Source organism: Mycobacterium sp. NGS27 (assembly GCF_059813005.1).
The window spans coordinates 57,672-114,184 of record NZ_JCALDT010000010.1; the positions used below are offsets into that span (position 1 = coordinate 57,672).

At 63.9% G+C, this 56,513-nt stretch carries 59 protein-coding genes, 1 tRNA gene, 3 rRNA genes and 1 pseudogene (2 of these 64 cut by a window edge); 53 read left to right on the forward strand and 11 right to left on the reverse strand.

The window, feature by feature from the left end; translation table 11 throughout:
* The 17 genes from AC5Y30_RS22815 to AC5Y30_RS22895 form a co-directional block, all read left to right on the forward strand.
* On the forward strand, positions 1-364 hold the 3' portion of the coding sequence (locus AC5Y30_RS22815) for a nitroreductase family deazaflavin-dependent oxidoreductase (protein WP_499921211.1). The gene continues 137 nt to the left of window position 1, outside the view; only the last 364 of its 501 coding nucleotides appear in the window; the start codon falls outside the window, past its left edge; it ends in the stop codon at positions 362-364.
* 123 nt (positions 365-487) lie between these two features.
* Positions 488-727: a hypothetical protein gene (locus AC5Y30_RS22820; protein ID WP_499921213.1), complete on the forward strand. Its 240-nt coding sequence runs from the start codon at positions 488-490 to the stop codon at positions 725-727.
* The gene (locus AC5Y30_RS22825) at positions 724-1,053 is read left to right on the forward strand and encodes a hypothetical protein (RefSeq protein ID WP_499921215.1); all 330 of its coding nucleotides are present in this window, start codon (positions 724-726) and stop codon (positions 1,051-1,053) included. The genes AC5Y30_RS22820 and AC5Y30_RS22825 overlap by 4 nt, the downstream gene beginning before the upstream one ends.
* A 344-nt stretch (positions 1,054-1,397) precedes the next feature.
* A complete protein-coding gene (locus AC5Y30_RS22830) occupies positions 1,398-2,531 on the forward strand; it encodes a tyrosine-type recombinase/integrase (RefSeq protein WP_499921217.1) in 1,134 nt (377 codons plus the stop codon).
* A 172-nt stretch (positions 2,532-2,703) separates the two neighbouring features.
* The gene (locus AC5Y30_RS22835) at positions 2,704-2,958 is read left to right on the forward strand and encodes an excisionase family DNA-binding protein (protein ID WP_499921219.1); all 255 of its coding nucleotides are present in this window, start codon (positions 2,704-2,706) and stop codon (positions 2,956-2,958) included.
* Positions 2,959-3,440: 482 nt separating this feature from the next.
* A complete protein-coding gene (locus AC5Y30_RS22840; RefSeq protein ID WP_499921221.1) occupies positions 3,441-5,678 on the forward strand; it encodes an AAA family ATPase in 2,238 nt (745 codons plus the stop codon).
* 146 nt (positions 5,679-5,824) lie between these two features.
* Positions 5,825-6,061 (forward strand): hypothetical protein, encoded by a 237-nt coding sequence (locus tag AC5Y30_RS22845; RefSeq protein WP_499921223.1) that lies wholly within the window; start codon positions 5,825-5,827, stop codon positions 6,059-6,061.
* Positions 6,058-6,411, forward strand: coding sequence for a hypothetical protein (locus AC5Y30_RS22850; RefSeq protein ID WP_499921225.1), 354 nt, complete (start codon positions 6,058-6,060; stop codon positions 6,409-6,411). Before AC5Y30_RS22845 ends, AC5Y30_RS22850 begins: the two co-directional genes overlap by 4 nt.
* 528 nt (positions 6,412-6,939) lie before the next feature.
* Complete coding sequence (locus AC5Y30_RS22855) at positions 6,940-7,371, forward strand: hypothetical protein (RefSeq protein WP_499921227.1); 432 nt, start codon at positions 6,940-6,942, stop codon at positions 7,369-7,371.
* On the forward strand, positions 7,371-7,760 hold the full coding sequence (locus AC5Y30_RS22860; RefSeq protein ID WP_499921229.1) for a helix-turn-helix domain-containing protein: 390 nt from the start codon (positions 7,371-7,373) through the stop codon (positions 7,758-7,760). The genes AC5Y30_RS22855 and AC5Y30_RS22860 overlap by 1 nt, the downstream gene beginning before the upstream one ends.
* Before the next feature lie 90 nt (positions 7,761-7,850).
* Positions 7,851-10,673: a C40 family peptidase gene (locus AC5Y30_RS22865; protein ID WP_499921231.1), complete on the forward strand. Its 2,823-nt coding sequence runs from the start codon at positions 7,851-7,853 to the stop codon at positions 10,671-10,673.
* Positions 10,674-10,812: 139 nt separating this feature from the next.
* Positions 10,813-11,256: a helix-turn-helix domain-containing protein gene (locus AC5Y30_RS22870; RefSeq protein WP_499921233.1), complete on the forward strand. Its 444-nt coding sequence runs from the start codon at positions 10,813-10,815 to the stop codon at positions 11,254-11,256.
* A 17-nt stretch (positions 11,257-11,273) separates the two neighbouring features.
* Entirely contained in the window at positions 11,274-11,858 is a 585-nt protein-coding gene (locus tag AC5Y30_RS22875; protein ID WP_499921235.1) for a hypothetical protein, read from the forward strand.
* Positions 11,855-12,025 (forward strand): hypothetical protein, encoded by a 171-nt coding sequence (locus AC5Y30_RS22880; RefSeq protein ID WP_499921237.1) that lies wholly within the window; start codon positions 11,855-11,857, stop codon positions 12,023-12,025. The genes AC5Y30_RS22875 and AC5Y30_RS22880 overlap by 4 nt, the downstream gene beginning before the upstream one ends.
* A 336-nt stretch (positions 12,026-12,361) precedes the next feature.
* Positions 12,362-12,715, forward strand: a complete 354-nt coding sequence (locus tag AC5Y30_RS22885) for an HNH endonuclease (RefSeq protein WP_499921238.1) — start codon at positions 12,362-12,364, stop codon at positions 12,713-12,715.
* A gap of 319 nt (positions 12,716-13,034) precedes the next feature.
* The gene (locus tag AC5Y30_RS22890; RefSeq protein ID WP_499921240.1) at positions 13,035-13,406 is read left to right on the forward strand and encodes a hypothetical protein; all 372 of its coding nucleotides are present in this window, start codon (positions 13,035-13,037) and stop codon (positions 13,404-13,406) included.
* Positions 13,406-13,735 (forward strand): hypothetical protein, encoded by a 330-nt coding sequence (locus tag AC5Y30_RS22895; RefSeq protein WP_499921242.1) that lies wholly within the window; start codon positions 13,406-13,408, stop codon positions 13,733-13,735. The genes AC5Y30_RS22890 and AC5Y30_RS22895 overlap by 1 nt, the downstream gene beginning before the upstream one ends.
* Before the next feature lie 124 nt (positions 13,736-13,859).
* Here AC5Y30_RS22895 and AC5Y30_RS22900 read toward each other — a convergent pair whose 3' ends face one another.
* The 6 genes from AC5Y30_RS22900 to AC5Y30_RS22925 all read right to left on the reverse strand — a co-directional run bounded on the left by AC5Y30_RS22900 (position 13,860) and on the right by AC5Y30_RS22925 (position 16,688).
* The gene (locus tag AC5Y30_RS22900; RefSeq protein WP_499921394.1) at positions 13,860-14,051 is read right to left on the reverse strand and encodes a hypothetical protein; all 192 of its coding nucleotides are present in this window, start codon (positions 14,049-14,051) and stop codon (positions 13,860-13,862) included.
* A gap of 68 nt (positions 14,052-14,119) precedes the next feature.
* Complete coding sequence (locus tag AC5Y30_RS22905) at positions 14,120-15,181, reverse strand: hypothetical protein (RefSeq protein WP_499921243.1); 1,062 nt, start codon at positions 15,179-15,181, stop codon at positions 14,120-14,122.
* Positions 15,182-15,475 carry a hypothetical protein gene (locus AC5Y30_RS22910; RefSeq protein WP_499921245.1) on the reverse strand — a complete coding sequence of 98 codons (294 nt, stop codon included), beginning with the start codon at positions 15,473-15,475 and terminating at the stop codon, positions 15,182-15,184. It lies immediately after the preceding gene.
* 65 nt (positions 15,476-15,540) lie between these two features.
* Positions 15,541-16,059 carry a hypothetical protein gene (locus AC5Y30_RS22915; RefSeq protein ID WP_499921247.1) on the reverse strand — a complete coding sequence of 173 codons (519 nt, stop codon included), beginning with the start codon at positions 16,057-16,059 and terminating at the stop codon, positions 15,541-15,543.
* Positions 16,060-16,266: 207 nt separating this feature from the next.
* Positions 16,267-16,416 carry a hypothetical protein gene (locus tag AC5Y30_RS22920; RefSeq protein WP_499921249.1) on the reverse strand — a complete coding sequence of 50 codons (150 nt, stop codon included), beginning with the start codon at positions 16,414-16,416 and terminating at the stop codon, positions 16,267-16,269.
* Positions 16,413-16,688: a hypothetical protein gene (locus AC5Y30_RS22925; RefSeq protein WP_499921251.1), complete on the reverse strand. Its 276-nt coding sequence runs from the start codon at positions 16,686-16,688 to the stop codon at positions 16,413-16,415. The genes AC5Y30_RS22920 and AC5Y30_RS22925 overlap by 4 nt, the downstream gene beginning before the upstream one ends.
* Positions 16,689-16,989: 301 nt before the next feature.
* Between AC5Y30_RS22925 and AC5Y30_RS22930 the strand changes: the two genes are divergently transcribed.
* From AC5Y30_RS22930 to AC5Y30_RS22980, 11 genes are all read left to right on the forward strand, one after another.
* Positions 16,990-18,093: a tyrosine-type recombinase/integrase gene (locus AC5Y30_RS22930; protein ID WP_499921253.1), complete on the forward strand. Its 1,104-nt coding sequence runs from the start codon at positions 16,990-16,992 to the stop codon at positions 18,091-18,093.
* Entirely contained in the window at positions 18,090-18,575 is a 486-nt protein-coding gene (locus tag AC5Y30_RS22935) for a hypothetical protein (protein WP_499921255.1), read from the forward strand. The genes AC5Y30_RS22930 and AC5Y30_RS22935 overlap by 4 nt, the downstream gene beginning before the upstream one ends.
* Before the next feature lie 97 nt (positions 18,576-18,672).
* Positions 18,673-18,861 (forward strand): helix-turn-helix domain-containing protein, encoded by a 189-nt coding sequence (locus AC5Y30_RS22940; protein WP_499921256.1) that lies wholly within the window; start codon positions 18,673-18,675, stop codon positions 18,859-18,861.
* A 354-nt stretch (positions 18,862-19,215) separates the two neighbouring features.
* A complete protein-coding gene (locus AC5Y30_RS22945) occupies positions 19,216-20,130 on the forward strand; it encodes an AAA family ATPase (protein WP_499921395.1) in 915 nt (304 codons plus the stop codon).
* Between the two features lie 189 nt (positions 20,131-20,319).
* Positions 20,320-20,475, forward strand: coding sequence for a hypothetical protein (locus AC5Y30_RS22950; RefSeq protein ID WP_499921257.1), 156 nt, complete (start codon positions 20,320-20,322; stop codon positions 20,473-20,475).
* On the forward strand, positions 20,472-20,735 hold the full coding sequence (locus AC5Y30_RS22955; protein ID WP_499921259.1) for an NUMOD4 domain-containing protein: 264 nt from the start codon (positions 20,472-20,474) through the stop codon (positions 20,733-20,735). The genes AC5Y30_RS22950 and AC5Y30_RS22955 overlap by 4 nt, the downstream gene beginning before the upstream one ends.
* Positions 20,736-20,740: 5 nt before the next feature.
* Positions 20,741-21,058 carry a hypothetical protein gene (locus tag AC5Y30_RS22960; RefSeq protein ID WP_499921261.1) on the forward strand — a complete coding sequence of 106 codons (318 nt, stop codon included), beginning with the start codon at positions 20,741-20,743 and terminating at the stop codon, positions 21,056-21,058.
* A 4-nt stretch (positions 21,059-21,062) separates the two neighbouring features.
* Positions 21,063-21,374, forward strand: coding sequence for a hypothetical protein (locus AC5Y30_RS22965; RefSeq protein WP_499921263.1), 312 nt, complete (start codon positions 21,063-21,065; stop codon positions 21,372-21,374).
* Positions 21,375-22,691, forward strand: a complete 1,317-nt coding sequence (locus tag AC5Y30_RS22970) for a phage major capsid protein (RefSeq protein WP_499921265.1) — start codon at positions 21,375-21,377, stop codon at positions 22,689-22,691.
* Positions 22,692-22,700: 9 nt separating this feature from the next.
* Positions 22,701-23,018, forward strand: a complete 318-nt coding sequence (locus AC5Y30_RS22975) for a hypothetical protein (RefSeq protein ID WP_499921266.1) — start codon at positions 22,701-22,703, stop codon at positions 23,016-23,018.
* Positions 23,019-24,066: 1,048 nt separating this feature from the next.
* Complete coding sequence (locus AC5Y30_RS22980; RefSeq protein WP_499921268.1) at positions 24,067-26,187, forward strand: hypothetical protein; 2,121 nt, start codon at positions 24,067-24,069, stop codon at positions 26,185-26,187.
* 58 nt (positions 26,188-26,245) lie between these two features.
* Here AC5Y30_RS22980 and AC5Y30_RS22985 read toward each other — a convergent pair whose 3' ends face one another.
* The 3 genes from AC5Y30_RS22985 to AC5Y30_RS22995 form a co-directional block, all read right to left on the reverse strand.
* Positions 26,246-26,410: a hypothetical protein gene (locus AC5Y30_RS22985; protein ID WP_499921270.1), complete on the reverse strand. Its 165-nt coding sequence runs from the start codon at positions 26,408-26,410 to the stop codon at positions 26,246-26,248.
* Positions 26,407-26,703 carry a hypothetical protein gene (locus AC5Y30_RS22990; protein WP_499921271.1) on the reverse strand — a complete coding sequence of 99 codons (297 nt, stop codon included), beginning with the start codon at positions 26,701-26,703 and terminating at the stop codon, positions 26,407-26,409. Before AC5Y30_RS22990 ends, AC5Y30_RS22985 begins: the two co-directional genes overlap by 4 nt.
* Before the next feature lie 80 nt (positions 26,704-26,783).
* A tRNA-Arg gene (locus AC5Y30_RS22995) sits at positions 26,784-26,859 on the reverse strand.
* Between the two features lie 127 nt (positions 26,860-26,986).
* On the opposite strand from AC5Y30_RS22995, the gene argS reads away from it, so the two are divergent.
* The 21 genes and pseudogenes from argS to AC5Y30_RS23100 all read left to right on the forward strand — a co-directional run bounded on the left by argS (position 26,987) and on the right by AC5Y30_RS23100 (position 48,575).
* On the forward strand, positions 26,987-28,639 hold the full coding sequence (argS, locus tag AC5Y30_RS23000) for an arginine--tRNA ligase (RefSeq protein WP_499921273.1): 1,653 nt from the start codon (positions 26,987-26,989) through the stop codon (positions 28,637-28,639).
* Between the two features lie 56 nt (positions 28,640-28,695).
* Positions 28,696-30,054 (forward strand): diaminopimelate decarboxylase, encoded by a 1,359-nt coding sequence (gene lysA / locus AC5Y30_RS23005; RefSeq protein WP_499921397.1) that lies wholly within the window; start codon positions 28,696-28,698, stop codon positions 30,052-30,054.
* A 3-nt stretch (positions 30,055-30,057) separates the two neighbouring features.
* Positions 30,058-31,383, forward strand: coding sequence for a homoserine dehydrogenase (locus AC5Y30_RS23010; protein ID WP_499921275.1), 1,326 nt, complete (start codon positions 30,058-30,060; stop codon positions 31,381-31,383).
* The gene (thrC, locus tag AC5Y30_RS23015) at positions 31,380-32,462 is read left to right on the forward strand and encodes a threonine synthase (RefSeq protein ID WP_499921277.1); all 1,083 of its coding nucleotides are present in this window, start codon (positions 31,380-31,382) and stop codon (positions 32,460-32,462) included. Before AC5Y30_RS23010 ends, thrC begins: the two co-directional genes overlap by 4 nt.
* A gap of 5 nt (positions 32,463-32,467) precedes the next feature.
* The gene (gene thrB, locus AC5Y30_RS23020) at positions 32,468-33,415 is read left to right on the forward strand and encodes a homoserine kinase (protein WP_499921398.1); all 948 of its coding nucleotides are present in this window, start codon (positions 32,468-32,470) and stop codon (positions 33,413-33,415) included.
* A gap of 261 nt (positions 33,416-33,676) precedes the next feature.
* Positions 33,677-35,533: a transcription termination factor Rho gene (gene rho / locus AC5Y30_RS23025; RefSeq protein WP_499921279.1), complete on the forward strand. Its 1,857-nt coding sequence runs from the start codon at positions 33,677-33,679 to the stop codon at positions 35,531-35,533.
* Between the two features lie 181 nt (positions 35,534-35,714).
* On the forward strand, positions 35,715-35,945 hold the full coding sequence (gene rpmE, locus AC5Y30_RS23030; protein WP_066873624.1) for a 50S ribosomal protein L31: 231 nt from the start codon (positions 35,715-35,717) through the stop codon (positions 35,943-35,945).
* A gap of 99 nt (positions 35,946-36,044) precedes the next feature.
* Positions 36,045-37,118 carry a peptide chain release factor 1 gene (prfA, locus tag AC5Y30_RS23035; protein ID WP_499921281.1) on the forward strand — a complete coding sequence of 358 codons (1,074 nt, stop codon included), beginning with the start codon at positions 36,045-36,047 and terminating at the stop codon, positions 37,116-37,118.
* A complete protein-coding gene (gene prmC / locus AC5Y30_RS23040; RefSeq protein WP_499921283.1) occupies positions 37,115-37,981 on the forward strand; it encodes a peptide chain release factor N(5)-glutamine methyltransferase in 867 nt (288 codons plus the stop codon). Before prfA ends, prmC begins: the two co-directional genes overlap by 4 nt.
* Positions 37,974-38,633 carry an L-threonylcarbamoyladenylate synthase gene (locus AC5Y30_RS23045; protein WP_499921285.1) on the forward strand — a complete coding sequence of 220 codons (660 nt, stop codon included), beginning with the start codon at positions 37,974-37,976 and terminating at the stop codon, positions 38,631-38,633. The genes prmC and AC5Y30_RS23045 overlap by 8 nt, the downstream gene beginning before the upstream one ends.
* A gap of 28 nt (positions 38,634-38,661) precedes the next feature.
* A pseudogene (locus AC5Y30_RS23050) lies at positions 38,662-39,871 on the forward strand (glycosyltransferase family 4 protein); the annotation flags it as partial.
* Between the two features lie 217 nt (positions 39,872-40,088).
* A complete protein-coding gene (locus AC5Y30_RS23055) occupies positions 40,089-40,580 on the forward strand; it encodes an ATP synthase subunit I (RefSeq protein WP_499921286.1) in 492 nt (163 codons plus the stop codon).
* Positions 40,577-41,335, forward strand: a complete 759-nt coding sequence (gene atpB / locus AC5Y30_RS23060) for a F0F1 ATP synthase subunit A (RefSeq protein WP_067137958.1) — start codon at positions 40,577-40,579, stop codon at positions 41,333-41,335. Before AC5Y30_RS23055 ends, atpB begins: the two co-directional genes overlap by 4 nt.
* Positions 41,336-41,422: 87 nt before the next feature.
* On the forward strand, positions 41,423-41,668 hold the full coding sequence (locus AC5Y30_RS23065) for a F0F1 ATP synthase subunit C (RefSeq protein WP_065052998.1): 246 nt from the start codon (positions 41,423-41,425) through the stop codon (positions 41,666-41,668).
* A 9-nt stretch (positions 41,669-41,677) separates the two neighbouring features.
* Positions 41,678-42,208 carry a F0F1 ATP synthase subunit B gene (locus tag AC5Y30_RS23070; protein WP_499921288.1) on the forward strand — a complete coding sequence of 177 codons (531 nt, stop codon included), beginning with the start codon at positions 41,678-41,680 and terminating at the stop codon, positions 42,206-42,208.
* A gap of 6 nt (positions 42,209-42,214) precedes the next feature.
* Positions 42,215-43,555 carry a F0F1 ATP synthase subunit B/delta gene (locus tag AC5Y30_RS23075; protein ID WP_499921290.1) on the forward strand — a complete coding sequence of 447 codons (1,341 nt, stop codon included), beginning with the start codon at positions 42,215-42,217 and terminating at the stop codon, positions 43,553-43,555.
* 59 nt (positions 43,556-43,614) lie between these two features.
* Positions 43,615-45,318, forward strand: coding sequence for a F0F1 ATP synthase subunit alpha (gene atpA, locus AC5Y30_RS23080; protein WP_499921291.1), 1,704 nt, complete (start codon positions 43,615-43,617; stop codon positions 45,316-45,318).
* Between the two features lie 6 nt (positions 45,319-45,324).
* Positions 45,325-46,233: a F0F1 ATP synthase subunit gamma gene (locus AC5Y30_RS23085; protein WP_499921293.1), complete on the forward strand. Its 909-nt coding sequence runs from the start codon at positions 45,325-45,327 to the stop codon at positions 46,231-46,233.
* Between the two features lie 21 nt (positions 46,234-46,254).
* Positions 46,255-47,724, forward strand: a complete 1,470-nt coding sequence (gene atpD, locus AC5Y30_RS23090) for a F0F1 ATP synthase subunit beta (RefSeq protein WP_499921295.1) — start codon at positions 46,255-46,257, stop codon at positions 47,722-47,724.
* A 35-nt stretch (positions 47,725-47,759) separates the two neighbouring features.
* Positions 47,760-48,125 carry a F0F1 ATP synthase subunit epsilon gene (locus AC5Y30_RS23095; protein ID WP_499921296.1) on the forward strand — a complete coding sequence of 122 codons (366 nt, stop codon included), beginning with the start codon at positions 47,760-47,762 and terminating at the stop codon, positions 48,123-48,125.
* Positions 48,126-48,131: 6 nt separating this feature from the next.
* A complete protein-coding gene (locus tag AC5Y30_RS23100; protein WP_499921298.1) occupies positions 48,132-48,575 on the forward strand; it encodes a DUF2550 domain-containing protein in 444 nt (147 codons plus the stop codon).
* Positions 48,576-48,607: 32 nt separating this feature from the next.
* Here AC5Y30_RS23100 and AC5Y30_RS23105 read toward each other — a convergent pair whose 3' ends face one another.
* Positions 48,608-49,192 carry a cob(I)yrinic acid a,c-diamide adenosyltransferase gene (locus tag AC5Y30_RS23105; protein ID WP_499921300.1) on the reverse strand — a complete coding sequence of 195 codons (585 nt, stop codon included), beginning with the start codon at positions 49,190-49,192 and terminating at the stop codon, positions 48,608-48,610.
* Positions 49,193-49,260: 68 nt separating this feature from the next.
* On the opposite strand from AC5Y30_RS23105, the gene murA reads away from it, so the two are divergent.
* The 4 genes from murA (at position 49,261) to rrf (ending at position 56,005) form a co-directional block, all read left to right on the forward strand.
* The gene (gene murA, locus AC5Y30_RS23110) at positions 49,261-50,514 is read left to right on the forward strand and encodes a UDP-N-acetylglucosamine 1-carboxyvinyltransferase (protein WP_007773898.1); all 1,254 of its coding nucleotides are present in this window, start codon (positions 49,261-49,263) and stop codon (positions 50,512-50,514) included.
* Between the two features lie 373 nt (positions 50,515-50,887).
* Positions 50,888-52,418, forward strand: a 16S ribosomal RNA gene (locus tag AC5Y30_RS23115).
* 284 nt (positions 52,419-52,702) lie between these two features.
* Positions 52,703-55,811, forward strand: a 23S ribosomal RNA gene (locus AC5Y30_RS23120).
* An 81-nt stretch (positions 55,812-55,892) separates the two neighbouring features.
* Positions 55,893-56,005: ribosomal RNA gene (gene rrf / locus AC5Y30_RS23125) — 5S ribosomal RNA — on the forward strand.
* Together the 16S, 23S and 5S rRNA genes form the textbook arrangement of a ribosomal RNA operon.
* A 46-nt stretch (positions 56,006-56,051) precedes the next feature.
* Here rrf and AC5Y30_RS23130 read toward each other — a convergent pair.
* Positions 56,052-56,513 carry the 3' portion of a methylated-DNA--[protein]-cysteine S-methyltransferase gene (locus tag AC5Y30_RS23130; RefSeq protein WP_499921301.1) on the reverse strand. It continues 30 nt past the right edge of the window, so only the last 462 of its 492 coding nucleotides appear in the window; its start codon lies off the right edge, out of view — the gene reads right to left on this strand; its stop codon occupies positions 56,052-56,054.

Below are 56,513 nucleotides of genomic sequence, written 5' to 3' on the forward strand. Positions count from 1 at the left end.
TAGGCGCAGCTTCGCAGAGGTCGCGACCGGGGTCCCCGTCGTCATGCTCACCACCACGGGCGCCAAAACCGGGGAACCACGCACCGTCGCCGTCTACGGCATCCCGCATCCGGACGGCGTGGGCCTCATCGCCTCCAACTTCGGTGGCAGCAGGCATCCGGCCTGGTACCACAATCTGAAAGCCCATCCGCAAGCGACCGTCACCATCGGCCGCGATACCTGGCCTGCCACCGCACGGCTCGCGACGCCACGCGAGCGCGACGAGATCTGGGCCAAAGGGGTCGAGATGTATCCGGGCTGGCGGAAGTACGAAGCGCGGGCCAAAGATCGACGCATCGAGGCGTTCGTGCTGGCACGAAGCTGAAGTGACGGGCGGCAAACCCGGTTTTTGCACAGCCGCTATACGTGTGTCTAAGAAGCATTCCGAATAAGTCACGAAAAAAACACGGCCAGCGAGTCTGGCGATATATGTCCTTACAGTTAGCGAATGAACGTTACGAAAATGGCGATGACGGGCGCTCTAGGGTTCGCGACCGTGATTTCAGCGGCGTCCATAGCATCCGGTTATCCCCACCAGGAGATGCCCACTTTGCTTATGCTGGGTTTCTTCGGCATCCCGACAACTTCGACATGCTACGACAAAGCATGCCAATCACCTTTAGACAGCAATCCGGACGAATCGGCGAGCCTGCGCGCTGAGTCGGTGGCGATCGGCCCAACGCCATGACGGTGTTGTTCGCGACGGAGTGGCCCACGGAGGTATGGGCCGTCGAGCACACCAATATCCGCAACGAGCGGGTGGTAGAGGTCATGGAGGATTTGCATGCCGCCCAACGGTTCATCGACAAGGTGGACAGGAACTATTGGGCGGAGCCAGTACTTCTGCACAGCAGGGTGAACTTCTTCCCCTGCACGCCCGATCGCAACGGTTCAGACCATATCGACGAAGAACCCAAACCTGCCAAGCGGCAATGGTCGCTTTTCAAATCGGCGGTTAGCATTAAGCGCAGATATTCACGCCATACCGGGGACTACGCGAATATCCCCAAATGACGTGAGGAATGTGCCAACGGCCGCATCCGGATTTCGCTTATGAAATCCGGATCGCGCATGTGTCGTCGAATTAGCTCGGCGAAAACGGCCGAGCAGGACCGGTGATCACAATCTGGGACTAACGGCACCGCGTTGCGCGGACTTGTGGCCGTACTGGTCAGGTGGTGCCCCCGGCAGGATTCGAAAATGCCGCTCCGTCCGGTGCTGTCACCGGCAGTTAGCTGCAGAAATCTGCGTCTACCTGCCGATATGCCAATAGTAGGTTACGCACACAATTACGCAAGGGTTAGCATGAATCCGCATGCCTGGTGCACGTGTGGGGCACGGCGGGAAGGTAACCTGAAATGGCGCGGCGATCATGGGGGAAGCTCCGCAAGCTGCCGTCAGGCAAATGGCAGGCGTCATACGTCGGCCCCGACCTGCTGCGGCACACCGCAAAAGCAACCTACACCGCGAAGATCGACGCCGAAGGCTGGCTATCCGACGAGCGCCGCCTCGTCGAGCACGGCGCATGGACCCCGCCGGCCCAACGTGAAGCCGAACGCCTCGCGGGTGGTGTCACCGTCTCCGAATTCACGAAACAGTGGATCCAACAGCGGCCGCTGAAAGCTCGCACACGGGTCGGATATGAGTCCACCTTGGCACGATTCATCACCGACACCAGCCTGGGCCGGCTACCGCTGCGCAACGTCACTCCCGCCGCGGTTCGCGCGTGGTTCGCCAACCTCAGCGGCTCTAAGCCGACCGCCCGCGCCCACGCCTACCAACTGCTGCACAGCGTGTTGGCGACGGCCGTCGTTGACGAGCTACTGCCGTCGAACCCGGCCCACATACCCAAGGCCATGCACACGCCGACGAAACGTCAGCCCGTCATCTTGTCAGCCGCCGAGGTCGCCGCACTGGCCGACGCCATCCGGCCCGAACGCTTCCGAGCGCTGATCCTCGTCGCCGCCTGGTGCGGCCCACGATGGGGCGAACTGGCCGAGCTGCGACGCAAAGACGTTGCCCCGGACTGCATGACAATCACGATCGCACGCGGCACCACCCGCCGCGAAGGTGTATGCCACATCGACACCCCGAAATCAGGCCGAGGGCGCACCGTCGTCGTGCCGCCACACATTCGGGCCGACCTGATCGACCACATGGCGAAGTTTGTTGGGCAATCGTCGGAGGCGCTGTTGTGGCCGCCGGCGCGCGGGGGATGCCATCTCGACGGCAAGGTGTTCCGCGACTCCTATCTCGTGCCCGCCCTGGACGACATCGGCCGGGATGGCGAGAAGCTGCCCCGGCCGACCCAGCACGACCTGCGACACTTCGCTGGCACGTCCGCGGCCCGCGTCGGCAACCTCCGCGAGACGATGGACCGCCTCGGTCACAGCACCGCAAAAGCCAGCCTGCGGTACCAGTCGATCGCAGCCGGGCGGGACGCTGAGGTGGCCGATGCGCTGTCGAAACTCGCTGAACCGCCAGCAAATTAGCCCAGGCGACACACGAAGTTTGTCATTTGCCGACTACGCGTGACTATGCGTGACAGGGGCGACCGTCCCAGGCGACACTTTTTCCGTGTGGTTACGCAAACTAGTGCGGTGATGGGCAAATAACGTCTAGCGCAAAACGCATACAGCGCGAAATTGTGCTTACGTTGCATACGTGAGCAAGGAAACAGGCAGCGCCTCAAGCGCTTTCGTCAGCATCACCGAGGCGGCCGCAACAGCCTACGTCTCGAAGGACACCATTAGGCGCCGAGTCGCAGATGGGACACTACCCGCGCGCCGCGTCGGGCCCCGGCTCATCCGCATACGCCGCGCCGACCTCAACGCTTGGCTCGGCCTAGACGACGCGGTGGTAGGCGCTGTACCGGGAACCCACACTGAGCCTCCACGTAGGAGCCGCCTAACGCAATAGCCCACAACACAATTCACCCAAACAAGCTCCGCGGGGCCACTGGGCCAATTTGACGGGCCGCGAGCACGAACCCGAAGGAGCTGCGCCATGGAGGCGCCCACAAAAGAAGAAGGCCCCGGCCGAGACCGGGGCACCTCAACATCCCTTAGTGAAATCATTGTAGCACAACGCGATTCCGCCGCGATTGATAAGTGGGGCAGAGATTGGCGGCGCAGAGTGCAACGCGCAGTCGTTGACGAGAGGTACTTCGATATGTGCCCTCGAGGCATCCAGGAAGCTGCGCTGCAATACCTAGGGCGTGAGGACGACGAAGGCTGCGTCCAGCACCAGGCCGACGAGTATTACGACGGCGGTGACGCCGCATGAGCGCTCAGACATCCGCTGAAACGATGGCGTGGTATCACAACCTAGGGCTGGCCCCCGAACAAACGGCCGATACCGCAGAAGGTGAAAGGTGCTCAGCAGCAGTCAGCTACGCGGGCATGACCGACATCGAGGCATACATCCACGTCTTGAACTACCAGCGGGGAGAGCGGGTCTCGTTCAACCGCCAGCTACGCCCGGGCGGAAAATTCGAATCCCGCATCATCGATGCCGGCGACCTCGCTGCCTACGTCAACAACGCGACCGCCGCAGCATGCTACTGGATCGGGTTCAACCCCACCACAGCCACGACAGGGCGCGGCACCCTCTCCGACGTGTCTCGCCTCGCGGCCATGCATACCGAACTCGACGACAAGAACACCAGCTTGGCGCAACGGGAATCCATCATCGACACACTCACGGCCCTGTTCGGCGCGCCGTCGATGATCGTCGGCTCAGGGCACGGCGTCCATTTGTACTGGCCGATCGCAGAGGGCGACGTCACCGATGGCTTCACTACCGCCGCGGCCGCGGAATTACTCGCACGGTTCGGCCGGATCGTCACTGCGGTCGCGGCCGAAAAAGGCGCGGGCAAGCCAGATGCGGTGTGGGACATCACCAGAGTGCTACGGGCGCCGGGCACCACGAACTATAAGGACATCAACAATCCGGTGCCCGTGACCCTCACCGTCAACGCCACAGCGCAGCCGCTGACCGTCGCTGAAGCCGAATCACGTGTCGGCGCCGCTGAGGCGCTATACCCTCCGCAAGCACCAGGTACCCCCGCCTCGGCGCCGATCACCCGCCTACCAAGCGCCTACGCCGGCGAATCCGTGGCCGATCGATACAACGCCGAGCACGGTTGGACGGACGTGCTTGCGCCGCACGGCTGGACGTGCATCAGCGCCGATCCAGACGCCGACGGAGCGGTCTGGCTGCACCCGACCCACACGTCGGACTGCAGCGCCACCGTGCGGCACGGCTGCCTGTTCGTGCATTCGACTAGCACAGAATTCGAGACCACATACCCCGGAGACCCACATGGCTACACGAAGTTCCGTGCGTACGCCCTCCTCAACCACGACGGTGATATGAGCGCCGCGGCCAAAGCACTCCTCGGCGGCGCTGAATCGTTCCGCAACACCGACTTCGGATACAAACCGGTCAGCGCGGCCGCTGAGGCGGACGGGCAGCCGACGCCGGACGCGCAAGACGCGCTGGATAACGCTATCCGTAACCGCGCGTTGCAGATCCGAATCGACCGGGCGGCGAAGGAACTCGTCGACGCCGAGCAACGGCCGAAGATCGAATACCCGCCTGTCAAATCGTTAACCGCGCTGCTAGCACAGCCGTGCCCGCCAACGCGGTGGCGGATCGACGGGGTGCTACCGATCGAAGCCCGCATCATCGTCGAGGCCCAATACAAAGCGGGCAAAACAACACTCAGCGGCAACTTTGCCCGCTCACTAGTCGACGGTGAACCGTTCCTCGGCCGGTTCGCCATCCATCAGCCAGCTGGCGCGCTCGCGATGATCGACGACGAGCTATCCGAGCACACCGTGCAGGACTGGCTTGGCCGCCAAGGCATTCGCAACACCGACGCGGTCGCCGACGTTGTTACGTTGCGCGGGAAGCTCGCGACATTCAACCTGTTTGATGACAAATGCCGCGGGGCGTGGGCGAAACGGTTCCGCGACCTCGGGTGCGACTACCTGATCTTGGACTGCCTGCGCCCCATCCTCGATGCTTTCGGTCTCGATGAGAATCGCGACGCCGGGCTGTTCCTCGTCCAATTCGACGCGATGCTCGAGGAGGCCGGCATCAATGATGCGATGCTGATCCACCACATGGGGCACCAAGGGGAACGCTCCCGCGGCGACTCGCGGCTGCTGGACTGGCCAGACGCGACTTGGAAACTCGTCAGGGAAGATGAATCCCCCGCGTCGGCGCGCTACTTCTCTGCGTATGGCCGCGATGTCTCAGTCCCCGAGGGCCGGCTGACCTTCAACGAGACCACCAGGCACCTTACGTACGCTGCCGGGTCGCGGGGCGATGCTGAGGCCGAGGCGGCACTCAACGCCGTGATTGATCTGCTATCTGATGCCGCACGGAATTCTGAAGGTGGGCTCAGCGGCCGATCGATCGAACTGGCCGTCACTGGCGAACACACACGGACGGCCGTACGCGCCGCGATCAAGTGCGGCGTGGGACGCGGACTGATCCGTGTCGACGATGGGCCGCGGCGCTCAACGCTGCATTCGATAGCGCAGCCGTGCGGGGACTGCGGGAAGCCGCTTGCGGCCGGGCAAGCCGGACTCCACGAATCATGCCGCGACGTTATCGAGGGGGCAGCGTGAACCCCAAGTGCGCCAGTGCGCCGCAGTGCGCCGCCAGTGCGCCGGCGCACACAGAAAAGTCAGTGCGCCAGTGCGCCAGTGCGTATATAGAGGCGCACTGCACTGAGCACACAACTGGCACGGAAAAAACAGCTCACTCCGCTTCAGTGCGCCCAGCGGTCACCGCCGACCCCCTCGTGCCGCAGCGCCGTTTGTGGCGCCGCCCGTGGCGCACGGCGGCGATCCTGACGATCCGCGGTCGGCGGTATCAGTTCGACCGCATGATCGAGGCCGACGGAGGGAGCGGCCGCCGTCTGCTGCTGTGCCTCGCGGGCGACGAGGCCGCCGCAGTCATTGAGTTTTACCCCTTGACGAAGCAGCGCCATCGCGGCGGTGACCAATGAACGCCCCGGACCTAGCCGCTCTGCTCGGCGTGGCCGCGGACGTGCCGAGGCTTCTCAAGGCGGCCTGCCGGGCCGAGACGTGGATGGCGGATGTAGAAGTGCGCTCGAGCCGCGACACGATCGACGCGGCCACGGACGTTTGCCTGGGGTGCCGTGAGATGCAGCGCTGCGCCGCCTGGGCGGAGTCGCTGCCGGCGGACCGGATGCCGGCCGGGGTTGTCGCTGGCCGGCTCTACGTGGATCCACCCGCCATCGTGTACGCGCGCAGCGTGATGGCCGCGGAGTTGAAGTCGCGGAAGTCGCAACGGCAGTTGACACTCGCCGCCGGCCTCGACGCGAGGGCATCGTGAAACAGCCGACCTTGTTGTCGTCGCGCCAGGAGGCGGCCCGCCGGGGGTGTTGTGCTCCGGTTGTACAGGCCGAGCGCCGCGACCTGCCTGCCGACGCCAGAGTGGTAGGCCGCAACGGCCGGACGTGGCCTGCTCGCAAATGGTCGGACGCGCGGCGTGAAGCCCTCGCGGCGGCCGTGAAGGCTGCGCTGGCGGCCGGTGTGCGCCAAGTCGACATTGCTGTCGCGCTGGACGTGAGCAAGGGCTTCGTGTCAGAGGTCGCCCGTTCTGTGCCGAATCGGCGCCAGCGCGGTCAGCGACCGAAGGCGGCGTCGTGAATCCGTCGGCCGATGGCGGCGCGGTCCGCTGGTTCCCGCCGTCTCCGACGGGTGCGCCAGCCTCGACGTGGCACGCACCGCTGCCTGCCGCACCGTGGTTGATGCGCCCGCACGCTGCATGGGCGGACGAAGACCCGAGCCCTGGTGTATCGAACCACGGGTTACGACAGAAGGCATTTGAGGGCGCTTCCGCCCAGACTGGAGGGCGATCGTGAGCCAGTACGACTACACGGCAGCTGACATCGTGAAGAACGCCCGCGCCCGGCTGCACAACATGGTCGACGACTTCGCTCGATTGCATGACCAGGTGCCCGAGCACCTGACCGAGGTTGCACCCCTGTTGGAGTGGGCGGCCGCGCACCTGGGGTCGCTCGCAAGCGATCTAGATCAACACCTCGAGGCGATCGGCGGCGACCCGCTAGCCTACGACGACGGCCGCCCCGTGGTGTCGGAGATCGCCTTTGAAGAAGGTGGCCGCGGTGTGCGCTACGTGTGGGATCCCAGGCCGGATCATGTAACAAACCGCCCACATATTGCAGCGCAGGACATTCCGATCGGTGACGGCACGCTCGCCGACCTGGTGGTGTCCGGCGCGGGAGTGATTGACGTTGTGCGGCGGGCGGTACCGGACGGCAGCGGCTGATGCCCACCACCCATGCCCAGCGTCACGTCTACTTGAGTAAGTGCCGCGCCGCGGTCGTCGAGCTGCTGATGCGGCGCAACGACAAACGGGAGCCGACACACGGCCTGCGCGAGATCATTCGGTGGCTTGACTCGGAGCTAACTGCAGCCAGTTCCGCCGACGGAACCTCTGGCGCAATGGATTTGCGAACATCAGAGTGTGAGTGCGAACTACTTAGCGCCCAGCAAGTCGCGCAGCTCGTCGGCTGCAGCGACCGCTGGGTGCGCGACAACGCCAACGCGCGGGCGCTCGGCGGGAACCCCGTCGGGCGGACGTGGGTGTTTCACCGCGCCGCCATCGACGAACACCTCGCCGGGCGACGCTGTGACGATCCTGCAGTTGGCGATTGAGGCTTACGTCCGTTCATTAACGGACAACGAATTTGAGCACCTTCTGGCTGTTGCGCGGCCGGAATGCCTAGCACACCAAGGAGTGACCTGATGGCGACCAAACTTGCCAGCGGCTACATCGAGTTGACGGTCAAGCGGGCCGGCAACGCGATGAAAGAGATCACCGCCGAAATCACCGGCATCGAGAAGGCCGCCCAGAAATCCGCCGACGCCGCGGGCAAGGCAATCGACGAGGGAATCACCAAGGGCGCCACCGCGGCCGGGAAGTCGGTCCGCGACGCGATCACATCCGGCGCCCAAAAAGCCGGCCAGGACGCCGGCAAGGCTGCCGGGGATGCGCTCGAGCAGGGAGTCCGCCAAGGCGCCGAGAAGGCCGGAAAGTCTGCCGGCACCGCACTCGATAAGAGCATCGGGGACGCGGCGAAACAGTCCGGCAAGCGGGCGGGAGATGCCGTCGGCGGGTCCATCATCGATTCCGTTAACAAGGCCGCGAAAACGGCGGGCGTCGACCTCGATCGGATCCTGGTAGACGCGGCCGGGCGGGCCGGCGGCGCGGTCGGTAGGGCGATCGGCGACAGCCCGGTTGGTCAATGGCTGCAAGGCATTAGCGGCCAGATCGCCCCAGTGGTGGACGGCATGCACAGCATCGGGGACGCGATCACGGGCATCCGCGACCGGGACGCTGCCGGCACGCTGAATGGTGTTTCGGATGCCCTCAAGGCGATTGGTCAAACGGGCGCCGCGACCGCCGTGCAAGACCTTGCCGGCAAGGTGGGGCCGCTGCAGTCCACGTTTACCGACCTCAAGACGCAAGTCGACGGGACTGGGCAGATTCTGCGGGCGTTGGGGAACGACGCCCCGGGTATCGGCGGAAAGCTGCAGTCAATCGGCACGGCAGCTTCCGCGATGGCCGGACCGCTGGCCGCGGCCGCAGCGGCGGCGTTAGAAATCGATAAGGCGTTGCATATCGACTCGAACACTTTCGATCCAGGCCAGCACGGTTGGGGGCACGTGCTATTCGGCAAGGTACCCGACTGGCTGGGCCTCACCGACCCGTCGAATGGGTTGGACAAGCACCTGACTCCCTCGGCGCCGGCACCAGCACAACCGCCGGTGCCCATGGCGCCCCCACCGCCGCCGGCGAACATCGGCGACATGCTGCTGCCGCCGGTGCCCAAGCGCGCCAAGGGCGGTGTGACACCGGCCGGCAAGATTTACGGCCCAGGCACCGGCGTTTCCGACTCGATCCTCGGGGTTGGCGCTGACGGCATCCCAACCGCCCGGGTATCCGCGGGTGAGGGCGTCGTCAAGAAGTCCGCCATGGACCGCGGCGGCGCCGCGATCGTCGCGGCGCTCAACGGCGGCATGACGCTGCCGCGCTTCGATGACGGTGGTGTGGTGCCGCCGCTCCCGATGCCCGAAACGCAGCCGATCAAGGTGCCCGAAGCACCCGCGCAGCAGCAAAACGCTTTCCAGCAGTGGGTCGCCGCCCAGCAAGGCCACCCCTACCAGTACGGCACCCTGTACGACTGCTCTGGCCTGATGAGCCAGATGTACAACCACCTCACTGGACAGAACCTTCCGCGGTTCAACACCGAAACCGACCTCCGCGCATACGGTTTCGTGCCCGGCACCAAGCCAGGAACCTTCCAGCTCGGCATCCACCACGGCGGCGGCGGACCAAACAGCCACATGGCGGGGACATTGCCGGACGGCCGGAACGTCGAATCCTCGAGCAACGGTGTGCAGATCGGCACCCCACTCGCGCATGGAGCGCTCGACCCGCAATTCGAGGACCACTGGTATTTGCCGGGCAGTGAAGGCATGGGCGGCGGCCCTAGCCCGGCGGCCGCCATCCTCGGCATGGGCGGCCAGCAGCCGGACGCGGACCTCGCGCTAGCGGGGCAGCCCGCCGACAGCCCGATCCGCACGGAGGGTTATATTCCCGCCGGAGCCGGTGCCAGCGGGCAGGCCGGTACCAGCTTCGCGTCGGGCCTATACATGATGGCCGCGTCAGCGATCAACCAGGGCATCGACCAGGCCGCGTCCGCCGCATCATCGGCAGCGGGCATGGGCGCCAACGCATTTGCGCCAGGATCGGGCGGGGCCGCGTCCGCCGCGGCGTCCACCGCTATCGGTCTGGGCACCGACATTGCCAAGAAGGGCGTTAACTACGGCTTCCAGATGGCCGGCATCTTCACCGACGCCGCCGCCGAAATCCTGATGCCATTCGGTGTGCCGCGGTGGCTGTCGACCGACCCCAACGCATTCATTCCAAAACCGCCCGGCCAGCCTGCGGCTGTCACCACGGGCGAAAAGGCGCAACAACAACAGCATCCCGGCACCGGCGTGCCGCCCGGACCGGGATCGCAACCCGGTGGCCCGGTGCAGCCCGGCCAGCTGCCCGGCCAGCAACCCATTGGTGCGCCGGTGAAAGCGGCCGACCCCGGTACCGGTTCTGGTGTGGCACCAGCCGCCCCGCCCATTCAAAGCCCGACGCCGTCGGGGCCTGCGGTGCCGCCACCGACGCCGGCGCCAACGCCTAACCCGAACCAGGCGGGGCAGCCAGAAGCAGTGAAACCGCCTGCACCGCAAGGGGTGCCGGACCCGATGAAGGACTGGCTCCACCAGATGGGTGTCTACGACCGCGGCGGGATGCTTCCGCCCGGCGGTATCGCGATCAACAAGAGCAAGCGCCCCGAACCGATGGCGGTGTTCACCGGCCAGCAGTGGGGCACGCTGCAGGCCCTGGCGAATAACGATGTCGCCGCGCCCGATCCGCGCGCCTACGGCGGCAGCAATGACTACAGCGTCCGTATCGACAACGTGACGGTCAAGGACGTCAACGAGATGCAGCGCGAGATTGATTCACGGCAGAGGTTGCAAATGATGCGTTACGCGGGGCGGCCATGATTCGGGGCGACGCACCGACGCCTCCAACCCATGCCGGCCCTCAGAAAACCGCGGACGGATGGCCCACCCGCCTTGCGAAAAGCCGATCACTTGGGCGACGGAAAGCGAGTAGTCGCAGAGGCATTCAGGGGATGAAGCGATGACCGCCGCGAACGATTGGGACGCACGTTTCTGTCGGCACATCAACCCGGACGGCTCTGTCATCGTCCCGGCGCGAATCGCGCGAGTGCTCGACAAGCGAACCTTACCCGAGTGGCGAATGCTGATGCGCACCAGCGACATCGAAGCGTATGAGATTTTGGGCGCGCTGCACCTGTCTGGGTTGGGGTACGAGCAGAACGTGTTTCCTGTACAACCCCAAATGTCCGGTAGCGGACACGAATTGGCAGTTACTGCTGCACAGCAGACAGAATCGAGGCATGAAAAGTTGACCACCCCAGAGGCAGCGGAACGCCTCGGCGTGACAGATAGGACCGTAAGACGTTGGTGCGCAACGAAACGCCTGCCCGCCCAATGGCACGGCGGACGGTGGCACATTAACGAGCACGACCTACGCGTTGCCCAAGCGTCGGCCGCAGCTTAACTAGAAGGGAACCCACAATGGCCGAGATCGCCGACACGAAAACGGCAATGTCGAAGATCCGTACCAGCTTCGCAAAAAAGTGCGACTCGATCCGCGCCGATTCGCGCTTCACAGAAGCTGGGCGACGCCAAGAACTAGCCAAAACCTTGCTCGCGCACAGAAAACAAGCAGCCGCATTGCGTGACAGCACAACTCTCGACAACGACGCGACCCGCGCGAAGATGATGACCAAGGTGTTCGGGCTGCCCGCCGACGCTGACGCCGGATCGATTCTTGCCTACCGGGACGCCATGGATAGAGCGGCGCAGATGCGAAGCCCCGGCGACCTTTCGGACCTGCGGGAACGGGCGACCAAAATGGGCGACCACCTCCTGGCCCGCGCCGCCGCCGCCCGCGCCTTCGAAATAGGGGCAAGGGACGTCGCAAAGGACTACGCCGAATCCGCCGGCCTCGACGACGAATACGACGACCTTGTGGCGACACCCACGTCGAGTATGGCCGGCGCCGCCCTGTTCTCAGTCCCCACCCCGACCGAGCTGCGTCCCGTCGTGGGCGGCGTGTCGGACGACATGCTGCAGCGCATCGCAGACGGCGACTCGTGAGCGAGGCAGCCCGGGAGGCGCAGCGGGACGCTAAAGCCGCTGCTGCCGACGCGCTGCGCAACCTCCGCAAAAGCACCGCGCTCCCGCGGACGCTGCAATTTCTGACCGGCGAGGCGGTGCTGCTTGAAGACCGCGAGCCGTGCCGGAAGCCCTGGGCGGATGTGTGATCGCCCCGTGAGACGCGTGATGGCGCCGCCGTATTCATGGCTGCGGCGTGGCCGCCGATCCGCACAACGCCGCCGGGTCACGTTGTTTCCTCGCGGGCAGCGTGGCCCGGCGGTGGCCAACGACTAACGAGAGGTGGTGCCTCACATGACAACGCCACAGCGGCCCGAGCGTTGCAGGCATTGCGGCACAACACGAATGAACATCACCAAGCACCGCTGGCTCTATGGGCAGCGGGTCACGCTGTGCGGACCCTGCAACCGCAACCACAATCGGCACGTGCACAGCCGCCGGCGAATACCGAAGGACCGCTACCGCCGGCCCGCAGGTGGTGCCGCATGACGCGCCCCTCGGGTTGGCAACGTCAAGGCAAGCCGACGGCTTCGAGCTACGTCGCACGCACCTACCAATGGCAGCGCACCAGGCGACGGATACTGCGACGAGACGACTTCGAGTGCCAGATCCGTGGGCCGCGGTGCCTGGGCGACGCTAGCGAGGTCGACAAGGTCACGCCGATCTCGCTGGGCGGGTCCGATACCGACGACGACAACTTGCGCGCGGTGTGTGTTCCATGCCACCGGAGCAAGACGGCGCGCGAGGCCGCCGCCGCTGGCGTGGCGGCACGTGCCCGCCGCGGCGGGAAGCGTCCACCGCGAACGCACCCCTCCGACGCTTTGCTAGTGGATTCGTAGCATGGCTACAAAGTTTGCTGATCGTGTGCACAGCGCACTGGTGATGCATAACTATGCGCAGGCGGCGAGCGGCTTGCAGCCTCCTGACCTGCGCATACCCCGGGGGAGGCCCCCGACCTGCGGTTATGGCTCACCGGCCGACATAGTGGCTGGCAGTATGTCGGCGTCCCCGAGTCCCCATTGAATGCATAATATGCGGCCACGTAGTTTGCTGGCGCTTGACCTGCGGGGATGCACGATGCTACGCCAGCCAGCGACCCCAGTTAATTGCCGATAACTCGGCGCAAAACCGGGCCATATTGAAAGGAAATACGGACTAATGAGCACGACGCAACGCGGTAGACCGCCGTCCACTGAGACCAGGATCCGTCGGCAGTACGCCGAGCTGCTCGAGGAGATCGGCGGGGGCCGTATCGACTTCAGCCCCGACGAGCTCGAGATGATCGACTCGGCGGTGCGTATCGGGCAGCGCATCGACCTACTCAACGTCGCGCTGGCCGCCGAGGCCGGCAAGGACAAGCCGGATCCGGCTGTGCTGGTTCGGATATCGGCCGAGATGCGGGCATCCGAGAAAGAGTCGATGTTGACTGCAGGCCGGGTGCGTCGCGGCTTAGAGAAGACGATCGCGGCGGCGGACAAACCAACCAGCACCCGGTTGCGCGTCGCCGGGCACAACGGGGGGCGGCGCTGATGGGGCGCCTACGTGGGCCGGCCGCCCAGCCGGTGTCGGACTACGACAATGCGGGTGACTGGTACCGCGGCGTGCACTGCCTCGAGTACGCGCGCCACACTGGCGTTGTGGATGATTCGTGCGCCGAGGTAGCGAACTACCTCGATGCCTGGGAGGCCGCGAACGGCGGCCCGCCCAGGCGGCTGGATGGGGAGCGCATGTCGTCGTGGCCGGCGTTTAGCGGCGGGCGTGAACGGTTCACCTGGCCGGCTGTGTCGGGTGAGCGGAAGCTGTCCGCGGTGGCCATCCGTGAGGGCTGGTATGCCCCCGTCGATTACATGGACCTGTGATGCGCCAGTTGTGGCCGCTCCGGTGGTGGTCGGCGCGGTGGCGCCTAGCCGATCTCGAGGCGCGGGTGACGGCGTTGGAGGCTGACCGACCGCGGATTGTGCAGGTAAGTGGCAGGGCGCGACGTTAGCGCAACGAGCCGCGTCGCTTGGTGGCCCACGCCCGGTAGGCCCGGTAGCCCATCAGCACCGCGAGGAGGCCCGTGCTGACTAACCCCAAAGCCGTGCCGTGAGTGCACGCATTCACCACGAACAAGGCCAGGAACAGCACAGCCATCGCCGCGAAAAACGCCGGGCTGTACAGGGGGTTCATCTTCACGCGGGCGTCCTGCCTGTCATTGGCGTGTCCGGGATTCGGCATGCTAGTCATCATTCCAGTGCACGGCCTCAGTCGCCCAGGCACTTGCCGGCGGCGTCGAGGCCGTCGGCGACAGCTGCCGTACCGAGAGCGATCTGGCCGAGAGCGACGGGGATCCCTACGCCCGTCCCGCCCTCGGGGACGGCGGTCAAGATCGCAACGGTGCCGCCGACGGGCTCCAGCAGGGCCTTTGTCGCGTCGTAGATGCTGCATGGGGCTTTGGCGGGTGCGGCTGGGGCCGGACCGACGGCCGCGGGGTTGGGCAGTGGGGTCGTCAAGGGGCTCGGCAGCGGCGATGCGGGCGGACCAGCCTTAGGCGCTGGCGGCGCAGTCATGCTCTGTTCCAACTGCGGAATGATGCTGGGCCGCGGCGGCGGGGGCGGCGTCCCGTCAGGGGTGTCCCAAGGCGCGAACGGTGGTGGGTTGGTGCCGGAGCCGTTGTCTTCAGTGAAGTCGACTAACCGAACGCCGTTGTGGTTGGTGCTTGGAGGTTGTGGCTGCCCTGCGTTACGGGCGGGCTGCGACTGCCCCCCGCTGCCGTTGCTCGTTTGCGCCTGCCCGCCACGATTGGAGTTCGGGTGCTGCGGAAAGCCACCCCCGCCGAGGCCGGCTGTGGCCGCGGTGAGTTGACCGGAGACCTTGGTGTCTGCCCCGTCGAGTTGCTCGGCGCGCAGCCGAATGTCAGCGGCGAACGCTTCGGCCTGAGCTTGACGCGCCGCGCGTTCGGCCGGGGAAGTGCTGCGGGTGTCAGTGACTGACAGGTCTTCTCCGACAGTGAATCCCGCGTTCTGGGCGTCTTCGACGCCATAGAGGACGCGGCGCTGGGCCGCGCTGATGTCGCTGGCACCGTTACGGGCTATCCCGGCTGCTTGCCGTAGCTGGTCGGCTTTGCTGCTGACGACGGATAGGTCGGCTCCGGTGCGTTGCCGTAGCGCGTCGCCGCCGGCGCCGTGCCAGGTGATGGATTGCGCTTGGTTGCGCATCGTCAAGAAGGCGTCTTCCCAGCGGTCGGCGGTTTGCGTCCAGTAGGCGGCGGCGTCGATGAGGTGCTCGGTGCTCCAAGCTTCGATCTGCGAGAGGGTCGCGGGCATCTAGACCACCGTCACCCCGGTGACGGCGGCTATGTCGGCTGCCGATGTGGCCTCTTGGGCGATGTATCCGCCGGCGGCCGTCGTCACCCCGCCGACCGTTTCCTGCGTCCGTGCCATAAAGGATGCCGCGGTCACACCGATCGCCGCGTTGACCGCGTTGACGGCCGCCGTGGTGGCCTGGAATGGTTGCCCCGGCGCCGGCGGCGCCCCCACCAGTTGGGACGTAAGCGCGCCCCACTGGCCAGCTGTAGCTGCTAGCTCGGGCGGGAGAACCTGCAACGAATCTTGCCCCATAACCGCGTGAGTTTAGGCCGCGCACTCGCTGATCGCTATTCACCGCTGGCCGACGGTTTGCCGTCTCAGTATCTGAAGCAGCTGAAAAAGCCAAGCACATACCCACCGGTCATGATGAAGGCACCGATTGCCGCAATACGTAGGTCGACTGCCTGTACCTCGTTGAGCCGAGCGGCGAAGCGCTGCACTTCGGCCTTGGCATCGGTAAGTGCCTGCGCGGCCACCGTGTCGGCGTGTTTCCTGGCGTCCTCAATTGCATGGTCAATCCTGTTGATAGCGGCATTGATGGGACCGAACATGGCACGTAGCTCTCGCACGTAACTCTGTATCTGCGCGAATCTCTCGTCCGCCGTGGCGTTTTCGTCAAGCGTGAACGCGATGTGCGCATCGCCCGCCATCAGCGTCCCAACGGCCGATAGAGACGCGTTGATGCTTCCGGTGTTTGGTGTATCGCTGCGAAGGAGGTGTAGCCACCAGTTGCGCACCCGGGCTGCCAGCCCCGTAGCGCGGCCGTAAGCGTAGAACAGTCCGACGCCAGTGACGATAGCGCCGACCAATTGGACCGTCGTGGACAACCAACGCATAGATTTCGACGATAGGCATCGCCACCGACATAGGTGCGCAGGAAGTGCTTTTCCCGCCCGGCCCTTACGGATTTCACAGGAAAACGCCCCGCCGAGGTTGCTTCGCGGCGGGGCGTTCGTTCTGGCGAGCGTTGGATTACGTAGGCGCCGCCGCCACGCCGGCAGCGGCGGCCACCGCTGCCGCGGCGACCAGCCACCAGCGGCGGCTCATCGCGCCACCTCCACGAGCTGTCCGAACAAGACCTGCGACCAGCCGACCGCGCTGGGGTCGAATACGGCCGGGTCAGCGTGCAGCAGCACCCAGGACACAGCGACCGCAGTGAAGGCGGCGAACCACGTCCACCCACGGCGGCTCACAACGCGCTCCCGGCCGGGTGGCGGTCCCTGGCGGCGTTGATCGCCTGGCTGCGGTCGTCAACCGGCGTGACGTAGCCGTCGATCCGGTCGATGATGTTGGCTACCGCGCGGCTTGCCGCGAGGATGTCGCCGTGTACCGCAGCGCAGGCCGCAGCGTGGTCATCGGCCGCCCGAAACGCCAGGGCGGCGCAACGCCCCGCGTGGCGTAGGTGCTGCAGAGCGTTCGTTAGCGCGGTGTGAGCTTCGGCGTGGTCGGCGATGCTGTGGGTCATTTTGAGCCTCTCCGTCAGGTGGTGTATTTGCTGACACCAGACGAAGTGGACTCCGAAGTGCACGCCGAGGGCATTCGCTACGTGACCAGATGCCCGAAAACCGGCTTCTAGCTGCTAAAACGCTTGGTGCCCCCGGCAGGATTCGAACCTGACGGACAGTTCCGGCGTGGCTAGTTTCATTACCTGTGGTTTCTTTGCTTCTACCTGTGGTTTCGGCACTTTAACCTACCCGGCAGTATAGGACATTGCCGGACACATCGGTACACTCATGTTGTGCAAATGTTGTGCAGAGTTATGAGCGATGCCGCGTAAGCGTCGCGGCTTCGGCCGGATACGCCAGGAACGTTCCGGGCGTTACAGCGCGGCCTACATGGGGCCTGACGGAAAACTGCACCACGCGCCCAGGACGTATTCCGCCGAGTCGGACGCTGAAGGTTGGCTCGCCAACCAGCGCCGCAAGATCGACCTCGGAACGTGGGGAGCTGTCGAGCGATCTGATGGCGTCACGCTACGCGCCTACACCGACAAGTGGATCGAGCAACGGCAACTCCGGCCCCGCACCCGCCAGCACTACGAGTCGATGCTTGAGCGGCTGATCCTGCCCACCCTCGGCAGCGCGAAACTCATCACCCTCACGCCGGCCAAGGTCCGCCAATGGCACGCCGAGCTCGGCGCCGACCACCCCACCCGCAACGCGCACGCCTACGCCCTGCTGCACGCGATCTGCGCCACGGCGGTACAAGATGAAGTCCTCGACGCGAACCCGTGTCGCATCCGCGCGGCGATGCAGACCAAACGCAAACGCAACGTCGACATACTCACCCCCGCCGAAGTCGACCGCCTCGCCAGCAAGATGCCGCCCCGGCTCCGCGCAAGCGTATTGCTGGCCGCCTGGTGCGGCTTGAGGTGGGGCGAGACCTCCGAGCTACGCCGAAAAGATGTCAGCGGCGACTGCGCCACCCTCCGCGTACGGCGCGCAGTCACCTATCGCAAAGGCGAGTTCATCGTAGGAAAACCGAAAACCGCGGCGGGGATTCGTGACGTGGCGATCCCGCCGCACATCCGCCCAATCGTCAAGGCGCACTTAAAGAACCACGTGGCGCGCGACCCCGAATCGTTACTCTTCCCCGTCGACGATCAGGGCAAGCACATGCACGGCGACAATTACCGAACCGACTGGGAGAAAGCCCGCGCGGCGATCAGCAAGCCCAACCTACGGGTACATGACCTACGGCACGTCGGCGCCGTGTTAGCCGCCCAAAGTGGCGCTACCACAGCGGAACTCATGCACCGACTTGGGCACACCACACCACAGATGGCACTGCAATATCAACACGTCGCCGCGGGCCGCGACGCCGAGATAGCAGAGCGATTGTCAAAACTAGCGAAGGGCGAGCAAAAGTGAATCAGCGTGGCTATGAAGCGCCAGACCCCGAAACGGCACAGTGGTGGATCGACCACTTAGACACGCCCCCGCTCGTCGTCATCAAGTGCGCGCATGGTGATCCTCGCTGCGGTAAGCGAATCGCAGAGATCAAGCGCGACGGCGAGGTCACGGTGGCACTTCGTAAGATGGTTCGGCCGGAACCAACCGTGCCTTCGCCGAGAAGCAACTGGATCGCACAGACTGAGACCGAATTGGAGGAGCGGATCGCCGAACGCGAACGGCATGTGCTCAAACGTTTTGAAACAGACGACGGGCCAATGGAGGTGATGAAGCAGCACCGTGACCTGCCGGCCGCGGTCGCACCGCTCAATTGGTGGTCTAGCTATACGTGTCCGGACCATGGTGAGATCCCCGTCGAGAAAGATGACCTCGCCAACTTCGTGGCAAAAGCCGACGACACGCTAAGCATCACGAATCGCACATACTGGGCACCCCGTTGACATATACTGACAAGCAGGTCCAAGCGGTGCGCTAAACCCCGTAAGGGGATATTACGACCAGGGCAGGTCGAAACAGCTTGAAGGAGCTTGTTTCGCCATGCCCAAGAGGCTTGAATCCTTATCTGTCGCGGCTCAGATCGCGAACGTCCACCCGCGGACCCTCCGCCGCTACATCGCAAGCGGCCGGCTTCGCGCCTACCGTGTAGGCCCCCGCCTCATCAAGGTCGACCTCAACGAGTTTGAGGCCATCTTCGAACCAGTCGGCGGTGGTGACAATGCCGCCTAGTGAATTGGCCCCCCAGGACTGTGGCGGTCCTGGGAGTACCTCAACCATCAACGCCCTTGATACTACTACGCACCGCCCGAAAGAGTGCGCGCCCAACGAACGCGGCTACCCGGAAGCCGTCGCGCACCTGCTCGAGCTGGGGCTTATGCCTGCGCCGAATCTGCCTGCGCTCCGGTCTATGTGGAAGGCCGGCGGTGAAAGCCGCGAGGCCGCGGTGCTCATCGCCCAGGCATGGGAACTGGCCTCGTGAATGAACCGGAACGCTCATGGCGCCCCGTAGACCTTGAGCCCGTGCTGTCCGGCCAGTGGAAGCCACCCGAACCCACCGTGGGGCGCCGCTCGGACGGCGTCGGAATGTTTTACCCGGGCAAAGTTCACGGTGTCGCCAGTGAATCCGAGGCCGGAAAAACCCATCTACTGCTCGCGGCCGCGTTCGACGAGTTGCGATGGGGTAACTCGGTGCTCTACATCGACTTCGAAGACGACGTGGGCGGCGTCGTCGGACGCTTACTCACACTGCAGGCCAACCCCCAGTGGATCCGCGACCGGTTCTGCTACCTGCGGCCCACCACCACCGCGAACGCCCCGGTCGATGTCGCCGACCTCAGCGAGGCCTACCGCGCCTACCGACCCGCCCTGACCGTCATCGACGGCGTCACAGAAGCAATGACCATGTACGGACTCAACCCCAACGACAACAAAGACATCGCGACGTTCGGGCGCGCACTGCCACGCGGACTCGCCGCGGCCGGCTCCGCGGTCGTCTGCCTCGACCACGTCACTAAGAACACCGACAGCCGTGGACGCTACGCCCTCGGCGGCGTCCACAAACTCAACGGAATCGACGGCGCCGCATACATCCTGGAAAACCGCGAACCGTTCGGCATCAACCTCACCGGGCGCAGCGCCATCCTCATTTCGAAGGACAGGCCCGGCCAGCTCCGCAAACACGGACAGCGCCGCAAAGACGGCCTGACCCACTTTGCCGACCTGACAGTGACCTCCCATGACGAAAGTTACAGCGAGTTCGAAATCCAGCCACCCCAGGAGCACACAGGCGAGTTCAAGCCCACCCACCTAATGGCGAAAATCTCGGATGCACTTACCAGGCACGGGCCAATGTCTCAGCGGCAAATTATCGCCACCGTGGGAGGCAAGCGTGACTACGTCATCAACGCACTCGCCATCCTTCAGCGCGACGGCCATGTCTCTGATAAAACCCCCTACTCACTCCTGGCGCCGTACGCGGAGGAGCTTAAAAGTGCCTAACCGTTCCCCGTTCCCCAGCCGTTCCCCAAGCGTTCCCCGGGAACAGCCGAAGACCCGAGTTTCCCCCGTTCCCCTGTTCCCCCTCCCTATAGGGGAACGGGACGGGGAACGGCCTCGGGCCATCTCCAAGCATCAATCAAACCGCCAAGCGTTCCCCTCACAACCCCTGCAAGCTATGGAAGGCATGAAATGACCACTGCGACCACGCCCCCCGCTAAGTCCCCAGTCGACAATCTCTACCGGGCGGAGAGAGCTTTCGAATACAACGACAACGAAAGGGCTCAGGCGCTCGCGCTCGTGGACATCGCTGAGTCCCTCCGCGTCATCGCCGAGGCACTGAAATGACTGAGCTATGGAGACCCGTGCCCGGCTGGGAAAACTTCTACGAAATCAGCAATCACGGTCGTGTCCGCAGCGTCCCCCGGACAGTCGTCCGACGTAACGGGATGCGATACACAGTCAAAGGCCGCGTCCTGAAGCCCGTTCCACATCGCCGCGGACGCTGGCCGCTCGCCGTCACCCTCGCCGCCAACGGCACCACTAAGCAATACCTCGTGCATCGGCTGGTGGCCGAAGCCTGGGGAGAACAGGAAATTGCAGCATGATCGACATGAGTGCCGACGATTTCGTCGGCTCCTATTTGTACGGCCTCTACTACCAAATGTGTGTTGACGAATTCGGAGTTGAATTCGATAAATGCGATGAGTCCGACTTACGCGCCATCGGCGCCATGTCCTCTGTGGCGTACAAACTGGCCGACAAAGGGGAAACACCCCACGACGGCGCTCTAGCGCACCTAGCGGTCACCACAGCGGCCCTTTTGCTATGCCCGCGCGGCGACCACGGAATCACCCTCACCAAAAAATGGCGCACCGCCCTAAACGAATACATCCAAATCCAACAATCAGCAGGGAAATGGCAGGACTAGTGATATGATGAACGACGAACAGTCAGTAAGTTCCGCCCGGCTCGCCTCGGCCTCGCTGGAAGAACCGAAGGAAACTGTACGGCCCGCGAATCTCCCGGCCGGTAATCAAAGCTATCCATCAGGGCACGTCATGAATGACGCGGACCCGCAGCGCCTTAACGAAATCCACGCCAAAATGCGGCGAATCATCGGTCATAGGGAACTTTCCCCGCGGCAGTGGAGCACATTGCGGACGTTGATCGTAGAGGCAACTGGGCCGGTGCCCATAACACTGGACGAACTGTTCGGTGGTCTGTTCAGCAAGAAGGAAACTTAAATGTGGACTAAATCCCAGGAAGCTCGGCTGCAGGAAATCGGCGCCGAACTCGAATCGCTGATAACCAGGAGCAAAAGCCTGAGCGACGGCGAATACAAGCGACTCGGTGCGCTCAACGACGAAGCCGAGAAGTTGATGACGGAGAAACGCAATTACAAGGGTGCCCTGCGCCTGGCTGGTGCGGCCGACCCCATCCCGTATGGGGGACCAACCAACGGCTACGGCGAGTACGAGAAGGGTAATGGCATCGCATTCAAGGGCTTCGGTCCCGGAATGGAAAACCGGGTGCAGCCGACCTCGATGTACAGCATGGACAAATCCCAGATCAACGCACTACAGCAGGCCGCCCAGCAGGGTATGCCGTTTAAGGTGCAGCTCGGCTCCAAAGGCATCGAGCATGGGTATTTCGGTGGCGTCCGCGATAAGGCCGCCATTACCGAAGGTGGATTGACTCCCAATTTGCTCCCGCCCATTCAGCTAATGGGTCCCAATGGGTTTTGGGGGATGCCATATGAATTGACCCGCGTGGCCAACTATCTGCCGAATGTGGCTTTCGACGGACCAGGTATCGCGTGGTTCAGCCATACGAGCAACGGAGCGGAAGCCGCCTACACCGCCGAAGGCGCCAGCAAACCGGATTTGACTCCCTTGGTGACTGAGAATTACACCAGGCCGGCCAAGGTTGCCGGACGGGTGAATATCACCCACGAATTGCTGCAGGACGCGGGAGACACGTTCGGGAGCAATTTGGTATCCGACCTGGCCCGTTCGGTTTACAACGCCGAAAGCAATTTGCTGCTGAATGGCACCACTGGCAGCAACGGGTTCAATGGCATCAACCACGTCAGTGGCACCTTGACCCGCGCGGCCGACCTCGGCGAAGGCGGGACCGATGTTGACCCGCTCGACACTTTGTCTAAAGCCTTCGTGGATTTGCGGTCCGACTTCTTCGTTCCCGATCTGGTGATTATTCATCCTGCCTCGCTCGGGGCTTTGCGCCGTCTCCGCGACGCGAATAACCGCCTGCAATTGGAGATGATTGAAGGCCCGCGCCGTATCGACCAGACCTCGGAGACCGAAACGCTGTGGGGCTGCCAGGTCGTGCAGACGACACAGCAGGCGGCCGGGACCGCTGCGGTGCTGTCGGTGCAATCCGGCGCAGCTGTGGTGTACGTCAGGGAAGCGTTGAACACGTTCTTTGACCCGTATTCGCAGGCCGCGTCGAACATTTACCAGTTCATCGCCGAAACGAGGCTGGTACTGGCCACACCTAGGCCCGGTGCCATCAACCTCGTCAGCGGACTGCCTACGAGTTAACCCCCAAAGATGCAACCGCTTTACGAAGCCGACGAGTACTTAGCAGAGATCTACCGCAACTGTGACGATCCCGGCTTCGAACTCGTATTCGTACAACCCGGCGTACCAGAAAAGAGGCCGATCATGGCAGCGCGAGTTATCAAGCGGGGCAAGACCCCGAACATGATTCTGCAAGAACCCTCACCTGAGAAACAGGCGAAGGTGAAAGTTATTGACCGCTGGTCGGTCGTTCACGACGACGAGCGATACGTCAAGGGCGACACCGTGACCGTTCCCGAAAGCGTCGCCCAGGAATGGGAAGACAGCGGCTACGTCGAACGCGTCTAGGACTTCGGATGCCTGGCGACTTCGTACTTGGCAGCGATGGGTTGCGGCACGGGTGTTTCATTTGCTTTGCGCCTCAACCGCAACCACGCCTGGCATTCCGTAAGCGCTCGCCCAGGCGGTGTCCCCTCGCACAGCACCGCCTGGGTAGCAGCGCCGTCCTTATTAGACACAGACACGTAGTTGACCACGGTCAGCAAGGTCAACAAGAACGTGCGATTCCTTATTAGACACGGGAATGGACAGCGATGGTCAACCCCTCCTTATTAGACACGGAGCCGGCCCTCCGCAGAGTTTGCTGGACCGCTCGGTCCAAAGCGGGTGCAGCTAGTTTGCTGGACGGCAAATACGCCCCTGACCAGGGGGTATGCAAATCTCAGCAAACGACCATCCGGACGAGCCAGAGGCTGCGGCAGTTTTTGTCCAATAAGAATTCGAGACCAATTCCGAAGGGTCGAGCACATATGCGCAGTTCAGAGGCATAAATGCGGCTGAATGATGAGTTAATGCAACGGTTTGGCGGGTCGTGTTCAATAACAAATTGGGCCTCTGACCTGCGGCGATGCATAGGCCGCGTTGGTGCGACCAAAGTTGTTTGCTGGAACACTCAGGCGGCTCACAGGAAAGTGTCCAAGATTGGACAGATTCCTGTGAACACCGCTCTGAGCTGCGGAGATAGGTGAATTATGGCTCTCAAGCACGGTACGCTGTCCGCGTACAATAACGGCTGCCGGTGTGCTGACTGCGTCGGCCGCAACGCCAGTTATCGCCAGCAAAGACGCGCAAACCCCGACATTATTGCTGGTCAGGGGCCTGGTCCGGTGGAGTTAAGTGTGCGTCAGGAAATTGGGTTAGCTGCCGAGGAGCGGCCGGGTCTTGCTGCGGCTGCGGTGGCGTTGGCTCAGCTATTAGACAGTCCCCGCGCTATTAGTCAGCACGCGTCGGCGGCGAAAGTTCTCAGTTCCTTATTAGACAGGTTGGCGAAGGCGAGTGCTCCGCGCCGACGCTCCCACCTGTCTGTTGTTCGCGAGATGACTAAGGGTGGTGCCTGATGGCTGATTTCCACGCCGCGGATTTGTGGGTTGCTGTAATTCCCGAAACTTCGCAGGTTGGTCCTGCGATGGAGGCCGCGGGCAAAGAGGCCAAGGGGAAGTTCGGCGACGGCATCAAGGGCATCGGCAAGAAGGTTCACGACGAGTTTGGTTCGGTCGGTCAGCACGCCAAAGAGGCGTTCGGCAAAGCCGGTAAGACTGCCGGCGAGATCTTCAGCAGTGAGATCGGTAAAGAGCTCACCAATACTGCCGCTAAGGAGATTGGCAGCGCGATTGGTGAGGCGACTCGCAATCTGCCTGGTGTCGCGCGCGGCGTGGAGCTGTTCCAGCAGTGGGGCTCTGCCACAAGGGGAGTCGCTGACGCCATTCACTCCGCGAAGGTCGGTGATTTCACCTCTGCCCTCGATGGCGCATCTCAGACGCTGAAAAACCTTGAGCCGGTGGCTAGGAACTTCGGCATTGATATCTCTGGCTGGGAAGGCCCGTTGGGTGATGTCAGGGATAAGTCCAAGAGCCTCACCGACACCTACGGCATCCTCAAGGGCCACATCAAAGACACCACCGATGGCCTGAGAACGTTCACCAATGATGCGCCCCGGTTCGCGGGTGCCTTCGAGATGATCGGCAAGGCTGCCGGCCCGGTTGCCATAACGCTCGCGTCGATCGCCGCGCTGGATAAGAATTTCGCGGGCAATATGGACAAGCTCTTGAGCGGTCTGCAATCTCACGATCCGTCGAAAATCTTGTCCGGTGGCGGCGGCATGATGTGGGACAGCCTCAAGGACTACACCACCCTGTTCGGTCTGGCGCCGATGCCCTGGGACAAATCGAATGAGCACACCACGAAAAAGACGTTCTCGTACTGGCCGGGATTCGGCAAGGGGCATGATCCTTCAGACCAGTTGAAGGGGGTTTTGGGCACCCCAGCCGCGCCGGGGGTTCAGAACGATCTGAACGGTGTGCTGTTCCCAGGTGCGGCATATCCGCCAGGTGCCGGGCCTGCGCCGATTCCGAAACCCGCTGCGCCTAGCGGCTATCCGGGCTTTCCTGGGATGGGGACCGGCACGGTCAACAGTGATTTAATTTCGGCTTTTCAGAGGGCTGGTATTGATTCCAGCATGTACCCGATGCTTCAAGGGTTCGCCAAAACTGAGGGGAATAACCCTTCTGGTGCCCCGACTTTGGGATTCACTGACTCGCAGGCAGGCACCAGTCTCGATCAACATGCGCGAGCTCTGGCGAAGCAAATCCGGGATCGCCAATCGGTAGCGGGTCCGTTCCCGGCTGGTGGTTCGCCGCAAGCTCAGGCGTCGTGGATGGCGACCGTCGTGGGCCAGAATGGGGTCGCAAGCGACTGGCAGGGAAACGCCCAGCCACCGCGGTCCGCTTACGCCAACAGCATTGTGAAGGGCTTTGGAGGCGTACCGAAAGGCGTGTTACCCGCTGGGTTTAAATCTTGGTATTCGGATAGTTCGAGTGGTGGCCTGGATTCCGGTGCATCGTCTGGCGGCGGCGGCGGCGGTGGTGGTTTCCGGGATGCCAGTCTCGGTAAATCTGGCGTCGGCCCCATCCCTACTGGCGCCGAGCATGACCCGCTATACGTCACCCAGGCCAGCAGCGGAGCAGTGGGCGCCAGCGCGGGTAGCCCGTTTGAGTCTCAGGGGCAGCAGCTCGGCCAGGGACTAGTCAACGGTCTGCTGCAGATGGTCGGGTTGGACGGCAGCGTGTTCGGCGGCAAGTCTCCGTTGGACTTCGGGGCCGTCAAACTCGGCGGCGGAATCCTCAACTGGGGCTTGGGCACCATGCGCAGCATGGCCAGCGGCCCGATGGGCACACCAGGTCTCGGAGCTACCGGTGGCGGCGGTGGCCTCTTGAGTGGCTTGGCCGGGATGATTCCTCAACCGGGGCCGATGGTTTCAGCGTCGGCCGGTCCCGGTGGCGGTTCGTACGGAATCAATCAGCAGACGGGCGGTAGCCCGCAAGTCCACAACGACAACCGGGTCATCGTGTCTGGCAACACGGTTAAGGACAACGACGACCTGGTTCGGCGCACGAACTGGGAGCAGAACTCGCGCGCCGCTGGCTATTACGGCGGCCTGCCGGCGCCGATGGGCGGATAAACGAATCGGGCCGCCCCTTGGAGAGTAGGGGCGGCCCGATCAGTTATTCAGACGTGCGCTATGCCGCCTGGGTTCCATTGGTTATCAGGTAGAAGGCCACCGCGACCACCGCAGCGCCCACGACCATCCAAAGCAACGCCTTACGGGCCTGCGCGGGGCGCTTGGCCTCAAACCAGGCGTAAACCAGCACGGGTATCAGCAGCAGTGCCAGCCAGGGGCTCATCGCGTCCACCCGTCGAGTTCGTTCACGGCATCGAGGATCACGCCGGCCAGCTCGCGGGCCTGCTCAACGGTCAGCCCAAAGCCGGCTCTGGTGTCGACGTGAACCAGCGGCACCTCTATCTGGCCAGTGTCGATGGTTCCATCAGTGCGCTGCGCGACTGAGGTCCAAACCTCGACCTCGCCGGCTACTGCCCGTTTGGGGCCTAGCACCATCCGGTATTGCTCGGGCTGCCAGTCGTCAACGAAGTCGGCACCGGGAGGGGCGGGGACGGGATGCGGGGTGGATGTGGGCATGGTGACTCCAATTTGTTGGAGCCACACCAGACGGCCTAGTTGTGCAAATCTTGTGCGGGTTTGCATCTGCGCTGGTCAGATGGTGCCCCCGGCAGGATTCGAACCTGCGGCCTTCTGCTCCGGAGGCAGACGCTCTATCCCCTGAGCTACGGGGGCGCACCGACATACCTGTTGCGCCATGGGGCTTTCGAACAAGCACGGACAGACTAACGCATTGAACTTCCCGCCCTGCCACCGCAATGGATTCGGGGCGGGGGCACCCCAGCCAATAGGATGAACGTTCGTGACCCCCGCTGACCTCGCTGAGCTGCTCAAGACCACCGCCGCCGCGGTGTTGGTTGAGCGCGGGCTGGATGCCGCCTTGCTGCCGCAGGCGGTCACGGTGGAGCGGCCCCGCAATCCCGAGCACGGCGATTACGCCAGCAACCTGGCGCTGCAGCTGGGCAAAAAGGTCGGCGCCAACCCCCGCGAACTGGCCGGATGGCTCGCCGAGGCGCTGTCGCAGGCCGCCGGCATCGCGTCGGCGGAGGTCGCCGGCCCCGGCTTCATCAACCTGCGCCTCGAGGCATCGGCGCAAGCCGTCGTCGTCACCAACGTCATCGACGCGGGCGACCGTTTCGGCCACTCCGACGCGCTGGCCTGCCGCCACATCAACTTGGAATTCGTGTCGGCGAACCCCACCGGGCCGATCCACATCGGCGGCACCCGCTGGGCCGCCGTCGGCGACGCGTTGGGCCGGCTGTTGTCCACCCAGGGCGCCGACGTGGTGCGCGAATACTATTTCAACGATCACGGCGCCCAGATCGACCGGTTCGCCAGCTCGCTGATCGCCGCGGCCAAGGGCGAGCCCACACCCGAAGACGGCTACGCCGGCGCCTACATCAACGACATCGCCGCCCAGGTGCTGCAAAAGGCGCCGGAGGCGCTGAGTCTGCCCGACGACGAGATGCGGGAGACCTTCCGCGAAATCGGTGTCAATCTGATGTTCAGCCATATCAAAGAGTCGTTGCACGAGTTCGGCACCGACTTCGACATCTACACCCACGAAGACTCGATGCACACCAGCGGTCGGGTCGACCAGGCCATCGCCAGGCTGCGCGAGACGGGCAACATCTACGAGAAGGACGGCGCAACGTGGTTGCGCACCAGCGCCTTTGGTGATGACAAGGACCGCGTCGTCATCAAAAGCGATGGCAAGCCGGCCTATATCGCGGGCGACATCGCCTACTACCTGGACAAGCGGCAGCGCGGCTTCGACCTGGCCATCTACATGCTGGGAGCCGACCACCACGGCTACATCGCCCGGCTCAAGGCCGTGGCCGCCGCCTTCGGCGACGACCCGGCTCACGTCGAGGTGCTCATCGGCCAGATGGTCAACCTGGTCCGCGACGGCCAGCCGGTCCGGATGAGCAAGCGGGCCGGAACCGTGATCACGCTGGACGACCTCGTCGAGGCGATCGGCGTCGATGCCGCGCGCTACAGCCTGATCCGTTCCTCGGTGGACACCTCCATCGACATCGACCTGGCGCTGTGGTCCTCGGCGTCGAATGAAAACCCGGTCTATTACGTGCAATACGCGCATGCCCGGCTCTCGGCACTGGCCCGCAACGCCGCCGAACTCGGGCTGATCCCCGACACTGCGCACCTCGAGGTGCTCAGCCACGACAAAGAGGGGACGCTGCTGCGCACCATCGGCGAATTCCCCCGGGTGCTCGACACGGCGGCGACGCTGCGCGAACCCCACCGGGTGTGCCGGTACTTGGAAGACCTCGCCGGCGACTACCACCGGTTCTACGACTCGTGCCGGGTCTTGCCGCAGGGCGACGAGCAGCCGACCGATCTGCACACCGCGCGCCTGGCGCTGTGCCAGGCGACCCGCCAGGTGATCGCCAACGGGCTGGCGATACTGGGCGTCACCGCCCCGGAGCGAATGTGAACGTTCACCCCGCCGGTCCTCGGCACGCCGAAGAGACCCGCCACGCCGAAAGCCCACTGCGCCCGCAATCCCCCGAGGAGTTGCTGCTGCTGGCGCCGAACGTGTGGCCCCGCAACGTCGCTCGCGACGAAGCCGGAATCGCCAGCATCGCGGGGGTCACGGTGACCGACCTCGCCCAGGAGTACGGTACCCCGCTGTTCGTCGTCGACGAGGACGACTTCCGTTCCCGCTGTAAAGAAATCGCGTCGGCCTTCGGTGGCGGCGAAAACGTCCACTATGCCGCCAAGGCGTTCCTGTGCAGCGAAATAGCGCGCTGGATCGACGAAGAAGGCCTGTCACTCGACGTGTGCACCGGCGGTGAACTGGCCGTCGCGCTGCACGCTGACTTCCCGCCGGAGCGAATCACCTTCCACGGCAACAATAAATCCATTGCCGAGCTGACGGCAGCGGTCAAAGCCGGTGTCGGCCACGTCGTGTTGGACTCGATGGTTGAGATCGAGCGGCTCGATGCCATCGCGGGGGAGGCGGGCGTCGTCCAGGATGTCTTCGTCCGTCTCACGGTCGGTGTCGAGGCGCACACCCATGAGTTCATCTCCACCGCGCACGAGGACCAGAAGTTCGGCCTGTCGTTGGCGAGCGGTGCGGCTTTGGACGCCGTCGGCAGCGTATTCGAAACGCAGCACCTGCGGCTGGTGGGTCTGCACAGCCATATCGGCTCGCAGATCTTCGACGTCGCCGGCTTCGAACTCGCCGCGCGCCGGGTCATCGGTCTGCTGCACCAGGCTGTCGAAAAATTCGGTGTCGAGAAGGCCACGCAGATCTCCACCGTGGATCTGGGTGGCGGACTGGGCATTTCCTACCTCGCCGCCGACGATCCGCCGCCGATGGGCGAGCTGGCCGCCAAGCTGAGCGAGATCGTGCGCAACGAGTCGGCGGCGGTCGGGCTGCCGACCCCGCGGCTGGTGGTGGAGCCGGGGCGCGCCATCGCCGGGCCCGGCACCATCACGCTCTACGAGGTGGGCACCGTCAAGGACGTCGACGTGAGCGCCACCGCGAACCGCCGCTACGTCAGCGTCGACGGCGGCATGAGCGACAACATCCGGACCGCACTCTATGACGCGCAGTACGACGCCCGTCTGGTCTCGCGGCTCAGCGATGCACCGGCCGAGCTGGCTCGCATCGTCGGAAAGCACTGCGAGAGCGGCGATATCGTGGTGCGCGACACCTGGGTCCCCGGGGATCTGCGACCGGGCGACCTGATCGGGGTGGCCGCCACCGGTGCTTACTGCTATTCCTTGTCGAGTCGTTACAACATGGTCTGCCGCCCCGCGGTCGTCGCAGTGCGCGACGGGCGCGCGCGTCTGGTCCTGCGCCGTGAGACGGTCGACGATCTATTGAGTCTGGAAGTGAGGTGAACTGTGCCCCGTGACGAAAAGCCGGTCGGTGTAGCGGTACTCGGGTTGGGCAACGTCGGCAGCGAAGTTGTCAGAATCATCGAGGACAGCGCTGACGACCTCGCCGCTCGTGTCGGCGCACCCGTGGTGTTACGCGGCGTCGGAGTGCGCCGCGTCGCCGAGGGCCGCGGTGTCCCCGTCGAGTTGCTCACCGACGACATCGAGGAACTCGCCGCGCGCGAGGACGTCGACATCGTCGTGGAACTGATGGGGCCGGTGGAGCCCGCCCGCAAGGCCATCCTGTGCGCGCTCGAGCACGGTAAATCGGTCGTCACCGCGAATAAGGCGCTGCTGGCCACCTCCACCGGCGAGCTGGCGCAGGCGGCCGAAAGTGCGCATGTCGACCTGTATTTCGAGGCGGCCGTCGCCGGTGCCATCCCGGTGATCCGTCCGCTGACGCAGTCGTTGGCCGGCGACACGGTGTTACGGGTGGCCGGGATCGTCAACGGCACCACCAACTACATCTTGTCCGCGATGGACGAGACCGGCGCCGACTACGACACCGCGCTGGCCGAGGCGAGCGCGCTGGGTTACGCCGAGGCCGACCCCACCGCCGACGTCGAGGGGTACGACGCGGCCGCCAAGGCTGCGATTCTGGCGTCCATCGCCTTTCACACCCGGGTGACCGCCGACGACGTTTACCGCGAAGGCATCACCAAGGTCACCCCCGCCGACTTCGAGTCGGCCCAGGCATTGGGCTGCACCATCAAGCTGCTGTCCATCTGCGAGCGCATCACGACCGACGATGGACAAGAGCGAGTTTCGGCGCGCGTCTATCCGGCGCTGGTCCCGTTGTCGCACCCGCTGGCCACGGTGAACGGCGCCTTCAACGCGGTGGTGGTAGAAGGCAAGGCCTCCGGCCGGTTGATGTTCTACGGCCAGGGTGCCGGCGGCGCCCCGACCGCGTCCGCGGTGGCCGGCGACATGGTGATGGCGGCGCGTAACCGGGTGCTGGGCAGTCGCGGGCCCAGGGAATCCAGATACGCCCAACTCCCCGTCGCCCCAATGGGTTTCATCTCCACGCGCTATTACGTCAGCATGAACGTCGCCGACAAGCCCGGCGTGCTGTCCTCGGTGGCAGCCGAATTCGCCAAGCGCGAGGTGAGCATCGCCGAGGTCCGTCAGGAAGGCGTCGCGGACGAAGACGGACGACGGGTGGGGGCCCGCATCGTCGTTGTCACCCACACCGCCACGGACGCCGCGCTGTCTGAAACCGTGGATGCGCTGGCCGATTTGGACGCCGTGCAGAGCGTGACCAGCGTGCTGCGACTGGAAGGGACCACCCTATGAGCGCCCCTCGCACCGCCGTTCATCAGCCGTGGCCCGGTCTCATCGAGGCTTACCGCGACCGGTTGCCGGTCGGCGACGACTGGACCCCGGTCACCCTGCTCGAGGGCGGTACACCGCTGATCGCGGCGGGCCGGCTCTCGGAAAAGACCGGCTGCAACGTGCATCTCAAGGTCGAAGGCCTCAACCCCACCGGCTCTTTCAAAGACCGGGGCATGACAATGGCGGTCACCGACGCGTTGGCCCGTGGCCAGCAAGCTGTGTTGTGCGCGTCGACCGGAAACACCTCGGCGTCCGCGGCGGCATATGCGGCGCGTGCCGGCATCACCTGTGCGGTGCTGATACCGCAGGGCAAGATCGCGATGGGCAAGCTGGCGCAGGCGGTCATGCACGGCGCCAAGATCATTCAGATCGACGGCAACTTCGACGATTGCCTGGAGCTGGCCCGCAAGATGGCGGCCGACTTTCCGACGATCGCCTTGGTCAACTCCGTCAACCCGGTGCGCATCGAGGGCCAGAAGACTGCGGCGTTCGAGATTGTCGACGCGCTTGGCGCCGCACCCGACGTGCACGCGCTGCCCGTCGGCAATGCCGGAAACATCACCGCGTACTGGAAGGGATACACCGAGTATCACCACGAGGGCCTGATCGAGAAGTTGCCGCGCATGCTGGGCACCCAGGCGGCCGGCGCGGCCCCGCTGGTGCGCGGCGCCCCGGTCAAGAACCCGGAGACGATCGCCACCGCCATCCGCATCGGCGCGCCGGCATCGTGGACGGCGGCCGTTGACGCGCAGCGGCAATCGAACGGGCGATTCTTGGCCGCAACCGACGAAGAGATCCTGGCCGCCTATCACCTGGTGGCCGAGTCCGAAGGCGTGTTCGTCGAGCCCGCCTCGGCGGCCAGCATCGCCGGCCTGCTCAAGGCCGTCGACGACGGTTGGGTGGCTCGCGGATCGACCGTCGTGTGCACGGTGACCGGCAACGGCCTCAAGGATCCCGACACCGCGCTGCGCGATATGCCAACCGTGACCCCGGTGCCGGTGGACCCGGTACTCGTGGTCGAGAAGCTGGGGCTGGCCTAGTGGCGATCGCGACCCCGACACTCCCTGTCGGGTTGGTGGCCAGCGCTGTGGTCTCGGCGTCCAGCGCCAACCTTGGCCCCGGCTTCGACACCCTCGGTCTGGCGTTGAGCCTCTACGACGAAATCATCGTCGAGACAACGGAATCCGGACTCGTTGTGCTGGTCGAGGGTGAGGGCGCAGGTCAGTTGCCGGTGGGGCCCGAACACTTGGTGGTTCGTGCCCTGGACTGCGGGCTGCGCGCCATGGGGGTCCGCGCACCGGGCCTGATAGTGCGTTGCCGCAACGCCATTCCCCATTCGCGTGGCCTCGGCTCCTCCGCGGCGGCGGTGGTCGGTGGCCTGGCGGGCGCGAACGGCCTTGTCGCACAAACGGATTGGACGCCGCTTAGCGACACTCAACTGATCCAGCTGTCCTCGGAGTTCGAGGGTCATCCCGACAACGCGGCGGCCGCCGTTTTGGGCGGTGCGGTCGTCGCGTGGGCTGACCGCAGCGGTACCCACCCGCAGTACGCGGCGGTGCCGCTGCGGCTGCACCCCGATATCCACCTGTACTGCGCGATTCCCGAGGAGCGCTCACTCACCGCGGACACCCGCATCCTGCTGCGCGAGCAGATCAGCCACGAGGACGCGCGGTTCAACGTGAGCCGCGCCGCGTTGCTGGTGGTAGCACTCACCGAACGCCCGGATCTGCTCATGGCGGCCACCGAAGACGTGTTGCACCAGTCGGAGCGCGCACCGGCCATGCCGGCCTCGGCGGAATATTTGCGACTGCTGCGGCGTCATAACATCGCGACGACGCTTTCCGGGGCGGGTCCTTCGCTGATTGCGCTGACCACAGCGCCGGAGTTGCCCGCGGAAGTCATGGACTATGGAGCCACGATCGGCTTTACCATCACCGAGATGACCGCTGGCGAACCAGCGCGCTGGAGCCCGGGAGTCACCGTCGTCGGTTGATCCATGGCGTGGCCGGAGGGTTTGCTTGCTTCCAGCAGGGATGGGGGCTATCCTCGGAGCCGTCCAGCAATCGCAGCATCTGCATCCATACTGCCTTGCCGCTAGGACAACACCAATTCTTCTTGTGGACGAGGTTCGCCGCTTACTCCGCCGATCCAGGCGATCACCGTTGCAATGTCGATGATTGGGCGCACTCGGCAATTTGCCTGAATGCAACGAACCCCCCGTATGACCTGATCAGCGGGGGAAGAAAGGAAATCCGTGACTGATACGGACCTGTTCACGGCTGGCGAAAACACTGACGCCAATCAACTACCGAATGCCGTGAGCGCAGACACTCCAGACGCGAAACCCAACGTCTCGGGCGGTGCACTGTCCACGATGGTGCTGCCCGAGCTGCGCGCGCTGGCCAATCAAGTTGGCGTCAAAGGGACGTCGGGTATGCGTAAGAACGAACTGATCGCCGCGATCAAGGAAGTCCGGGGCCAGGCCAACGGCGCCCCCGCCAACGGCACGAAGTCCACTGAGGACAGCGGCAAGTCGGGCAACCAAGAGTCCGACAAGAACGACAACAGCGGCGCCGAAGCGCCGGCGGCCGAGCGCGGCCAGAACGGTGCGACGACCGAGGCGCCCCGCCGCGAACGACGCGGCGCTTCCCGCGAAGCGGGATCCTCGGCCCGCGGCAACGACGAGGCCGACCGCGAGAGCTCAGGCAGCCGCGAGGGCGCCGCTCCTAGTGAGGCGGACCGCCGCGAGAAAGCCAAGCAAGACAACCAGAATGACGACCGCGGCCAAGACGGCGGCAGCGACCAGGACCAAAGCTCCGGTGGCCAGCAGGGCCGCGGCGGCGCGAACCAGCAGGACGACGACGGCGAGGGCCGTCAGGGCCGGCGGGGCCGCCGCTTCCGTGACCGGCGCCGCCGGGGCGAGCGACCCGGTGAGGGTGGCGACACCGAGCTGCGCGAAGACGACGTCGTTCAGCCGGTAGCCGGCATTCTTGACGTCCTCGACAATTACGCTTTCGTCCGCACCTCCGGCTACCTGGCCGGCCCGCACGATGTCTACGTGTCGATGAACATGGTGCGCAAGAACGGCCTTCGTCGTGGTGACGCCGTTACCGGCGCCGTCCGCGTGCCGAAGGACGGCGAACAGCCCAATCAGCGGCAGAAGTTCAACCCGTTGGTGCGCCTGGACAGCGTCAACGGCGGCTCGGTCGAGGACGCCAAGAAGCGGCCCGATTTCTCCAAGCTGACGCCGTTGTACCCCAACCAGCGGCTTCGTCTGGAAACCACCAGCGACCGGCTGACCACCCGCGTCATCGACCTGATCATGCCGATCGGCAAGGGCCAGCGCGCGCTGATCGTGTCGCCGCCCAAGGCCGGTAAGACGACGATCCTGCAGGACATCGCCAACGCGATCACCCGGAACAATCCCGAATGCCACCTGATGGTCGTGCTCGTCGATGAGCGCCCCGAGGAGGTCACCGACATGACCCGCTCGGTCAAGGGCGAGGTCATCGCCTCGACCTTCGACCGGCCGCCGTCGGACCACACCTCGGTCGCCGAGCTGGCGATCGAGCGGGCCAAGCGGCTGGTCGAGCAGGGCAAGGACGTCGTCGTGCTGCTGGACTCGATCACCCGCCTCGGGCGCGCCTACAACAACGCGTCGCCCGCGTCGGGGCGGATCCTGTCCGGTGGTGTCGACTCGACCGCGCTGTACCCGCCGAAGCGGTTCTTGGGCGCCGCCCGCAACATCGAGGAAGGCGGGTCGCTGACGATTATCGCCACCGCGATGGTCGAGACGGGGTCCACCGGTGACACGGTCATCTTCGAGGAGTTCAAGGGCACCGGTAACGCCGAGCTCAAGCTCGACCGCAAGATCTCCGAGCGGCGGGTCTTCCCGGCTGTCGACGTCAACCCGTCGGGTACGCGTAAGGACGAGCTGCTGCTGTCGCCGGATGAGTTCGGCATCGTGCACAAGCTGCGCCGCGTGCTGTCGGGCCTGGACTCGCATCAGGCCATCGACCTGCTGATGTCGCAGCTGCGCAAGACCAAGAACAACTACGAGTTCCTGGTCCAGGTGTCCAAGACGACGCCCGGCGCGATGGACAACGACTAGCCCGGTCCGCCGGCCGTCGCGACACTTAGACCACGCACACGACACGCCGCGTGAGATCGCCGTGGTTTATGTCTCGCGCAGGCCGCCCACGCGGCCGGGAATGCCCAGGGGCGCCCCCGTGTTTTGGGAGGACAGTGGTTGACCTGGCATAATCACGCTCGACAAGACCGAAGAGGACATCATGAAAGCTGACATTCACCCCGCCTACGCGGAGACCACGGTGCTCTGCGGGTGTGGCAACACCTTCCAGACGCGCAGCACCAAGGACGGCGGGCGCATCGTCGTCGAGGTGTGCTCGCAGTGCCACCCCTTCTACACCGGCAAGCAGAAGATCCTCGACAGCGGTGGCCGCGTGGCCCGCTTCGAGAAGCGGTACGGCAAGCGCAACGCCGGCGCTGCGGCCGACAAATAGCTCGGATACCGACGCCCGAACTGTGCGCACCGTCGCACGGGCCGGGCGTCGGTTCGCGTTTGCGGTGATGACAGGCGAAGCGGGGCAGGAGGTGCGGCAGTGACCAAGCCGGTACAGACCATCGACGTGCTGCTGGCCGAGCATGCCGACCTCGAGCGCCGGCTGGCGGACCCGGAATTGCACAGCAATCCCGACGAGGCCCGCCGGGCCGGGCGGCGGTTCGCGAGGCTGGCCCCGATTGTGGGCACCTACCGCAAGCTGGTGGCCGCGCGCGACGACCTGGAAACGGCGCGCGAGTTGGCCGCCGACGACCCGTCATTCGCGACCGAGGTGACCGACCTGGAGACCCAGGTGTCCGAGTTGGACACCCAGCTCACCGACATGCTGGCACCGCGCGACCCGCACGACCCCGACGACATCGTGCTCGAAGTGAAATCCGGTGAGGGCGGCGAAGAATCGGCCTTGTTCGCCGCCGACCTGGCGCGGATGTACATCCGCTACGCGGAACGGCATGGCTGGACCGTCACCGTGCTCGACGAAACCACTTCGGACCTCGGCGGTTACAAGGACGCGACGCTGGCCATCGCCAGCAAGGGCGACAGCGCCGACGGGGTCTGGTCGCGGATGAAGTTCGAGGGCGGAGTTCACCGGGTGCAGCGTGTCCCGGTGACGGAATCCCAAGGCCGCGTTCATACTTCGGCGGCCGGCGTGCTGGTGTATCCCGAACCCGAGGAAGTCGGGGAGGTGCAGATCGACGAGTCGGACCTGCGCATCGACGTCTACCGGTCGTCGGGCAAGGGCGGCCAGGGCGTCAACACCACCGACTCCGCGGTGCGCATCACGCACCTGCCCACCGGCATCGTCGTCACCTGCCAGAACGAGCGTTCGCAACTGCAGAACAAGGCGCGCGCCCTGCAGGTCCTGGCCGCCCGCCTGCAGGCCCTGGCCGAAGAGCAGGCGCTGGCCGATGCCTCGGCGGACCGGGCCAGCCAGATCCGCACGGTGGACCGCAGCGAGCGCATCCGCACCTACAACTTCCCCGAGAACCGGATCGCCGATCACCGCATCAATTTCAAGTCACACAACCTGGATCAGGTTCTCGACGGCGACCTCGACGCCTTGTTCGACGCTCTGGCCGCCGCCGACAAGCAGTCCCGGCTGCAACAGGCATGAACGCCCTGCGGCGCGCGATCGACGATGCTGCGGCCACCCTCGCCGAAGCGGGAATCGATTCTGCGCGTTGGGATGCCGAGGAGCTGGCCGCACACCTGGCGGGAACCGATCGCGGACGCCTGGGCCTGCTTCGGGCCCCCGGCGACGACTTCCTGGGGCGCTACCGCGAAGTCGTGGCCGTGCGTTCGCGACGGGTGCCGTTGCAACATCTGCTGGGGACCGCGGCATTCGGCCCCGTCATGCTGGACGTGGGTCCCGGGGTTTTCATACCCCGTCCCGAGACCGAGGCCCTGCTGGAATGGGCCACCTCGCAACAACTCGCGCCGCGGCCCGTCATCGTCGACTTGTGCACCGGTTCCGGTGCTTTGGCCGTGGCGCTCGCTCACCACCTGCCTGACGCGCGAATCATCGCCATCGATAACTCCGACGCCGCGCTCGACTACGCGCGTCGCAATACGCAGGGCACCGCGATCGAACTGCTGCGCGCCGACGTCACCGAGCCGGGACTGCTCGCCGAACTGAATGCTCGAGTCGACATGGTGGTGGCCAACCCGCCCTATGTTCCCGATGATGCCGTGCTGGATCCCGAAGTCGCCCAACACGATCCGCACCAGGCCGTCTTCGGCGGTCCGGACGGATTGGCGGTGATCGCCCCGCTCGTCCGCCTCGCCGGTCGCTGGCTGCGCCCGGGCGGACTGATCGCCGTCGAGCACGACGACACGACGTCGGCGCAGACGGTGGAATTGTTCGATCGCACAGGGTCTTTCGAAGACGTCCGGGCGCGGCGCGATCTGACCGGCCGGCCGCGATTCGTCACGGCCCGCAGGGCAGCGACACCGGGGGAGAACGGCGCCAATGACTGACGTCTTCGACTGTGCGGATCCCGGTCAGCGCTCCCTCGGGATCGCCGCGGCCGCGGGGGCGCTCAAGGGCGGCCGCCTGGTCGTCATGCCGACCGACACCGTGTACGGCATCGGTGCCGATGCGTTCAACAGCGCCGCGGTCGCCGCCCTCCTGTCGGCAAAAGGCCGGGGGCGCGACATGCCGGTGGGTGTGCTGGTCGGCTCCTGGCACACCATCGAGGGACTCGTTTACACCATGCCGGACGGGGCCCGCGACCTGATCCGCGCCTTCTGGCCGGGCGCGTTGAGCCTCGTGGTGAGCCAGGCGCCCTCACTGCAGTGGGATCTCGGCGATGCCCGCGGCACGGTGATGTTGCGGATGCCCCTGCACCCCGTCGCCATTGAACTGCTGCGCGAAGTCGGGCCGCTGGCGGTCTCGAGCGCCAATGTCTCCGGCCGTCCTGCCGCCGTGAACGCCGACGAGGCGCGCAGCCAACTCGGCGATCTGGTGGACGTCTACCTGGAGGCGGGCCCGTCCGATCAAGGGGCGGCCTCCACGATCGTCGATCTGACCGGTGCCTCGCCGCGAATTCTGCGGCCGGGTCCGGTTAGCGCGGAACGGATCGCGGAAGTACTCGCGGTCGATCCGGAGAGCTTGACCCCCCCGGCCTGACTGGAGCGGGTGTCGAGGTGCCAGCTTTGTCCAGTACGGTCTCGGTGATGTCCAGCGACGTGACCAACCTTGCCGGTGGGTTGCTCGCGCTGGGAGACCGCGGTGCCGGCGTTCCGCTTCGTGAGCTGGCGCTGGTCGGGTTGACCGCGGCGATCATCACGTACTTCGCGACCGGGCCGGTGCGGGTGCTGGCCACCCGGCTGGGCGCGGTCGCCTATCCGCGGGAACGCGACGTCCACGTCACGCCGACCCCCCGGATGGGCGGGCTGGCGATGTTTCTCGGCGTCATCACTGCCGTCTTTCTGGCGTCCCAACTTCCGGCGCTCACCCGCGGGTTCGTCTACTCCACCGGCATGCCCGCGGTCCTGGTGGCCGGTGCGGTCATCATGGGCATCGGCCTCATCGACGACCGTTGGGGTCTCGATGCCTTGACCAAGTTCGCCGGTCAGATCACGGCGGCCAGCGTGCTGGTCACCATGGGCGTGGCGTGGAGCGTCCTGTACATCCCCATCGGTGGCGTCGGCACCATCGTGCTCGACCAGGCATCGTCGATCCTGCTGACCCTGGCGCTGACCGTGTCGGTCGTCAACGCGATGAACTTCGTCGACGGGCTCGACGGTCTGGCCGCAGGCCTGGGGTTGATCACCGCGTTGGCGATCTGCATGTTCTCGGTCGGCCTGCTGCGCGACCACGGCGGTGACGTCCTGTTCTACCCGCCCGCGGTGATTTCGGTGGTGCTCGCAGGCGCCTGTCTGGGCTTTCTGCCGCACAACTTTCATCGCGCCAAGATCTTCATGGGCGACTCCGGGTCCATGCTGATCGGTCTGATGCTGTCGGCCGCGTCGACGACGGCCGCGGGCCCGGTCTCCCAGAACGCCTACGGTGCCCGTGACGTGTTCGTGCTGCTCTCCCCTTTCCTGCTGGTGGCCGCCGTCATCTTTGTACCGATGCTCGATTTGCTGTTGGCGATCGTGCGCCGCACCCGCGCGGGCCGCAGCGCGTTCAGCCCGGACAAGATGCACTTGCATCACCGGTTGCTGCAGATCGGCCATTCGCACCGCCGCGTGGTGTTGCTGATCTATCTGTGGGTCGGGATTGTCGCGTTCGGTGCGGCCAGCACGATCTTTTTCCGCCCACGCGATACCGCGGCGGTAATGCTGGGCGCCATCGTGGTGGCCGGAATCGCGACCGCGATACCGCTTCTGCGTGGCCGCGACGAGTACTACGACGAGGAGTAGTAGTGGGGGTCGCCGGTGTGGTACGGTGCTGGTAGAACCCCAAAAAGCCGCGCAGGCTACCGGTCCATCGGAGGCTGATCCGACCGGGCTGGATCAAGACCGGCCTCGGGATATACCCCTTGGGTGATTCAACTGTGACGTGCGATACGCTCGGCGGACCACCGATCAGTCGGTCGGGGGGGTTCCCGTTTTACCAACCTGGGATTGAGGTGCTGCAGTGACGACACCAGCGCAGGACGCGCCGTTGGTGTTTCCCTCTGTTGCTTTCCGTCCGGTTCGGCTCCTCGCGATCAGCGTTGCCATCACCGCGGTGGCGGTGCTCGCCGCCGGACTGTCCGGTCACCTGATGGTTGGAGTCTTCTTCGGTGTCGGACTTCTCCTGGGTTTGCTCAATGCGGTGCTGGTGCGTCGCTCGGTTGAATCGATCACCGCCAAGGATCACCCGCTGAAAAGGTCGATGGCGGTCAACTCCGCGTCACGGCTGGCGATCATCACGATCGTCGGGCTGATCATCGCCTACGTCTTTCGGCCCGCCGGCCTGGGCGTCGTGTTCGGATTGGCGCTTTTCCAAGTCCTGCTGGTGTTCTCGACAGCGCTTCCGGTGTGGAAGAAGCTGCGCGCCGGCGACTGGGCGGAGCCTTCGGACGGTGCCGCAGGCGGCGTGATCGCGGGGTCCGACGGAACGGAAGGTAAGGAACAGCAACGATGACTGGGACGACGTTCCTGGCCGAGTCGGCAATCGAGGTTGGCGAGCACAACAAAGCCACCTGGCTTGGCCTGACCGTCAACACCGACACGATCCTGTCGACCGCGATCGCCGCGGTGATCGTTCTCGGGCTGGCCTTCTTCCTGCGCGCGAAGATCACTTCCAAGGGCGTGCCCAGTGGCGTTCAGTTGTTCTGGGAGGCGATCACCGAACAGATGCGCGGGCAGATCGAGAGCGCTATCGGTATGCGGATCGCCCCGTTCGTGCTGCCGTTGGCGGTCACGATCTTCGTGTTCATTCTGATCTCCAACTGGCTGTCGGTGCTGCCGCTGCAGTACAAAGACAAATCCGGGCACGCCTCCGAGCTGCTGAAGTCGGCGGCGGCGGACATCAATTACGTTCTGGCGCTGGCCCTCTTCGTGTTCGTCTGCTATCACGTGGCCGGCATCTGGCGCCGCGGCATAATCGGGCACCCGCTCGCCGTGGTCAAGGGCCACGTGGCGTTCCTGGCGCCGATCAACCTCGTTGAAGAGCTCGCCAAGCCCATCTCGCTGTCGCTGCGACTCTTCGGCAACATCTTCGCCGGCGGCATCCTGGTCGCGCTGATCGCGCTCTTCCCGCCGTACATCATGTGGGCACCCAACGCGATCTGGAAGGCCTTCGACCTTTTCGTCGGCGCGATCCAGGCGTTCATCTTCTCGATCCTGACCATCTTGTACTTCAGCCAAGCCATGGAGATCGAGGATCACCATGACTGAGTCGCAGATGAAGTGTTTTGTCCCACGCACCATTACAAGGGCCTGGTAGACCCCTACCAGTTATCAAGGAGGAAACGAATGGCAGGCATGGACCCCCAAATCGCTGCCGCCGCTCTCATCGGCGGTGGCCTGATCATGGGTGGCGGCGCGATCGGCGCCGGCATCGGTGACGGCATTGCCGGTAACGCGCTGGTTTCGGGCATCGCCCGCCAACCCGAGGCGCAGGGCCGGCTGTTCACGCCGTTCTTCATCACGGTCGGTCTGGTCGAGGCGGCCTACTTCATCAACCTGGCGTTCATGGCGTTGTTCGTCTTCGCTACCCCGGTCAAGTAATTCGCCGCAATGCGTGACGCGAGTCTGAGCATTTTGGCATCCAGCCAGGTGGTGGCCGAGGGCGGCAACAACTTCCTCGTCCCCAACGGCACCTTCTTCTTCGTGCTGGCCATCTTCCTGATCGTGCTGGCCGTCATCGGCACATTCGTCGTGCCGCCGGTGATGAGGGTGCTGCACGAGCGCGAGGCCATGGTCGCCAAGACCGCCGCCGACAACAAGAAGGCGACCGAGCAATTCGAAGCGGCAAAGGCCGATTACGAAGAAGCGCTGAGCGAGGCGCGGGTTCAGGCGTCGTCGTTGCGCGACAATGCCCGCGCCGAAGGTCGTAAGGTGGTCGAAGACGCGCGCGCCCGTGCCGAACAACAGGTGATGTCGACGTTGCAAATGGCATCCGAGCAATTGAAGCGGGAGAGGGACGCCGTGGAACTCGATCTGCGTGCCAACGTGGCGTCGATGTCGGCGACGTTGGCAAGCCGCATCCTCGGCGTCGACGTCGCCCCCGCCGCCACCACATCCGCAACCAAGACATCCGGACGGTAAACACGTATGTCGACTTTCATCGGCCAGTTGGTGGGCTTCGCGGCCATCGTGTTCCTGGTGGTGCGCTACGTCGTGCCGCCAGTGCGTCGGCTGATGGCCGCGCGGCAAGAGGCCGTGCGTCAACAGCTGAAAGATGCTGCGACGGCGAGTGATCGGCTGACCGAGTCGACCACGGCGCACAACAAGGCCGTGGAAGACGCGAAGACGGAGGGCGAACGGGTCGTCGAGGAGGCCCAGACTGACGCGGGCCGTATCGTCGAGCAGCTGCGGGCGCAGGCGGATGTCGAGTCCGAACGCATCACCGCACAGGGCAGCCGTCAGGTCGATCTCTTGCGCACCCAGTTGAGCCGGCAGCTCCGGTTGGAACTCGGCCACGAAGCGGTGCGCCAGGCGGGCGAGTTGGTGCGCAATTACGTCGCCGACTCCGAGCAACAGTCGGCCACCGTCGACCGGTTCCTCGACGAACTCGATGAGATGGCGCCCGTTGCGGCCGACGTCCAGTATCCGCTGATGACCAAGATGCGTTCGTCGAGTCGCGTCGCACTGGGCAACTTGTCGGACAAGTTCAGCGCGCTAGCCAAAGACCTTGACAACAAGGGGCTTTCGACCGTCTCCAGTGAACTGGTAGAAGTTGCTCAGATGCTGGACCGCGAGATCGTCGTCACGCGCTATCTGACCGTTCCGGCCGAGGATGGAGCCCCCAGGGTCCAGTTGATCGAGCGGCTGCTCTCCGGCAAGGTTGGTGACGTCACCCTCGACGTGCTGCGCTCGGCAGTATCGGAGCGTTGGTCGGCCAACTCCGACCTCATCGACGCCATCGAACACGTGTCTCGGCAGGCGCTGCTCGAAGTAGCCGAACGTGAGGACAAGGTCGACGAGGTCGAAGAGCAGCTGTTCCGGTTCTCCCGCGCCCTCGACGCGGAGCCGCGGTTGGCGATCCTGCTGGGCGACTACTCCGTTCCGGTGGAGGGGCGAGTCGGCCTCCTGCGCAAGGTTTTTGACACCGCGAGCGGCCGGGTCAATCCGATCACGATGGCACTGCTGGCCCAGACTGTGGAGCTGCTGAGGGGCCAGAACGCCGATGAGGCCATTCAGTTCCTGGCCAAGGTTGCGGTGGCGCGCCGCGGCGAAATCGTGGCGCAGGTCAGCGCGGCAGCCGAACTCAGCGATGCCCAGCGCACCCGCCTCATCGACGTGCTCGGCCGCATCTACGACCACCCGGTGGCGGTGCAGCTCCAGATCGATGCCGACCTATTGGGCGGGCTGCTCATCTCCGTGGCCGACGAAGTGATCGACGGGACGCTCGCTTCTCGACTTGCCGCGGCCCAGGCTCAATTGCCCGACTGACCACCATCGACCAATCACAATCACACGCGAACCAAGATCAAGTAGGAAGACGAAAAGCCATGGCCGAGTTGACCATCTCCGCTGAGGACATCCAGAGCGCCATCGAGGAGTACGTAGGCTCCTTCACCTCCGATACCGCCCGCGAGGAGGTCGGCTCGGTCATCGAGGCCGGCGACGGCATCGCGCACGTCGAGGGCTTGCCCTCCGTCATGACCCAGGAGTTGCTCGAGTTCCCGGGCGGGGTCCTCGGTGTCGCCCTGAACCTCGATGAACACGACATCGGCGCGGTGATCCTGGGTGACTTCGAGAAAATCGAAGAAGGCCAACAGGTCAAGCGCACCGGCGAAGTCCTTTCGGTGCCCGTAGGCGACGCGTTCCTCGGGCGCGTGGTCAATCCGCTCGGCCAGCCGATCGACGGCCAGGGCGACATCGATACCGACATTCGCCGCGCGCTGGAGATCCAGGCGCCGTCGGTGGTGCAACGGCAGAGCGTGAGCGAGCCGCTGCAGACCGGGATCAAGGCCATCGACGCGATGACCCCGATCGGCCGCGGCCAGCGCCAGCTGATCATCGGCGACCGCAAGACGGGCAAGACCGCCGTCTGCGTGGACACCATCCTCAACCAGCGGGAGAACTGGGAGAGCGGCGACGAACGCAAGCAGGTGCGCTGCGTGTACGTGGCCATCGGCCAGAAGGGCACCACGATCGCCTCGGTGCGACGCGCGCTCGACGAGGGCGGCGCGATGGACTACACCACCATCGTGGCGGCGCCGGCGTCCGACTCCGCCGGCTTCAAATGGCTTGCGCCGTATACCGGTTCGGCGATCGCGCAGCATTGGATGTACGAGGGCAAGCATGTGCTGATCGTCTTCGACGACCTGAGCAAGCAGGCCGAGGCCTACCGCGCCATCTCCCTGCTGCTCCGCCGCCCGCCGGGTCGCGAGGCCTACCCGGGCGACGTGTTCTACCTGCACTCGCGTCTGTTGGAGCGTTGCGCCAAGCTGTCCGACGATCTCGGCGGCGGTTCGCTGACCGGTCTGCCGGTTATCGAGACCAAGGCGAACGACATTTCGGCCTACATTCCCACCAACGTCATCTCGATCACCGACGGCCAGTGCTTCCTGGAGTCCGACCTGTTCAACCAGGGTGTGCGGCCGGCCATCAACGTCGGTGTGTCGGTGTCCCGCGTGGGTGGTGCGGCGCAGATCAAGGCCATGAAGGAGGTGGCCGGCTCGCTGCGACTCGACTTGTCGCAGTACCGCGAACTGGAATCGTTCGCCGCCTTCGCCTCGGACCTGGATGCCACCTCCAAGGCTCAGTTGGAGCGCGGCGAGCGGCTGGTCGAACTCTTGAAGCAACCGCAGTACCAGCCCATGCCCGTTGAGGAGCAGGTGGTTTCGATCTTCCTGGGCACCGGCGGTCACCTGGACTCCGTGCCGGTCGAGGACGTCCGGCGTTTCGAGACCGAGCTGCTCGACCACATGCGGGCCTCGGAGGAGAAGTTCCTCAGTGGTGTGCGCGACAGCGGGAAGCTGTCGGAGGAAGGCGAAAACCAGCTCACCGAGATCATCAACAAGTTCAAGAAGGGGTTCGCGGCCACGGGCGGCGGATCGGTGGTGCCTGACGAGCACGTCGAGGCCTTGGACGAAGAGGATCTGGAAAAGGAGTCCGTGCAGGTCAAGAAGGACAAGCCGAAGGACACAAAGCAGTCCAAGGACACCAAGAAGGAATCCGCCAAGGCCTCCGGCAAGGACAAGAAGTAGCTACCGATGGCGGCAACACTTCGCGAATTACGAGGCCGGATCCGATCGGCCGGGTCGATCAAGAAGATCACCAAGGCCCAGGAGATGATCGCGACCTCGCGCATCGGCAAGGCGCAGGCCCGGCTGGAATCGGCCCGGCCCTACGCATTCCAGATCACGTCGATGCTCACCACTTTGTCCTCCGAAGCCGCGTTGGACCATCCACTCCTGGTCGAGCGAGACGAGCCGAAGCGCGCGGGCGTCCTGGTGGTGTCTTCGGACCGTGGTCTGTGCGGGGCGTACAACTCGAGCATCTTCCGCCGCTCCGAGGAGCTGTTCTCCCTGCTGCGAGAGGAAGGCAAGACACCCGTCGTCTACACGGTGGGCCGAAAGGCGCAGAACTACTTCAAGTTCCGCAACTGGGACATCACCGAATCGTGGACGGGTTTCTCCGAGCAGCCCCAGGTGGAAAACGCCCGGGAGATCGCGTCCACGTTGGTCGACAGTTTCATGGCCGGGGTCGGCGATGACGAGTCACAGGACGACGAGGGCGTCGACGAACTGCACATCGTGTACTCGGAGTTCAAGTCGATGATGTCCCAGGCCGCGGTTGCCCACCGCATCGCTCCGCTGGTCATGGAATACGTCGAGGACACCGACGAGCTCCACACCCTGTACTCGTTCGAACCAGACGCCACAACGCTTTTCGAGGCGCTGCTGCCGCGGTACGTGACGACCCGGGTGTATGCCGCTTTGCTCGAGTCGGCGGCATCGGAGCTCGCGTCGCGTCAACGAGCAATGAAGTCGGCGACCGACAACGCCGACGACCTGATCAAAGAGCTGACGTTGATGGCAAACCGCGAGCGCCAGGCCCAGATCACCCAAGAGATCAGCGAAATCGTCGGCGGCGCAAATGCGCTCGCTGACGCTCAGTAGCACACGAGGAAGAAGAAAAATATGGCTGCTACTACCAAAAGCACCGAGAAGACCGACAAGAGCTCGACCAATGGCGACACCAGCGGCCGCATCGTACGGGTGACCGGCCCCGTCGTCGACGTCGAGTTCCCGCGCGGCTCGGTACCCGAGCTGTTCAACGCGCTCAACGCGGAGATCACGTTTGAGGAGCTGAAGAAGACCCTGACTCTCGAGGTTGCGCAGCACTTGGGCGACAACCTCGTTCGAGCCATCTCGCTGCAGCCCACCGACGGCTTGGTGCGCGGCGTAGAGGTCACCGACTCCGGCAGGTCGATCTCGGTGCCGGTCGGCGAGGGCGTCAAGGGCCACGTCTTCAACGCCCTGGGCGACTGCCTGGACAAGCCCGGGTACGGCGAGGAGTTCGACCACTGGTCGATTCACCGCAAGCCGCCGGCGTTCGAAGAGCTCGAGCCCCGCACGGAGATGCTGGAGACCGGCCTCAAGGTCGTCGACCTGCTCACCCCGTACGTGCGCGGTGGCAAGATCGCGCTGTTCGGTGGTGCCGGTGTGGGCAAGACGGTGCTGATTCAGGAGATGATCAACCGTATCGCCCGAAACTTCGGTGGCACTTCGGTTTTCGCCGGCGTGGGGGAGCGCACCCGTGAGGGCAACGACCTGTGGGTCGAGCTGAAGGAAGCCGACGTGCTCAAGGACACCGCGCTGGTGTTCGGTCAGATGGACGAGCCGCCCGGCACCCGTATGCGGGTGGCGTTGTCCGCGCTGACCATGGCCGAGTGGTTCCGCGACGAGGCCGGCCAGGACGTGCTGCTGTTCATCGACAACATCTTCCGATTCACCCAGGCCGGTTCGGAGGTGTCGACGCTGCTCGGTCGTATGCCGTCCGCGGTGGGCTACCAGCCGACGCTGGCCGACGAGATGGGCGAGCTGCAGGAGCGCATCACCTCGACGCGAGGCAAGTCGATCACGTCGATGCAGGCCGTCTATGTTCCCGCCGACGACTACACCGACCCGGCACCGGCAACGACCTTCGCGCACCTGGACGCCACCACCGAGCTCTCTCGAAACGTGTTCTCCAAGGGCATCTTCCCCGCGGTGGACCCGTTGGCGTCAAGCTCGACCATCCTGGACCCGAGCGTCGTCGGTGACGAGCACTACCGGGTGGCCCAGGAAGTCATTCGGATCCTGCAGCGGTACAAGGACCTTCAGGACATCATCGCGATCCTTGGTATCGACGAGCTCTCGGAAGAGGACAAGCAGCTCGTGCAGCGCGCACGGCGCATCGAGCGGTTCCTCTCGCAGAACATGATGGCGGCCGAGCAGTTCACCGGCCAGCCCGGTTCGACCGTGCCTCTGAAGGAGACCATCGAGGCATTCGACCGGCTGACCAAGGGCGATTTCGACCACATCCCAGAGCAGGCGTTCTTCTTGATCGGTGGCCTCGATGACCTGGCTAAGAAGGCCGAAAGCTTTGGCGCCAAACTTGATTCCTGAGGCATGAGCGAACAGGCTCTGAAAGGCTCTGTGGTATGGCGGAATTGAACGTCGAGATAGTCGCCGTCGACCGAAAGATCTGGTCGGGTGAGGCAACGTTTCTGTTCACCCGCACCACCGTCGGTGAGATCGGCATCCTGCCGCGGCACATCCCGCTGGTGGCGCAGTTGGTCGACGACGCAATGGTGCGCGTCGAAAGAGAGGGCGAAGACGATCTGCGAATCGCGGTGGATGGCGGATTTCTGTCTGTCACCGAGGAATCAGTGACGATCCTCGCCGAATCCGCCGAGTTCGAATCGGAGATCGACGAGAGCGCCGCCAGAGAGGCTGCTGAGTCTGACGACCCGCGTATCGCCGCCAAGGGGCGCGCGAGATTGCGTGCCGTCGGCGCGATCGACTAACCGCCGATGAGCGCGCCCATGATCGGCATGGTCGTGCTCGTCGTCGTGCTGGCCGCCGCCGTCATTGCGCTGAGTTATCGGCTGTGGAAGCTGCGTCAGGGCGGCACGGCGGGGATCATGCGAGACATTCCCGCGGTCGGAGGCCACGGCTGGCGCCACGGCGTGATCCGTTACCGCGGTGGCGAAGCCGCGTTCTACCGTCTCTCCAGCCTGCGATTGTGGCCCGACCGGCGGCTGAGCCGCCGAGGCGTCGAGATCGTTTCCAGGCGGGCACCGCGCGGCGACGAGTTCGACATCATGAGCGACGAGATCGTCGTCATCGAGCTGCGCGATACGACCCAGGACCGCAGGTCCGGCTACGAGATCGCTTTGGACAAAGGCGCGTTGACCGCGTTCCTGTCCTGGCTGGAGTCGCGGCCGTCGCCGCGGTCCCGCCGGCGCAGCCTGTAGACCGCGTGAGTCGCCGGTCGAACAGCGCTCGGCTAACTCGTGGTGGCGTTCTCGCCGCCCGGCTTCCACAGCACGTCGCCATCGGGGTTGGCCACCCGCGACAGGATGAAAAGCAGATCCGACAGGCGGTTCAAGTATTTCGCGGGCAGCACGTTGACCTGGCCGGGGGCGGCATCGACGGCCGCCCACGCCGAGCGTTCGGCTCGACGGACCACGGTCCGGGCGACGTGCAGCAGCGCCGACAACGGCGAACCACCCGGCAGCACAAACGAATTCAGCTTGGGCAAAGGCTCGTTGTACGCGTCACACCACTTCTCGAGCCGGTCAATGTAGGGCTCGGTGACGCGCAGCGGCGGATACTCGGGGTTCTCGACAACAGGAGTCGACAGATCCGCGCCGGCGTCGAACAAGTCGTTCTGGATCTGCCGCAGCACGCCCGCGAGCTTCTCGTCGGGCTGACCGACGGCGACCGCCACCCCGATCGCGGAGTTGGCTTCGTCGCAATCGGCGTAGGCCACCAGCCGAGGATCGTTCTTGGAAACCCGCGAGAAGTCGCTCAATCCCGTCGTGCCGTCGTCGCCGGTTCGGGTGTAGATGCGAGTCAGGTGTACAGCCATGAGCAAACCGTACTCGGGTGTGGCTCGGCCGACTGACAAGCCGATACCGCTTCACTAGACTGACGCGGGTGGCTGAGCGATTCGTGGTGACCGGTGGCAACCGGTTGTCAGGCGAAGTCGCAGTAGGGGGCGCCAAAAACAGCGTTCTCAAGCTGATGGCCGCGACACTGTTGGCCGAAGGCACCAGCACGATCACCAACTGTCCGGACATCCTGGATGTGCCGCTGATGGCCGAGGTGCTGCGCGGCCTGGGCGCAACCGTCGAACTGGACGGCGACGTCGCCCGCATCACCTCTCCGGACGAACCGAAATACGACGCCGACTTCGCCGCGGTACGGCAGTTCCGGGCATCGGTGTGCGTGCTGGGACCGCTGGTCGGCCGGTGCAAGCGCGCCCGGGTCGCGCTGCCGGGCGGCGATGCGATCGGATCACGTCCGCTGGACATGCATCAAGCCGGCCTGCGACAACTCGGTGCGCAATGCAACATCGAGCACGGATGCGTAGTGGCACAAGCCGATACGTTGCGCGGCGCGGAGATTCAGCTGGAGTTCCCCTCGGTAGGTGCCACCGAGAACATCTTGATGGCCGCGGTCGTGGCCGAGGGGGTCACCACCATCCACAACGCGGCGCGCGAGCCGGACGTCGTGGATCTCTGCACGATGCTGAACCAGATGGGCGCGCAGATCGAGGGCGCCGGTTCGCCGACGATGACCATCACCGGCGTTCCGAAGTTGCACCCGACCGAACATCGCGTGATCGGCGATCGCATCGTCGCCGCCACCTGGGGAATCGCCGCCGCGATAACCCGCGGCGACATCACGGTGACCGGTATTGACCCGGCGCACCTGCAGGTGGTGCTGCACAAGCTGCACGACGCGGGCGCCACCGTCACGCAGACCGATGACAGTTTCCGGGTCGCGCAGTACGAGCGCCCGAAGGCCGTCAACGTGGCGACCCTGCCGTTCCCCGGATTTCCCACCGACCTGCAGCCGATGGCTATCGCCCTGGCCTCGATCGCGGACGGCACGTCGATGATCACCGAGAACGTATTCGAGGCGCGCTTTCGTTTCGTCGAAGAAATGATCCGCCTCGGTGCCGACGCCCGAACCGACGGGCATCACGCCGTCGTTCGGGGCCTGCCGCAATTGTCGAGTGCACCGGTGTGGTGTTCGGACATTCGGGCGGGCGCCGGCCTGGTGTTGGCCGGGCTTGTCGCCGACGGAGACACCGAGGTCCACGACGTCTTCCACATCGATCGCGGTTACCCGCTGTTCGTGGAAAACCTGGCGATTTTGGGAGCGGAGATCGAGCGGGTACAGTAACCAAAGTCAGTGCCCCACAAGCGCGGTCACCAACGCGAAGGTGAACGAAAGCGGGGCCTTGACTCCCTCGCTGGATTGGTACTAGCCTGGCACGGCTGCTCCCGACACGGTCTCTCGAAGATCAAAACTGGGAGTTGACTAACCTGCCGGACCTGTATTAAGCTGGCAGGGTTGCCCCAAAACGGGCGAAACAAGTGTTGTTTGAGAACTCAATAGTGTGTTTGGTGTTTATTATTTGTTGTTGTTTTTTGACCATACCTAACACCCCCCGTGTGTGGGTGTGGTCGTTATTTTGATGCCAGTTAATTGGTGTCTTTTTGTTAGGTCAGATTTTCTCTGATTGTGAATTCACCTCGTTTCTACGAGGAGTTTTTGTTTGGAGAGTTTGATCCTGGCTCAGGACGAACGCTGGCGGCGTGCTTAACACATGCAAGTCGAACGGAAAGGCCTCTTCGGAGGTACTCGAGTGGCGAACGGGTGAGTAACACGTGGGCAATCTGCCCTGCACTTCGGGATAAGCCTGGGAAACTGGGTCTAATACCGGATAGGACCTTTAGACGCATGTCTTTTGGTGGAAAGCTTTTGCGGTGTGGGATGGGCCCGCGGCCTATCAGCTTGTTGGTGGGGTGATGGCCTACCAAGGCGACGACGGGTAGCCGGCCTGAGAGGGTGTCCGGCCACACTGGGACTGAGATACGGCCCAGACTCCTACGGGAGGCAGCAGTGGGGAATATTGCACAATGGGCGCAAGCCTGATGCAGCGACGCCGCGTGGGGGATGACGGCCTTCGGGTTGTAAACCTCTTTCACCATCGACGAAGGTTCGGGTTTTCTCGGATTGACGGTAGGTGGAGAAGAAGCACCGGCCAACTACGTGCCAGCAGCCGCGGTAATACGTAGGGTGCGAGCGTTGTCCGGAATTACTGGGCGTAAAGAGCTCGTAGGTGGTTTGTCGCGTTGTTCGTGAAATCTCACGGCTTAACTGTGAGCGTGCGGGCGATACGGGCAGACTAGAGTACTGCAGGGGAGACTGGAATTCCTGGTGTAGCGGTGGAATGCGCAGATATCAGGAGGAACACCGGTGGCGAAGGCGGGTCTCTGGGCAGTAACTGACGCTGAGGAGCGAAAGCGTGGGGAGCGAACAGGATTAGATACCCTGGTAGTCCACGCCGTAAACGGTGGGTACTAGGTGTGGGTTTCCTTCCTTGGGATCCGTGCCGTAGCTAACGCATTAAGTACCCCGCCTGGGGAGTACGGCCGCAAGGCTAAAACTCAAAGGAATTGACGGGGGCCCGCACAAGCGGCGGAGCATGTGGATTAATTCGATGCAACGCGAAGAACCTTACCTGGGTTTGACATGCACAGGACGCGTCTAGAGATAGGCGTTCCCTTGTGGCCTGTGTGCAGGTGGTGCATGGCTGTCGTCAGCTCGTGTCGTGAGATGTTGGGTTAAGTCCCGCAACGAGCGCAACCCTTGTCTCATGTTGCCAGCGGGTAATGCCGGGGACTCGTGAGAGACTGCCGGGGTCAACTCGGAGGAAGGTGGGGATGACGTCAAGTCATCATGCCCCTTATGTCCAGGGCTTCACACATGCTACAATGGCCGGTACAAAGGGCTGCGATGCCGTAAGGTTAAGCGAATCCTTTTAAAGCCGGTCTCAGTTCGGATTGGGGTCTGCAACTCGACCCCATGAAGTCGGAGTCGCTAGTAATCGCAGATCAGCAACGCTGCGGTGAATACGTTCCCGGGCCTTGTACACACCGCCCGTCACGTCATGAAAGTCGGTAACACCCGAAGCCAGTGGCCTAACCCTTGGGAGGGAGCTGTCGAAGGTGGGATCGGCGATTGGGACGAAGTCGTAACAAGGTAGCCGTACCGGAAGGTGCGGCTGGATCACCTCCTTTCTAAGGAGCACCACGAAAAGCACTCCAATTGGTGGGGTGCGAGCCGTGAGGGGTTCTCGTCTGTAGTGGACGAAAACCGGGTGCACAGCAGCAAATGATTGCCAGACACACTATTGGGCCCTGAGACAACACTCGGTCGATCCGTGTGGAGTCCCTCCATCTTGGTGGTGGGGTGTGGTGTTTGAGTATTGGATAGTGGTTGCGAGCATCTAGATGAACGCGTAGTCCTTCGGGGCCGGCGTGTTCATCGAAATGTGTAATTTCTTTGATTAACTCTTGTGTGTAAGTAAGTGTTTAAGGGCGCATGGTGGATGCCTTGGCATCGAGAGCCGATGAAGGACGTGGGAGGCTGCGATATGCCTCGGGGAGCTGTCAACCGAGCATTGATCCGAGGATTTCCGAATGGGGAAACCCAGCACGAGTGATGTCGTGTTACCCGTATCTGAATATATAGGGTGCGGGAGGTAACGCGGGGAAGTGAAACATCTCAGTACCCGTAGGAGAAGAAAACAATTGTGATTCCGTCAGTAGTGGCGAGCGAACGCGGAACAGGCTAAACCGCACGCATGTATAACCGGGTAGGGGTTGTGTGCGCGGTGTTGTGGGAGTGATATGTCTCAGCTCTACCTGGCTGAGGGGTAGTCAGAAAGTGTCGTGGTTAGCAGAAATGGCCTGGGATGGCCTGCCGTAGACGGTGAGAGCCCGGTACGCGAAAACCCGTCACCTACCTTGTATCAGTTCCCGAGTAGCAGCGGGCCCGTGGAATCTGCTGTGAATCTGCCGGGACCACCCGGTAAGCCTAAATACTTCTCGATGACCGATAGCGGATTAGTACCGTGAGGGAATGGTGAAAAGTACCCCGGGAGGGGAGTGAAATAGTACCTGAAACCGTGTGCCTACAATCCGTCAAAGCCTCTTCGTGGGGTGATGGCGTGCCTTTTGAAGAATGAGCCTGCGAGTCAGGGACACGTCGCGAGGTTAACCCGTGCGGGGTAGCCGCAGCGAAAGCGAGTCTGAATAGGGCGCATCCCCTTTGGGGTGTAGTGGCGTGTTCTGGACCCGAAGCGGAGTGATCTACCCATGGCCAGGGTGAAGCGCGGGTAAGACCGCGTGGAGGCCCGAACCCACTTAGGTTGAAGACTGAGGGGATGAGCTGTGGGTAGGGGTGAAAGGCCAATCAAACTCCGTGATAGCTGGTTCTCCCCGAAATGCATTTAGGTGCAGCGTTGCGTGGTTCACCACGGAGGTAGAGCTACTGGATGGCCGATGGGCCCTACTAGGTTACTGACGTCAGCCAAACTCCGAATGCCGTGGTGTAAAGCGTGGCAGTGAGACGGCGGGGGATAAGCTCCGTACGTCGAGAGGGAAACAGCCCAGATCGCCGGCTAAGGCCCCTAAGCGTGTGCTAAGTGGAAAAGGATGTGTAGTCGCAAAGACAACCAGGAGGTTGGCTTAGAAGCAGCCACCCTTGAAAGAGTGCGTAATAGCTCACTGGTCAAGTGATTATGCGCCGATAATGTAGCGGGGCTCAAGCACACCGCCGAAGCCGCGGCACATTCACGTTTACGTGGATGTGGGTAGGGGAGCGTCCCCCATTCAGCGAAGCCGCCGGGTAACCGGTGGTGGAGGGTGGGGGAGTGAGAATGCAGGCATGAGTAGCGATAAGGCAAGTGAGAACCTTGCCCGCCGTAAGACCAAGGGTTCCTGGGCCAGGCCAGTCCGCCCAGGGTGAGTCGGGACCTAAGGCGAGGCCGACAGGCGTAGTCGATGGACAACGGGTTGATATTCCCGTACCCGTGTATAGGCGTCCCTGATGAATCAGCGGTACTAACCACCCAAAACCGGATCGACCATTCCCCTTCGGGGGCATGGAGTTTCGGGGCTGCGTGGGACCTTCGCTGGTAGTAGTCAAGCGATGGGGTGACGCAGGAAGGTAGCCGTACCAGTCAGTGGTAATACTGGGGCAAGCCTGTAGGGAGAGCGATAGGCAAATCCGTCGCTCATTATCCTGAGAGGTGATGCATAGCCGATTGAGGCGAATTCGGTGATCCTCTGCTGCCAAGAAAAGCCTCTAGCGAGCACATACACGGCCCGTACCCCAAACCAACACAGGTGGTCAGGTAGAGAATACCAAGGCGTACGAGATAACTATGGTTAAGGAACTCGGCAAAATGCCCCCGTAACTTCGGGAGAAGGGGGGCCGGAATACCGTGAACACCCTTGCGGTGGGAGCGGGATTCGGCCGCAGAAACCAGTGGGTAGCGACTGTTTACTAAAAACACAGGTCCGTGCGAAGTCGCAAGACGATGTATACGGACTGACGCCTGCCCGGTGCTGGAAGGTTAAGAGGACCCGTTAACCGTAAGGTGAAGCGGAGAATTTAAGCCCCAGTAAACGGCGGTGGTAACTATAACCATCCTAAGGTAGCGAAATTCCTTGTCGGGTAAGTTCCGACCTGCACGAATGGCGTAACGACTTCCCAACTGTCTCAACCATAGACTCGGCGAAATTGCACTACGAGTAAAGATGCTCGTTACGCGCGGCAGGACGAAAAGACCCCGGGACCTTCACTACAACTTGGTATTGGTGTTCGGTACGGTTTGTGTAGGATAGGTGGGAGACTTTGAAGTACAGACGCCAGTTTGTATGGAGTCGTTGTTGAAATACCACTCTGATCGTATTGGACACCTAACGTCGAACCCTTATCGGGTTCACGGACAGTGCCTGGCGGGTAGTTTAACTGGGGCGGTTGCCTCCTAAAATGTAACGGAGGCGCCCAAAGGTTCCCTCAACCTGGACGGCAATCAGGTGTTGAGTGTAAGTGCACAAGGGAGCTTGACTGCGAGACCTACAAGTCAAGCAGGGACGAAAGTCGGGACTAGTGATCCGGCACCTCTGAGTGGAAGGGGTGTCGCTCAACGGATAAAAGGTACCCCGGGGATAACAGGCTGATCTTCCCCAAGAGTCCATATCGACGGGATGGTTTGGCACCTCGATGTCGGCTCGTCGCATCCTGGGGCTGGAGCAGGTCCCAAGGGTTGGGCTGTTCGCCCATTAAAGCGGCACGCGAGCTGGGTTTAGAACGTCGTGAGACAGTTCGGTCTCTATCCGCCGCGCGCGTCAGAAACTTGAGGAAACCTGTCCCTAGTACGAGAGGACCGGGACGGACGAACCTCTGGTATACCAGTTGTCCCACCAGGGGCACGGCTGGATAGCCACGTTCGGACAGGATAACCGCTGAAAGCATCTAAGCGGGAAACCTTCTCCAAGATCAGGTTTCTCACCCTTTTAGAGGGATAAGGCCCCCCGCAGACTACGGGTTCGATAGGCCAGACCTGGAAGCCCAGTAATGGGTGCAGGGAACTGGCACTAACCGGCCGAAAACTTACCAACACACAATCGCAACCACAGTCCAGTTCACGGCAGCAATGTCGTGTAACGCCACACCCCCCACCAAACAAATTTAAATAGAGTTACGGCGGCCACAGCGACAGGGAAACGCCCGGTCCCATTCCGAACCCGGAAGCTAAGCCTGTCAGCGCCGATGATACTGCCCATACGGGTGGAAAAGTAGGACACCGCCGAACATACACAAAAACACCCCCGGCAACGGGGGTGTTTTTGCATTCGCAATCAATCGAATAGCGTCATGTTCTCCCGTTGCTTTTCTAATTCGAGCAACGTGCGCTTTCGGCCGAGCCCGCCGCCGAATCCGGTGAGGCTGCCGTTGGCGCCGATGACGCGATGGCAGGGAACGACGATGGCGATCGGATTGTGCCCGTTGGCCAACCCGACGGCACGGGCGGCGCCCGGTGCCGCGATCTGCTCGGCGATTTCACCGTACGAGCGGGTTTCGCCGTACGGAATGGTCAGCAGGGCCTGCCATACGCGACGCTGAAATTCGGTGCCCCGCAGGTCGAGTTGGACATCGAAATGCGTCAGCTCGCCGGCGAAATAGGCGCCGAGTTGCTCGACCGCCTCGCCGAACGCCTGCGGGTTCGGCGACCAGTCCGTGCGGCTCGGCTCGTAGGTCTGGTCGACCATGCGAAGATTCGTCAGCACCGAGCCGCGACCAGCCAGGGTCAGCAGTCCGAT

Coding starts and splice junctions, on each gene's coding strand:
- AC5Y30_RS22820 (WP_499921213.1), top strand. CDS start 488: ATGAACGTTACGAAAATGGCGATGACGGGCGCTCTAGGGTTCGCGACC.
- AC5Y30_RS22825 (WP_499921215.1), top strand. CDS start 724: ATGACGGTGTTGTTCGCGACGGAGTGGCCCACGGAGGTATGGGCCGTC.
- AC5Y30_RS22830 (WP_499921217.1), top strand. CDS start 1,398: ATGGCGCGGCGATCATGGGGGAAGCTCCGCAAGCTGCCGTCAGGCAAA.
- AC5Y30_RS22840 (WP_499921221.1), top strand. CDS start 3,441: ATGACCGACATCGAGGCATACATCCACGTCTTGAACTACCAGCGGGGA.
- AC5Y30_RS22850 (WP_499921225.1), top strand. CDS start 6,058: ATGAACGCCCCGGACCTAGCCGCTCTGCTCGGCGTGGCCGCGGACGTG.
- AC5Y30_RS22860 (WP_499921229.1), top strand. CDS start 7,371: ATGCCCACCACCCATGCCCAGCGTCACGTCTACTTGAGTAAGTGCCGC.
- AC5Y30_RS22865 (WP_499921231.1), top strand. CDS start 7,851: ATGGCGACCAAACTTGCCAGCGGCTACATCGAGTTGACGGTCAAGCGG.
- AC5Y30_RS22870 (WP_499921233.1), top strand. CDS start 10,813: ATGACCGCCGCGAACGATTGGGACGCACGTTTCTGTCGGCACATCAAC.
- AC5Y30_RS22875 (WP_499921235.1), top strand. CDS start 11,274: ATGGCCGAGATCGCCGACACGAAAACGGCAATGTCGAAGATCCGTACC.
- AC5Y30_RS22885 (WP_499921238.1), top strand. CDS start 12,362: ATGACGCGCCCCTCGGGTTGGCAACGTCAAGGCAAGCCGACGGCTTCG.
- AC5Y30_RS22890 (WP_499921240.1), top strand. CDS start 13,035: ATGAGCACGACGCAACGCGGTAGACCGCCGTCCACTGAGACCAGGATC.
- AC5Y30_RS22895 (WP_499921242.1), top strand. CDS start 13,406: ATGGGGCGCCTACGTGGGCCGGCCGCCCAGCCGGTGTCGGACTACGAC.
- AC5Y30_RS22905 (WP_499921243.1), bottom strand. CDS start 15,181: ATGCCCGCGACCCTCTCGCAGATCGAAGCTTGGAGCACCGAGCACCTC.
- AC5Y30_RS22910 (WP_499921245.1), bottom strand. CDS start 15,475: ATGGGGCAAGATTCGTTGCAGGTTCTCCCGCCCGAGCTAGCAGCTACA.
- AC5Y30_RS22915 (WP_499921247.1), bottom strand. CDS start 16,059: ATGCGTTGGTTGTCCACGACGGTCCAATTGGTCGGCGCTATCGTCACT.
- AC5Y30_RS22925 (WP_499921251.1), bottom strand. CDS start 16,688: ATGACCCACAGCATCGCCGACCACGCCGAAGCTCACACCGCGCTAACG.
- AC5Y30_RS22930 (WP_499921253.1), top strand. CDS start 16,990: ATGCCGCGTAAGCGTCGCGGCTTCGGCCGGATACGCCAGGAACGTTCC.
- AC5Y30_RS22940 (WP_499921256.1), top strand. CDS start 18,673: ATGCCCAAGAGGCTTGAATCCTTATCTGTCGCGGCTCAGATCGCGAAC.
- AC5Y30_RS22945 (WP_499921395.1), top strand. CDS start 19,216: ATGTTTTACCCGGGCAAAGTTCACGGTGTCGCCAGTGAATCCGAGGCC.
- AC5Y30_RS22950 (WP_499921257.1), top strand. CDS start 20,320: ATGACCACTGCGACCACGCCCCCCGCTAAGTCCCCAGTCGACAATCTC.
- AC5Y30_RS22955 (WP_499921259.1), top strand. CDS start 20,472: ATGACTGAGCTATGGAGACCCGTGCCCGGCTGGGAAAACTTCTACGAA.
- AC5Y30_RS22960 (WP_499921261.1), top strand. CDS start 20,741: ATGAGTGCCGACGATTTCGTCGGCTCCTATTTGTACGGCCTCTACTAC.
- AC5Y30_RS22965 (WP_499921263.1), top strand. CDS start 21,063: ATGATGAACGACGAACAGTCAGTAAGTTCCGCCCGGCTCGCCTCGGCC.
- AC5Y30_RS22970 (WP_499921265.1), top strand. CDS start 21,375: ATGTGGACTAAATCCCAGGAAGCTCGGCTGCAGGAAATCGGCGCCGAA.
- AC5Y30_RS22975 (WP_499921266.1), top strand. CDS start 22,701: ATGCAACCGCTTTACGAAGCCGACGAGTACTTAGCAGAGATCTACCGC.
- AC5Y30_RS22980 (WP_499921268.1), top strand. CDS start 24,067: ATGGCTGATTTCCACGCCGCGGATTTGTGGGTTGCTGTAATTCCCGAA.
- AC5Y30_RS22985 (WP_499921270.1), bottom strand. CDS start 26,410: ATGAGCCCCTGGCTGGCACTGCTGCTGATACCCGTGCTGGTTTACGCC.
- AC5Y30_RS22990 (WP_499921271.1), bottom strand. CDS start 26,703: ATGCCCACATCCACCCCGCATCCCGTCCCCGCCCCTCCCGGTGCCGAC.
- thrC (WP_499921277.1), top strand. CDS start 31,380: ATGAGCGCCCCTCGCACCGCCGTTCATCAGCCGTGGCCCGGTCTCATC.
- rpmE (WP_066873624.1), top strand. CDS start 35,715: ATGAAAGCTGACATTCACCCCGCCTACGCGGAGACCACGGTGCTCTGC.
- prmC (WP_499921283.1), top strand. CDS start 37,115: ATGAACGCCCTGCGGCGCGCGATCGACGATGCTGCGGCCACCCTCGCC.
- AC5Y30_RS23045 (WP_499921285.1), top strand. CDS start 37,974: ATGACTGACGTCTTCGACTGTGCGGATCCCGGTCAGCGCTCCCTCGGG.
- atpB (WP_067137958.1), top strand. CDS start 40,577: ATGACTGGGACGACGTTCCTGGCCGAGTCGGCAATCGAGGTTGGCGAG.
- AC5Y30_RS23065 (WP_065052998.1), top strand. CDS start 41,423: ATGGACCCCCAAATCGCTGCCGCCGCTCTCATCGGCGGTGGCCTGATC.
- AC5Y30_RS23070 (WP_499921288.1), top strand. CDS start 41,678: ATGCGTGACGCGAGTCTGAGCATTTTGGCATCCAGCCAGGTGGTGGCC.
- AC5Y30_RS23075 (WP_499921290.1), top strand. CDS start 42,215: ATGTCGACTTTCATCGGCCAGTTGGTGGGCTTCGCGGCCATCGTGTTC.
- atpA (WP_499921291.1), top strand. CDS start 43,615: ATGGCCGAGTTGACCATCTCCGCTGAGGACATCCAGAGCGCCATCGAG.
- AC5Y30_RS23085 (WP_499921293.1), top strand. CDS start 45,325: ATGGCGGCAACACTTCGCGAATTACGAGGCCGGATCCGATCGGCCGGG.
- atpD (WP_499921295.1), top strand. CDS start 46,255: ATGGCTGCTACTACCAAAAGCACCGAGAAGACCGACAAGAGCTCGACC.
- AC5Y30_RS23095 (WP_499921296.1), top strand. CDS start 47,760: ATGGCGGAATTGAACGTCGAGATAGTCGCCGTCGACCGAAAGATCTGG.
- AC5Y30_RS23100 (WP_499921298.1), top strand. CDS start 48,132: ATGAGCGCGCCCATGATCGGCATGGTCGTGCTCGTCGTCGTGCTGGCC.
- AC5Y30_RS23105 (WP_499921300.1), bottom strand. CDS start 49,192: ATGGCTGTACACCTGACTCGCATCTACACCCGAACCGGCGACGACGGC.